Origin of the sequence: Burkholderia sp. MSMB2157WGS (assembly GCF_001532755.1) — a bacterium.
In the GTDB taxonomy this organism is placed as follows: Bacteria; Pseudomonadota; Gammaproteobacteria; order Burkholderiales; family Burkholderiaceae; genus Burkholderia.
Map to the genome: position 1 here is coordinate 227,229 of NZ_LPJG01000053.1, position 54,199 is coordinate 281,427.

Genomic DNA, 54,199 nt, shown 5'->3' on the forward strand with positions numbered 1-54,199 from the left:
GGTTCCGCCCACATCGCGGCGAGCGCGTCGAAGTCGCCGAGCGGATGGCCTTCGAGAATCAGGCGCGGCGTATCGAGAACGGGCGGGGACGAAACGGGGGGTACGGCGCTGAATGTCATCGGGCGTTCCATGAGGAAGGGGCGGCGACGCAGCGCGCCGCGCTTGGGCCTCGTACGATACCGCGTAAACGGCGCTGCGGACGCAAATCCCCACCTGCATCGGTGCATGCGACCGCATCGCGCGGATGGCCGGGTCCGGCGCTGCCCGCACCAACCGGCCCGAGTGACGACGTCGGGGTCCGGCGCGTCCGCGGGGCGCTCGACGAATGCGGGCCGTTCGCCGCCCGATGGCGAATCCCCGTCGCGCATACCGACTGCGGCGAGCGGTCGGCCCGCTTCCCGACGGCGGCGCATCGATGCGCGCGCGTTGCGCACAACGCGGCATCGCGTCCGTGCCGAACGGCAGGTTACTTGCGGCTCTTCAGGAAATTGCGACCCTGCGCGGTGATCGACGCGCCTGAGCGTCCGTTCGCCGCATGGCTGACGAAGCCCGCGCCGACGAGTTCCTGTTCGATCGACCAGCCGAGCGCCGGCGCGTCGCGGCCGTAACGAACATCCGCGAGGCGTTCGAGCGCCCAGATCGCGGAGGCCGACAGGTTGGGGGTGTTGGACGTCAGGTTGTCGTTCATCGCTTCCTCTGGAAATGGCGTTTCGGTGGACGGCGCGCGGCCGCGGGATCGGCGGCGCCGGGCGTCAGCTTGCCTGGAGCAACGGCAGCAGCGCGTGCAGCGCCGCTTCCTCGTCGGGGCCGGTGGCGAGCACCTGGGCCGACGTGCCGCCGTGAACCTGGAGCGCCGCAATCGCGCCGCTGTCTTTTGCGTTGCTGCCGTGCCCGTTCGCGATCAACTGGATGTCGCTCTCGAAGCGGCGTGCCGCGGCGACGGCCGCGTCGCGCGCGGCGCGCCCCCGATTGCGGTTCCAGGCGGGGCCGATTTCAACGTACACGACGGTTGGCACGATGCTGGAAGCCTCCGGGCGGGTGGGCGCGGCAGCGCGCGACATGCACGGTTGCGCACGTGCTGCGGGACCTCGGGCGGCCGGCATCGACGATTTCCCGCAGGGTCGCGGGGCGCCGGCCGGGCGGATTGCATGCGCCATTCGGTGCGAACTTGCCGACATCCGCTGCAAAGGTGCATTCAAATTCGCGGATTGTCGAAAGTGGACGATTATAATGCATCGGCCTGATCATGTGAATTGCATTATAATGCCGTGTGCGCCGATGCCGGCTCGCGGTCCTGCCGCGGGCGCGTCGCCGCACCTCCGGGCGCGCAACCTGCTCGTCCGGCATCCTCGATCGACCCGAACGCCTCCCCGAATGGAAACCGCAATGAACGCCCCCGCCTGCCCGCAATGCGCGATGGAAAACACCTACCCCGACGGCGCGCTGACCGTGTGCGCGGACTGCGGCCATGAATGGTCGGCTGACGCCGGCGCCGAGGCCGGCGACGAACCGGCAGGCGACGTCGTCAAGGACGCGAACGGCAACGTGCTGTCGGACGGCGATTCGGTCGTGCTGATCAAGGATCTGCGCGTGAAGGGTTCGTCGATCACGCTGAAGATGGGCACCAAGGTCAAGAGCATCCGGCTCGTCGGCGGCGATCACGAAGTCGACTGCAAGACCGACATGGGCGGTTTCATGCTGAAGGCGTGCTACCTGAAGAAGGTCTGAGCGCACGGTTCACGTGACCGTCGCATCCGCGTTTTCATCCGACGAGTTTTCAGCCGAGTACCCGCGCATGGCCGAGGATCGAACTTCCTACGACGCGTTCGTCAGGTTCCTGGCGACGCCGCTGAACAACGGCCGGCCCTTCGTGCTGGAGACGCAGCACGCGCTCTCGCTGCACTTCGATCATTTCGGCACTCAAAGCTTCATGTCGCTGCGCGATCCGGTGCAGCTGACGCTCGGTTATACGCGCGTGATGATGGGTTTCCTGCTGCTGCAGGCCGAGCCCGCACACATCTGCATGCTCGGGCTCGGCGGCGGTTCGCTCGCGAAGTACTGCTATCGCCACCTGCCCGGCACGACGATCGACGCGGTCGAGATCAATCCTGACGTGATCGCGCTGCGCAACGTGTTCAGGATTCCTGCCGACGATGCGCGCTTGCGCGTGATATGCGCGGATGGCGCGGATCATCTGGAACGGGCGGACGTGCGCACGGACGTGATCCTGCACGATGCGTTCGTCGCCGACGGTATGCGCGGCCGCTGTGCGGGCCGCACCTTCCTCGACGCGTGCCGCGCGCGCCTGAGCGAATCCGGGGTGCTCGCGATCAATTTCATGGACGACGATCCGGCATTGCCGCAGCACCTCGAGCAACTGCGATCGGTATTCGGTTCGTCGTATGCGCTGGCGCCGTGCGGCGACGACAACAACTTCGTTGCATTCGCATGGAAGGACGGCAGCCGGCTGCCGTCGTTGCGTATCCTGCTGGAGCGGGCGCTTGCCTGCCCGCAGGCCGGCGAACTGAAGCTGGCGGCCACCGCGAGGCGCATGAAGCACGGCGAGGGCATCGATCCGCGCCGGCTGGTCTGGCGCGCGCAATCGCACGAACGCTGGGAGATCGGCGCGTAACGGTCGTTGCGGATACCTGGGGGCACTGAGCGGCGGCGCGTGCCTTTGCGGCCGCGCTTATTTCACGCGCTTGCCGATCGCGCTCCGGGTCTTGTACGTGACGCCGTGCCGGTCGAGATATTCGCGGATCAACTGCCGCACGACTTGCGACGGCGTAAGATCCTGCTCCGCGCAGAGCATCTCGAAGGCTTCCTTCTTCGCGGGATCGATCAGGACGGTCAGGCGGGCGGTTTTCGTTTCCATGACGGGGCGAGGGTGGTCGGTATGTTAATCAAATTATAATCGCTCCGCTTTCGGCGTTGCCGTGCGCAAGCGCCGCCCGTGGCGCACGGTCAGCGTCTGCTGCGCAGCAGCGCGAGCAGATCGTCGATCACCGGCACGATCGCGAGCGTGACGAGCATCGCCGCGAGCGGCACGGTCGATACGTAGCCCACATGCTTGAAACCGATGGCGCCGGCGAGGCCGCCGACGAAGAACGACGCGAGCATCGTCGCGTGAATCCTCAGTTTCGAACGGTTGGCGATCACCGCGTGCGCGTCGACGTCGATGGCCGAGCGGTTCCAGTAGAACAGCTTCCCGAGCTCGATGCCGAGATCGGTCACGATGCCCGTCACGTGCGTCGTGCGGATTTCCGCGCCCGACAGCTTCGTGATCGTCGCGTTCTGCAGCCCCATGATGAAGCACAGCAGCGTCACGGTCACCGGCACGAAGAAGGTTTCCCACAGCGCGAGGTGGCTGCCGAGCAGCCCGAACAGCAACAGCAGCGCGGCTTCGAGCAGCAGCGGCAGCATGAACTGGCTGTGCAGCCCGCGGCGGCGCCCCCAGTTGACGAGGATCGCCGAGCAACTGGCGCCGATCAGGAACGACCCGAGCGAACTGATGCCGGCGAGTGCGAACCGCACGTCGCCGAGCGCCGTCTGGTCGGCGATTGCGGACACGATGCCGCTCATGTGCGACGTGTACTGCTTGACCGCGAGAAAGCCGCCGGCATTGGCCGCGCCGGCGACGAACGCGAGCGAAAACCCGAGCTGGCGGTTCGCGGTCGCGCTGCGGTGTTTTCCCGTCAGGTTTCGGAAGTACTGCGCTGGCATAAGGGCTTCGCTCGATCGTCGCGGATGCGCGGGTACAGGTGGAAAACCGGCGTGGGCAGCGTGGCGCGCACGCCGCCCGCGCCGGATGCCGGGCCATCTATTCATGTGATGAACATGATAATTCTATTATCATACTCTGTTGGCTGGATGGTGCTTTCAGTACAATGATGCGAGGCGCCGCCGGCTGGCCGTTTCGCCGCAGCGCGCGCTTGCGATCACTTCTGCTCACCGCTTCATGACCCCGATCAAGTTCATCCTTCGCTACACGGCGATTCCGTTCACGGCCATCGTCGCCGTGGTGATCTGGACCGTCATACCATCGTCGAAAGAGATCGATGCGAGACAATACGCGGCGCTGTCGCGCGCGTACGCGAGTTTCCCGCTGCCGTTTCGGCGCGAGATCTCCGACACGATGGCGCACGGCACGATCAACGACCGGCGCTACCAGGCACTCGTGCGCGATTCGCTCGGCAACGGCGTCGCGCTGGACTGGCCGGCGTCGGGCGTCGGCGGCGTCGCCGACGAGCGGCACAAACTGGCCGAACTGATTCGGGCCGATTCGGAACTTCAAAGGCAACGGCAATGAAAACCCTGCTGGTCTCTGTGGCATTCGCGATGATCATCGCGAGCCTGATCTTCGCGCTGTACTTCATGAATCACGATCGCGGCAAGTCCAAGCGGATGGCGTGGTCGCTCGCCGCGCGCGTCGGGTTGTCGGTCACGCTGTTTCTGTCGCTGCTGATCGCGTACAAGCTCGGCTGGATCGAACCGACCGGCTTGCCGATCGGGCGGTGAACCGGTGGACGCCTCGTCGCAAGTGGGGCGTTTTCGCAAATGCAGGTTTGATGGGTTAATGAAGCTATTGTGATAAGAAGACTTATCCCGATAGATGTAGTGCAGATACCTCCGTGACATGGGAGCTTGGCGACCCAAGGACCATCTGTGACAGATCGGCCGCGGCGATGATCAAAATCGACCAGAGCCCGACCGAAAGCGAGGTGAAGCGCTCGCGGACGATTACCGCGCCAGAACCCGGCACCGCCGCGACCGTGGTCGCCGAACCGGGATAGATGGTCGATCCGTCCATCAACCTGCAAGCATCGTGCCATCGGATGTGCATCGGCACGCGTATCGAGTGTCTGCCGGATGCGCGAGCAATCCGCCAGGCATCCAACTGAGACGTGATCTCCCCACTAAATGCAAATACGAATCATTTGCATTTAGTGGGGAGCAGGGATAGAATTGCCGGGCTGATCCTTATCGCAGGATCAGCACCGCCAATTTTTAGTTCAATCAAGCGAGGTGACATGTAATGTTCGCAGAGCTTACTAAAGAAGAAATCGCAGCTGTTTCCGGGGCGGCAGGAGAGGGAGCGCTGGTCGGTTCCGCTGTCGGATGGCTCGCTGGCCGAGTCGGTGGTGCAGAAGCAGGCGGCGCACTAGGGGCATGTATAGGATCAGTTGTTCCCGGTGTGGGTACTGTTGGAGGTGCAGTTATCGGAGCCGGCTTGGGTGCGATATATGGCCCGGGAGCAGGAGCGGCATTGGGCGGCTATATTGGCGGAAATATCCCGGATGGCATGTGGAAAGCCATCACGGGTAAAAACGGCCCCTAATATGACTTGAGGAAGGCGAAGCGGATATATGGATATATCCGCTTCCGTCTCTTTCATTATCAAATTGTTGAGGCCGCGTTGATCATGATGAATAGTCCTGAGAGTGGCATTGTCAAGATAATAAAAATCAATGCTGTTGCGTGTGTATTTGGTATAATTTTGATTGCCGTGTCAAAGCCGAATCTGGTTGCAAATTACATTGCATATGGACTATCTGGTGCGGTTTGCGTTTACCTCGTCAGCAGATATGTCATAGAGTCGATTAACTTCCTGTCTGAGAAGAAAATCTTTGCCTCCTCTTCGTTTTATACCGGGGCTGGAATATTGACCGCGTCAATGTCGACATTTGGGGTGGTCGGAACAGTCTTATTCGGGAAAATTTCAGGGTTGGCGTATATTTCGTTTGTTGTTATTGGTGGGGAGCTTGGCGAGTATAGGAAGATAATCGTCAGGGAAAGGTGCGGTAAATTGTGAATTAAAATTTCATGCCTTCGCTGATGTGTCGAAAGATTCGTTCAGCGAGGTGGGCCGGCCATCCGCGCATCGCCGTTTACCCGTGCGGGGTCCGCAGCACGCGCCCCATCTCCGCGATCGGCATGGCAACGATCGAATTCAGCAACCGCATTTCTCCGGCGTCCGGATGCGCGACGTTCCGCACGTCATCGAGCGTCTGCTCGACGTGACGATCGAGCGGTTCGAGAAAACGCTGCAGTTCAGTGGCGGCCGCTTTCTCCCTGAGCCCGAGCGCCTGACCGAACGCGACCAGCGCCTCCACGTCGATATCGGCGAACCGCGTCGCATGCCCGAGCGGCATCGTCAGCTCGCAGTGCGGCCAGTGATCGCCGCGATGGTCGGGGCGGTGCGTCGGCGTGTGATACGCGACCGTGCTGACGATGTCGTAGAACGGCGCGAGCCGGTAGCCGCGCGCATCGACGAAGAACGACAGGTTCTTCAGGTGCGCGTCGGCGTTGCCGACCACCACGTTGAACACGGTCCAGCGGAACACCGACAGGCGTGTCAGCGCGCGCGTGCTGGTGCGGTCGATCGCGCGGGCAAGCTCCTGCGCATTGGCCCGCTGGTATTTGAAACCGCGGTCGTAGTTCAGCAGTTGCATCGCGTCGATCGTATGCACGCGGCCGGCCGGCTCGGATGCGACGTCGCGGTCGAACCGGTCGATCACGTAGCAGGCGGACGGCGCGCGCAGGAAATGAACGTCGGGCACGTCGAGCCCCATCTTCTTCGCGAGCCGCATGCAGAAGAACTCGTTGATCGCCGAATGCGGATAGCCGGCCGCGCGCATGTCGGGTTTGAGCAGGTGCATCGACGGCTCGCTGCCGACCGGCTCGAACAGCGCGTAGTCGGGCGCATCGCCGCGCAGCACCAGCAGCAGCTTCTGCTGCGCGCCGGCCGCCGACATGCGCTTGGGCGCGGTGGCCGTCAGCGCGCGCTCGGGCATCGCCTGAATCCGGCGCTCGAGTTCGTCGAGCGGCAGCGGTTGCAGGCCGCCGGCCGCTTCGTGCTCGCCGTCGGCCAGCAGCGTCAGCGCGCCGGCCGATTCGCGGCCGAAGTACGCGAGCAGGCCCCATGCGTCCGCCGCATCGACCTTCGCCTCGCGCGCGAGCGACGTGCGCATGCCTTCCTCCGGCAGCAGGTTGTCGAAGAACCACTGGACCGGGCGATCGGTCGACGTGTCGGTGAAGACGCCGGCGCGAAGCGGGAACGCCGGCGACAGCGGATACGCGGCGGGCGATGCGAGCCAGTTCGCGTCGTACGCGAACGACCAGATGCCTTTGTCGTCGGTCAGCGTGCCCATGCGCACGCCGTTCGCGGACGCGATCAGCGTTCTAGCCGCCATGGCTGCTCCTGCGGCGTTGCGCGGCCTTCAGCGCGGCGGCTTCGGAAATCTCGATCGACGATTCGGCATACAGCCGCACACCCAGTTCGCCGAGCAGCAGCATGACCTTGCCGATTTGCGCGGTCGGCTTGCCGGCTTCCACTTGGCTGATGAATTTCGGCGACAGCCCGGTTGCGTTCGCGAGTTCGTCCCGCGTGAATCCCTGCTGGATCCGCGTCGCGCGAATGAGGTGGGCGAGCGCGCCGATCGTGTCGACGGACCGGGACTCCGACATGACGTTCTCCGTGCTTCGTATCTGATCGGGAACAGTATTGCATAACTCGCGGGCTCGGGCATCAATTCGTATTCGTACGGGAACGAAGAAGCAATCGCGACACACGGGACGTCGTTTCGTACCCGATCGGGAACCGAATGTCGCGAAATGATTGCAGCGAGGACGTCGGTATCCGATCGGATACGGAGATCGAGGGCGCGCGTCGTGCGTGGGCACGCGTGCTCCGTCGGCCATGCCGACGAGGAGGTCCGGAAGATGGTTGCGGGCGGCAGTGAGTCCGCCGCCGCCGTCCCGCGCGACGAGCGGAGGCCCGCGCTCATTCGGCGAACAGATCCGGCCCGAACACCTCGTAGTGAATCCGCGCCTCGTGGATGCCGAGGTTCTTCAGCGCATCGTGCTGCATCCGCATGAACGGTACGGGGCCGCAGATGTAGTAATCGGCATCGGGCAAGAGGATCGCGCCCTTGATCGCGTTGACGTCGACCAGACCCTTCAGGTCGTAATCCGTTCCTTCGATGTCCTGCGGTAGCGGATCGTCGTAGAACACGACGAGATTGAAGTTCGCATACGTGTTCGCGGTCTCGCGCAGCCGGTCGCGCATCGCATGTACGCCGCTGTTGCGCGCGCCGTGCACGAACACCACCTGCCGCTGCGGATCCTGGATCGCGCGCTTGAGCATGCTGATCATCGGCGTCAGCCCGACGCCGCCGCTGATCAGCACGATCGGCGTTTTCGCGTTGACGTCGATGTGGAAGCTGCCGTACGGCGCCGCCACCTTGATCTCGTCGCCGACGTTCACGCGGTCGTGCAGCAGGCACGAGACATAGCCGGGCGGATAGGCGCCGCCGCTTTCGCGCTTCACCGAAATCCGGTACGTATGTCCGTTCGGCATGTCCGACAGGCTGTACTGGCGAATCTGCTGCAGGCCGAGCTCGGGCACGTCGACCGCGACGCTGATGTACTGGCCCGGCTCGAAGTTCGCGACCGGCTTGCCGTCGGCCGGTTCCAGGATGAACGAGGTGATCACGGTGCTCTCCGGCCGCTTCTCGCGCACGACGAAGCTGCGCCAGCCGGTCCAGCCGCCGAGTTGTCCCGACGACCGTTCGTACAAGCCGCTTTCCATGCCCATCAACACGTCGGCGAGGTTGCCGTAGGCCTGCGCCCACGCCGAGATGATGTCGTCGGTGGCCGCGTCGCCGAGCGTCTCCTTGATCGCCGCGAGCAGGTGTTCGCCGACGATCGGGTAGTGCTCGGGCCGCACGCCCAGGCTCGCGTGCTTGTTCGCGATGTTCTTCAGCACGGCCGCGAGGCTGCCCGGGTCTTCGATGTTTTCCGCATAGGCATAGACGGCGCGCGCCAGCGCCTGCTGCTGCTGGCCCTGTTCCTGGTGCGCCATGTTGAACACGTTCTTCAGCTCCGGATGCGCGTCGAACAGGCGCGTATAGAAGCATTTGATGATGTCGTAACCGTGTTGCGCGAGGACAGGGGCCGTGGCCTTGACGATGTCTTTCGTTTTCTGCGTGAGCATGGTCGAACTCCTTCGTAAGGGGGCGTATCGGGCAGGGCGAGCGTGGGCGGCGGTCGCCGCGGCGTAATCGGGCGTGCGGGGCACGATTCGGGCCCGTGCGGCACGATCGCTCGAATGCATTTTGTCCGGTCGTCGCAAAGCGCGGGCCAAAGCCGACGGCGGCCGTCGGTCGCTCTCCCGCGGTACGCGCGGTACGCGCGCAACGCCCCTTTCTACAATTCCGTCCGACTCGCTACACGCGCCGCCGCACCCCGAACGCGGGTCCGGTCCTTGCTCGGTCGAGCGTCGTCGGCGGCGTTCGCGCCCCGACACATGACGATTTGCATGGGAGGCGCGCATGGAACCGATGCCGGTCGTACTGCAGTGGCACGACGTTCTCGTCAGGATCCTGCTGGCGCTCGTCGCGGGCGGGCTGATCGGCGTCGATCGCAGCGAATCCGGCAAGACGGCCGGACTGCGCACGACGATCCTCGTCTGTCTCGCCGCGTGCCTGTCGATGCTGCAGGTCAATGCGCTGTTGCTGCAAGCGGGCAAACCGGAGGGCGCGTTCTCGGTGCTCGACCTGATGCGGCTGCCGCTCGGCATCCTGACCGGGATGGGCTTCATCGGCGGCGGCGCGATCCTTCATCGCGACGGCCTCGTGTCCGGCGTCACGACCGCCGCGACGCTGTGGTTCGTGACGGTCATCGGGCTGTGCATCGGCGGCGGCCAGTTGTCGCTCGGCGCGCTCGGGCTGGTGCTGGCGCTGCTGGTCGTCTGGCCGCTGCGGTTGGTCGAGCAGCGCTTGCGGCGCGTCAGGACCGCGCGGGTCACGGTCGAATATCCGCTGGGGTCGGTTGCGCGCGCCCAACTGGGCGAGCAACTGTGCGCCGCGGGTTTCACGTGCCGGACCAAGCGTTTTAGCGAAACGACCGCATGCGCGGTGCGCGAGGAGGAAATGTTCGTGCAGTGGCGCGAAGCGCCCGACGCCGACGCGATGCTGAAGCAACTGATGCGGATCGTCGAATCGGCCGGCCTGACGTCGGTGCGCTGCTCGACGGAGGACTGACCCGCGCGACGGCCGGAACGCGCGATGCTCGTGAAGCAGGCCGCCGTGGGCGGCTTTCCAAGGAGCGAAACATGACACGTGTATCGGAAGTGATGACCCGCGACGCCGCGGCCATCGGCCCGACGCAGAGCCTGCGCGATGCGGCCAGGCTGATGGACGACCTGAACGTCGGCGCGCTGCCCGTATGTGACGGCACACGGTTGATCGGCATGCTGACGGACCGCGACATCGTCGTGCGCGCGGTGTCGATGGGCGTGCCGCCGGACGAGGCGGTCGAGGGCGTCGTCAGCGGACCCGCGAACTGGTGTTACGAGGACGACGACGTTTCGGCGGTGCAAAAGAAGATGGAAGACGCGCAGATTCGCCGCGTGCCGGTGGTCGACCGACAGAAGCGGCTGGTCGGCATCGTCGCGCTGGGCGATCTGGCGACGGCCGCGGACGGCGCGATGTCGTCGACGCTCGGTGCGGTGTCGGCGCCGTCGCGCCCGGATCGGTGATCGCCATGGCAGACACGGAGAACGGCATGAACGAAGACAGGGAAACGCGGATCCGCGAGCGGGCGTACCGGCTGTGGCAGGCGGACGGCGCGCCGGACGGCAGCGCCGACGAATACTGGCGGCGGGCCGAGCAGCAACTCGATGCGGAAGGCGGCAGCGTGGACGCGCGCGCCGGGCAGACGGAGGATTTGCCGGCCGATCAGTCCGCGAAGCGCCGCATCCCCGGCGAGCCGCTGCAGGACGTCGATGCGGTACCGACCGGCGAGGTTGCGCACGAAAGGCGGCGCCGGCGGTGAAACGTGTCCGGCCGCGATCCGGCGACGGCCGTACCGGGACGAGCATGCGGGACACGCACGATGGCGGATCCCGTGCGCCCGGCGCGCGGTCGGCCCGACACCATCCGAACAGGGAGAGAGTCATGACCCAGGAAACTCGACGCAAGAACCCCGCGTCGCCCGACCCGGCACGCGAAGCGGCCGACGCGCCGGACCGGCGCAAGCCGACACCCGGCCGCGCATCGACCGTGCGCTCCGGCCATGCGTCCGGCGGCGGCGAGCTCGACACGATTCCGGACGACCAGGCGCGCAAGGTCGTGCCGGACGATCCGCGCCAGACCGAGGCGCGCGATCCGGCCGGCAAGCCATGGCCGGACGAGCACGACGCGCCCGACGATTCGGGCAACCGGCCGCGGCCGCTGTAGCGGCGCCGCCGCCCGAATCGCGACGTTCCGTTTCGCCATCCACGCACCGGAGTCCATCATGTCATCAGACGAAGTTTCCGAATCCCGTCGCAAATGGGTGCAGGGCACGACGGCCGGACTGGTCGCCAGCGTCGCCCTGCCGACGATCGCGCAAACGGGCGGCCCGCCCGACGTCGGCGATACGGCGCCGCGCGATCCGCGCACGCTCTATCCGCATGCGCCGTTTCCGCAGCAGCACCAGCCGTGGCCGGGCCTCGCGGGCCGCATGACGCCGCGTCCCGATCACGGCGAGCGCAGCTATCGCGGCAGCGGCCGGCTCGACGGCCGCAAGGCGCTGATCACCGGCGGCGACTCGGGCATCGGCCGCGCGGTGGCGATCGCCTGTGCGCGAGAAGGCGCGGACGTCGCGATCGTCTATCTGCCCGACGAAGAGCCCGATGCGCGCGAAGTCGTGGATCTCATCCGTAGCGCGGGACGCAAGGCGGTGCCGCTGCCGGTCGACATCCGCAGCGAAGGCGCGTGCAACGGGCTCGTCGAGCGGGCGGTTGCCGCGCTCGGCGGGCTCGACATCCTCGTGAACAACGCGGCTCGCCAGCAGAGCCACGAATCGATCCTCGACATCAGCACGGAGCAGTTCGACTGGACGCTGCGCACCAACCTTTACGCGATGTTCTGGATCACGCGGGCCGCGATTGCGCACATGCCGCCCGGTTCGGCGATCGTCAATACGACGTCGGTCAATGCGTACGACCCGTCCGCGAACCTGCTGGACTACGCGATGACGAAAGCGGCGATCGCGAACTTCACGAAGGGGCTCGCGAAGCAGATGATCAAGCGCGGCATCCGCGTGAACGGCGTCGCGCCGGGGCCGTTCTGGACGCCGTTGCAGGTCAGCGGCGGACAGACGACGCACAACGTGGAGACGTTCGGCGAGCAGGTGCCGATGGGGCGGCCGGGGCAACCGGCCGAGATCGCGTCGATCTATGTCGAGCTGCTGTCGTCGCGCGCGAGCTATGTGACCGGGCAGATCTATGGTGCGTCGGGCGGCGCTGGACAACCTTAGTTGGCTGGCGGCGTAGCGCAGCGCTGCGCGGCCGGACCCTCCCGCCATCGATGGCGATCGCCGATTTCGCCCGAATCGGCGCCGTATGCGCGAGCAGCGATCTTTATCACCGCAGCAGATAAACGTATCCGAATCGCTTCGTTGACGCCCGCCGGCACGCCCTCGTAGATTCGCGTTTTGACCGAATCAGGAGCCGTGCCGTGACGACTACCGCCATCCGCGACGCCGCAACGCTGTCCACCGGGCATCCCGCCGCGCGGCCGGACGGCTTGGCGCAGCACTTCGACATCGTGCCGTTCGATGCGCCGCTCGGCGCCGAAGTGATCGGCCTCGACCTGTCGAAACCGCTCGATGCCGACGATTTCGCGCGCATCCATCGCGCGCATCTCGATCACCACGTGCTGGTATTTCGCGATCAGCGCATCACGCCGGACGAGCACATCGCGTTCAGTCGCCGCTTCGGTCCGCTGCAGATTCACGTGCTGCACCAGTTCGCGCTGGCCGGCCACCCGGAAGTGCTGATCGTGTCGAACATCGTCGAGAACGGCAAACCGATCGGGCTCGGCGACGCCGGCCATTTCTGGCATTCCGACCTGTCGTACAAGGAAAAGCCGAGCCTCGGCTCGCTGCTGCACGCGCAGGAGCTGCCGGCGGAAGGCGGCGACACGCTGTTCGCGAACATGCATCTCGCATGGGACACGCTGCCGGCCCATCTGCGCCGCGCGGTCGAAGGGCGGCGCGCGGAGCATACGTATCTCGCGCGCTATGCGGAATTGCAGGCGCGCAGCCCGTGGCGGCCCAACCTGTCGCCCGAGCAGATCGCGCAGGTCGCGGCGGTCGTTCATCCGGTCGTGCGCACGCATCCGGAAACCGGCCGCAAGGCGCTGTTCGTCAGCGAGCATTTCACGACGCGCATCGTCGGGCTGCCCGACGACGAAAGCCGCGCGCTGCTCGACGAATTGTTCGCGCATAGCGTGCGCGCCGAACACCTGTATCGGCACGCATGGCGCGATCACGACCTGGTGTTCTGGGACAACCGTTCGCTGATGCATCTCGCCGCCGGCACGCCCGACCACCTGCGCCGCAAGCTGTACCGCACGACGATCGAAGGCGACGCGCCTTTCTGAGCCGCGCGCCGCGTCGTTCATTTCCGCCCCTTCCTGAACGGAGTTCCGATGTCGTTTTCGTTTTTGCCGGCGCGCCGCGCGCTGGCGGCCACGCTCACCGCCGCACTCGCTTTCGCGGGCGCAGCGATCCCGCAAGCCGCGCACGCGGAGGGCCGCATCCGCATCGCCGAGCAGTTCGGCGTCGTCTACCTGATGCTGAACGTCGCGCGCGACCAGCAACTGATCGAGAAGGAAGGGCGCAAGGCCGGCCTCGACATCAAGGTCGACTGGGTGCGGCTGTCGGGCGGCGCGGCCGTGAACGACGCGCTGTTGTCCGGCGCGGTGGACGTCGCGGGCGCGGGCGTCGGCCCGCTCCTGACCGTGTGGGACCGCACGCGCGGCCGGCAAAACGTGAAGGGCGTCGCGTCGCTCGGCAATTTTCCGTACTACCTCGTGAGCAGCAACCCGAACGTGAAGACGATCGTCGACCTGAGCGCGAAGGACCGGATCGCGGTGCCGGCGGTCGGCGTGTCGGTGCAGTCGCGCGTGCTGCAGTACGCGGCCGCGAAGCAGTGGGGCGACAAGCAGTTCGACAAGCTCGACGCCCTCACGCAGGCGATTCCCCATCCCGACGCGACGGCCGCGATTCTCGCGAACAGCAACGTGATCACCGGTCACTTCGGCAATCCGCCGTTCCAGGAGCAGGAGCTCGCCGGCAACCCGAACGCGCACATCGTGCTGAATTCGTATGACGTGCTCGGCGGCCCGAGCTCCGCGACGGTGCTGTACGCGACCGAGAAATTCCGCGACGACAACCCGAAGACCTACCGCGCGTTCGTCGCCGCACTGGCCGATGCCGCCCGACAGATCGCGGCCGATCCGGAGCGGGCGGCCGATACCTATATTCGCGTGAACGCGTCGAAGATCGATCGCGCGCTGCTGCTGAAGATCCTGCGCAATCCGCAGGTGCAGTTCAAGACCGCGCCGCAGAATACGCTGCCGCTCGCGCAGTTCATGCATCGCACCGGCGCGATCCGCAACGAACCGAAGTCGTGGCGCGATTATTTCTTCGACGATCCCGCGACGGCCGGCGGCAGTTGAGTGGCGCCGATGCTGCGACGCCGCGATCGACGCTTATGCGTCGGCGCGGTTTCGATATGCGCAATCGATGGTTGGTCCGCACGACGCCCGGCCGTATGTTGATGCTTTGCCCGCAAGAGATTCGATCGTGAACGCCACTTCTCCCCGAACCTGGTTGCCGCCGTATGCGGCGCGCGACGGCGCGTCGCCGGCCGCATCCGCCGCGCCCGACACACGCGCCGCCGGGCGGCCCGCGGCGAACGCCGCGCCCGCCGGTACGCACAGCGAACGCCTGCTCGCCATCGACGAGGTCAGCCTCGAATACCGCAGCGGCGCGCGGATCGTTCGCGCGACGCATCGGGTGAGCTTCGACGTGTACGGCAGCGACCGCTTCGTGCTGCTCGGCCCGTCGGGGTGCGGGAAGTCGACGCTGCTGAAGGCGATCGCCGGCTTCATCGAGCCCGTCTCGGGTTCGATCGCGCTCGACGGCCGACCGGTACGCGGGCCGGGGCCGGACCGCATCGTCGTGTTCCAGGAATTCGATCAGTTGCCGCCGTGGAAGACGGTCGTCGAGAACGTCGCGTTTCCGTTGCGCACCGCCGCGAAGCTGTCGCGCGCCGAAGCACGCGAGCGCGCGCTGCACTATCTCGACAAGGTCGGCCTCGGCACGTTTGCGGACGCTTATCCGCATACGCTGTCGGGCGGCATGAAACAGCGCGTCGCGATTGCACGGGCGCTGGCGATGCAGCCGCGCGTGCTGCTGATGGACGAGCCGTTCGCCGCGCTCGACGCGCTCACGCGCCGCAAGATGCAGGAGGAACTGCTGCGGCTGTGGGACGAATTCCGCTTCACGCTGCTGTTCGTCACGCATTCGATCGAGGAGGCGCTCGTGGTCGGCAACCGGATTCTGCTGCTGTCGCCGCATCCGGGCCGCGTGCGCGCCGAGCTCAACAGTCACGAGCATTCGCTCGAGAACGTCGACACCGGCGACTTCCGCGACAACGTCGCGCGGATCCATCGCCTGCTGTTCGACACCGACGCACCCCGCGCACCGACGACGGAGGACGCCGCATCGTGAGTACGCTCGATCCCCTCCTGCCGCCGCTGCCGCCCGTGCGCGCCGAATACACGCGCACGCTCGACGCGCTGCCCGACGCCGAGCGCGCGGCGCCGGCGCCGCTCATGCGCCGCATCGGCGGCGCAGCGTGGTTTCGCCGCAGCGTCATCGCGCTCGTGTTGATCGCCGCATGGGAGATCGTCGCGCGCATCGTCGCGAACGATCTGCTCGTCCCGACTTTCGGCGCGACGCTGGCCGCGTTCGTGCAAGGCATCGAGTCGGGCGAACTGCTGGTCAAGACCGGCATCTCGATGTCGGTACTGCTGCGCGGCTATGCGCTGGGCGTGCTGCTGGCGTTCGCGCTGACGTCGCTTGCGGTATCCACGCGCATCGGCCGCGATCTGCTGACGATGCTCACGTCGATGTTCAATCCGCTGCCGTCGATCGCGTTGCTGCCGATCGCGCTGCTGTGGTTCGGGCTCGGCACCGGCAGCCTGCTGTTCGTGCTCGTGCATGCGGTGCTGTGGCCGCTCGCGCTCAGCATGTATACCGGCTTTGCCGGCGTGCCCGCCACGCTGAAAATGGCCGGGCGCAACTACGGGCTCACGGGGCTGCGCCAGATCGCGCTGATTCTCGTGCCGGCCGCGCTGCCGTCGGTCCTGTCCGGCTTGCGCGTCGGCTGGGCCTTCGCATGGCGCACGCTGATCGCGGCCGAACTCGTGTTCGGCGCGAGCGCGGGGCAGGGCGGCCTCGGCTGGTACATCTTCCAGAACCGCAACGAGCTGTATACGGATCGCGTGTTCGCGGGTCTGGCGGCCGTCATCGTGATCGGGCTGCTGATCGAGAACCTCGTGTTCGACACGCTCGAACGCGCGACCGTGCGGCGCTGGGGCATCCAGCACTGACGGGCCCGGCGCATGCATCACGCAACCTGAAACCGGCTTCTCACGTGCGCCAGGGGCGTCCCGTCCCTATACGGCGAGGAAAACGGGAATCGGTCGTGGTCGAACGCATGTCGCGTACGGGAGCCGCGCGCAGGGAAGCGAGCATTTTCGGCAACCGGGTGCGGCGCGGCAAACAACGATTGCCGCCTTGCGCATCGTGCTTGTCGCGCCGCGCCCGATGCAGGCGCCGTCAGAACTTCACGCGCAGCCCGCTGACGAACGCAAGCTGGCGGTTCGTCGACGACGCGCTGCCGATGTTCGAGATCGCCGCGATCTTGCGATAGCCGCCCGACGTCGCGGTGCTCGCATCGCCGGCCGCGAGCTGGTAGATCCCCGACACGTAGATATCGGTGCGCTTCGACAACGCATAGTCGAACCCGAGCGTGAACTGGTGCCAGCGCGGCTTCAGCGTCTGGCCGCGCGTGCCCGGCAAGCCGCTCGCGCGCCCATCGGTAAACGTATAGACGCCGATCAGCGTCGCCGCCGGCGTGATCTGGTAGCGCGCGTTCACGTCGTAGTTGTTGAACTTGCGCGACGAGCCGTCGAGATAGTCGAGCTGCGTGTGGCTCCATGCGAAGCCGAGCGTCGTACGGCCGAGCGCGTAGTTCGCGCCCGCCGCGCCGATCTGCTGCTTCAGTACGCCGCCGTTCAGCCCGTAGAAGAACGCGCCGCTGTAGTCGTTGCCGGTGGTCGAGGTCGCGCCGCCCACCGCGCCGCTCGTATTCGACGTCGCATTCGGATGGTTGAATCGCACATAACCGCCGCCGATCGACAGCGGGCCGTTCACGTAGTTCGCCGATGCACCCCACGCGTTGTTGTTCGAGAATCCGGTGCCCGCGCCGCCATTGGCCTGGTTGCTGAATGCATAGAGCAGGTCGGCCGTGAAGCCGGCGATCGCGTCGCTGCGGAACTTCACCGCGTTGTTCAGCCGGAAGCTCTGGTTCATGTTGTCGTTGTCGCCCACGTGCGTGGCCGGCGACCAGAAACCCGCCCCCGAGTACTGCGCGACGAGATCGGTGATCGGCTCGTACTGACGGCCGAACGTCAGCGTGCCGAGGCCTTGCTTGCCGAGGCCCACGTACGCGGACCGGCCGAACAGGCGGCCGCCCTGGCCGAGCCCGCCGTCGCTCGGCCGGAACCCGCTTTCCAGCGTGAAGACCGCCTGCAGGCCGCCGCCGAGATCTTCCGCGCCTTTCAGGCCCCAGCGGCTGCCGCTCAGCTTGCCGCTCGTCTGCTGGATGTTGCTCGCGCCGCCCTGGTTGTTCGTATACGCGATGCCGGCGTCGACCACGCCGTACAACGTCACCGAACTCTGCGCATGCGCGCTGACCGAACCGATCGAAACCAAACCCAGCGCCACCGTTTTTTTGATCATGACCATCCTCTGTTGTTATCAATACGTTTGTGAGGATCACGATGCTATTGACGACGAACGCGCCGACGAACGGCCGATCCGTGGTTTGTAAATCGCTGCGCGGCCGATTTGTAATGTGCGTTGCCGTCGGCCCGGCAGGTGCGCCGCGATCGCGTCCGGCACGCCTGCTGCGGCGAACGCATCGCGCGGACCGCGAACGTTGCGTGCCGAAAATGTACCTCTGCGGTCATATCGATCGATGAAATCGTTCGATGTACGCAATACCCGTCGTTCGCATGACGATGCGTTTACACAACGCCCCGCTAGGCGAGGGCCAACCGATGCGCTACGCACGTTCGCGTATCGATTCCGCACAGCGTTGGTAGGGCGGGAGCGGGCCTGTTTGCCCGCATCGGCGTGTTGAACGGCCCGGCCCGTGTCGCGCCGTTGTGGGATACGTTGTTCGATCCGCTGGTTGCGGCGAGGTGACGCGAGGAAACGGGAAGCGCTTGCCGACCGGCGGCGATGAGGGTTTCGTCGGACGGTTCGGGCGACCGGATCAGGAGAACGTCGTCGCGACCATGATGCCGAATACCACGCCGAGCGCGATTCCGCAGAGCCGGCCGTAGATCGATGCGCGGAGATTGTCGTCGAGCTCGAAGGGCGAGCGCTTGTGCTTCCATACCGTGCTGAATGCGACCGGACGGGTCAGCAGCGCAACGCACGCGATCAGCACGGGCGTGGCGACGAGCATCGCGACGCGCGGGCCGTTCCAGTCGACACCGTGCATGGCCAGCGAAACCAGCACGGCAATCGGCACCTCGATGCACAGGCCCAGCAGCGAGCCGTTGACGAAGGAATCTCCCGGAGTCTGGAACATGATCGGTCTTGGGGTGCGGATGAAAGCGGTGCCGGGCGGGCGTCCAATAGAACGATCGATAGCCGATGCCCGACGATCGGTCGATCATGTTCGACGTGAGCCGACATGACGGTGGATGTTAAGGGAAATCGTCGGCCCGTTGTCGGTCATTCAAGTTATTTGACAAATGTTCCCGGGTGGAGGGCTTTTATGTCGCGCGGGCAAAGTGTAAGGTTCGGCAAGTGACCGCGGCGTCGTAGCGGCATGCCGCCGACGGCCGGCCGTCTTCCTGTCGCGTTCATGGGTTGAGGTCGCGCGCAAGCGGCATATTGCCCGCAGCCCGCGACCGCAAGCACCAGTACGGGTGAATCGCGTGGTGGTGGCCGATACCGGAAATGGCGACCGCGATACGTCGTCGTGCCGACGGCGCCCAAAATAAAACTCGATCGTATATAGAAACCGAATCACCGGAATTCCATGCGGGGATAAATTGACAAGCGATCAATTCGGGCTCGACGTTGCATACAACGCTTACCTTCGTGAGAAATCCGCGAGCACCGGACTCGCGCTGGGGCGCGCGCTCAGGTTGTCGGGCCACGCGGAGGAAGCGATTCGATTGACGAAGGAGCTTGCGGATCGCATCGAAGCGCCATTCTTTCGCGCGCAGATCGGCATCGACATGAACTATCTCGGCCTTTTTTCGCAGGCCGAAACGTTATTGACTCAGGCCGTCGCCGAACTTGATCACGAGCCCGATCTCAGAATCGTGCAGGTCGAACTCGCGATTTCGCAATACGCTCAAGGTCGTTTTCGCGAAGCCCACGCCCTGAGCCGAAGGCTGCGCGATACCTGGAGCCGAGCCGGTATCGTTTCCAACATCTATCGAAGCGATACCGTCGAGTACGAAAAAATCGTCGGCAAGCTTCTGCGATTCGACGAATCGGTCGCGGGAAAGCGTGTCCTCGTCGTTCAGGAGGGCGGGCTGGGCGACGTGATCATGTTTTCTCGGTATTTGCATCTCTTGCGGGACGAAGGGGCACAGGCTGTCGTGTTGCAGGCGCCGAACACGCTGGCGGCGATATTTTCCGCATGGGATTGGATCACCGTCGTAGAAGATGCCCGCAGTGCAATCGACCAAAGTGATTGCGTCATCTGCACCTTCGACCTCTTCGTGCGCTATCAGGCGACGCCATACTTTCCCAGCTACACCGATTCCTACTTGCAGGCACCGGCCGGACGGGAAATGACGGCGCGGGTTGCCGACATTTTCAAAAATCGACGCCACGGCGTTCGCGAGATAGGCCTGATCTGGCGTAGCGGTACCTCGGTGCGCCACGAACCCTATCGATCGATCCCGCTGGCGCAACTTGCGCCGTTGTTCGGTGCGCCCGAGAGCCGTTTCCATGCGCTGCAGTTCGGCAAGATCACCGACGACGAATATGCGGTGCTCGATAAACATGGCATTGGCGTCATCAGTGAGGAGCTGAGCGATTTCGGCGACACGGCCGTGATCCTCGATGCGCTCGATTTGTTGATCACGGTGGATACGGGGCCTGCCCATCTCGCCGGCGCGCTCGGACGCCCAGTGTGGGTACTGCTGTCGGCGGCGTGCGACGAGCGTTGGTCCAACTGCCATCGAGACACGCCGTGGTACCGGTCGATGCAGTTGTATCGGCAAGCGACATTGGGTGACTGGAGCAGGCCGATATCGGAGATGGCGCAGGCGTTGTCCGGCGACGATGCAATCGGGTAGGCGCTACCGTCCACATCCATCGTCAGCGCGCGTTCGTTCGAGCGGGCGGCGATTCGCCCGGATGCACCCGGTCGTGACGTTGCGGCCGCCGCGGCGGATACACGCCGCGCGCGTCCGTCACACGGCGAAAATCCGGCGCTGGTAGTCGAGGATCAGGCGATCGATGTCCTGATCGGAGCGTCGCGGCTGGCTTTTCGGCTCGAGCCAGAGCCACCGCATCATCCGGTAGCGCGCCTCGACGCACATCAGCCATGCGTCCCAGTCCGACCAGTGTCGCAGCAACGGGATGTTGCGAATGTCCCGCAGCCCGTCGCGGATCTCGTACACGTTGAAGTACTTGCTCGCGCGCTGACTCAATTCATCGAATGCGCGGGCGGCTTGCTCCGGGTCGGCAAGCAGGAAGTCGTGGATTTCGACGATGACGTGGCTGCCGGAGAGGTGCTCCAGCAGCGCGTCGTCGAACAGGTCGAACTCGGCGCCTTCGATATCGCACAGGATGACCCGCCCGGCCGGCTCGCCGCCGTGCTCCGACAGGATCGCGGGCAGGTTGCGATCGGCCTTGCCGTAGACGGCGACGCGGTCCGCCAGCCCCATTTCCGCGGCGCGGTGCTGGATCGCGTGGCGGCGTTGCTCGTCCATCTCGAAGCACAGGCTGCGCGCAAAGACGTTGTTCCTGACCAGGCCGATGCCGAAAATGCCGTCGGCGGCCCCGAGATCGACCAGCACCTTTTCAGGCGATCCGAGCGCTTCCAGGATCGCGCAAACGGCGATCTCGTAGGTGCCGAGCAGATAGCCGCCGACCGCGACTTCCGCCCAATGACTGAAGCCGATCGGAAACCCGCGCAGGATGCCGTACTGGACGATCGAGCCCGTCTGCTCGCGCAGCAACTGCGATAGATAGTGCAGGCGAAGATTCGCGGCCTGGATCGAGCTTTGGTTGAAATATTGCGCGTGGTCCATTTTTATCGTTCTCTCGGGGTGAAGAAGCGCGTAGGGAAGGGGGTGATCGCGGGAGGCTCCGGAATGGTCCTGCCTGGGACCAGAATATAACGCGTTGGCGGCTCGTTCAGGAAGCTGGCTTCCCGGGCAGCGGCGGCGACGTCGCATCGGTTGATGATTGCCGGCCGCAGGTCTCGCCGGGATGTTCGGGACGCGGCGACCCGCTTCGGCTATCGCCATAGGACCCGGTGAACGACAGGGAACGATCGCAAACCGACCGGCGCGAGTTGGCCGCCAAACGAACGTCAGTGTGGATTGGCGCGTTACACGCGTGCAGAACGATCTGTTCATGCTCGTCCGCCGTGAAAATCTTGTAGCATCACCAGCGTAACGGGTACGGCATGACACAGATGACCAAACACGTACAAAAGTGGGAAGTCAGGTCGTTCCGATGAACACGCCTCGATCTATTCGGGTATCTGTTATGCAGACCACATGGCGAACAATTAAGAGAGCATTATGTGGAGCGGTCCTCGGCGCTTTCAGTGCCGTCGCGATGGCACAAACACCGGAACCGCAGTTTGTACAACTGAGCACGGGACCGATTGTGCAGGAACATGCACACCGGCTGGTGGTGACCGACGCCCGGCATGGCAAGGTGCGGACCCTGGAGGTTCCTGGCGCGATACGGCGTGCATTGATGGCGTCATCGAGCGTCGCATTTCCCGCGGCGCGCTCCCGAGTGATCGATGGCCATGAATTCCTCATGGTGGTGATCAATCAATCGTCCAGCGACAATCCAATGGGCTACTGCGGGGCCGGCGAGGAAGGAACGCTTTATGTACTTCGCTTGGATGGCAAACGTGCAGAACCCATCTACTCGACGCTGGTGCAGAGCTGCATCGACAACATCGACTTGTTCACCGATTCGGGGAACAAGTCTCCCTATCTTGCGATCGCGTGGACCGAGGGGGGAGACGGCTTCCGTATTCGCTGGGCGAATTACGGGAAACCAGAACCTCTTGCTCGGCAGTATCGCTATACGAATGGCAACTTCATCGTCGATAGCGAATTACCCGACTGACCGGGGACTCCTTCAGCACATTGGTTTGGACGGGATATCTGTTGAACCAGAATTTCATCGTATCCGCAAGGTAAGCTTCAAGTGCCGTGATAGTCGATCCATGCGCCAGAGATCTCAGCGACGTCGCCGACCGGCGATACCGCCTGAAAGATCGAATCGATCTGGTTAAATTTCGGCGGGGAGAAATGTGTCCCGGTAGTCGGTCTCGGGTCGACAGCCTATATTTAACATAATACCTATTATCGTTTTATTGGGGTCGGAGTTAAAAGTTACAGTCCGGACTAGGCAAGCATGTCGGTTTCCGGCTACGCCGAAAGAATACAAATAAGCCTTCGGTCGCAACGGCTTTCCAGTGCCGGTAATTGTGCAGCAGCCCATTACACAATTATCGTGGTGGCACGACATGCTTGACGACACCTCACACCCGCCTTGGGGTGAGCATAGAGATCGAAACGGTTGCCCATGCGTGCGCCAGCGACGTTCGCCAACTTCTAACGCCACCGTAGTCGGATCTCCTTGGCGAAAGCGTCACGGCCCCACTTCAGGCCGATTGGTGATCCGCTTGTCAATGACTGAATCGCTGTTGAGTTGATGCTAAGATTGATGCGGAAAAGCATCAAAGGAGCCATCATGCGTACCACCGTCACCGTCGACGACGCTCTCTATGCGCGCGCACTCGAACTCGCCGAACCTGGCATGCCGCCGGCCGACCTATTCCGGGCGGCACTTGAAACCTTCGTGCGCGTCCAGGCCGGTCAACGCCTGGCCGCCTTGGGCGGTCGCGCGCCCGACATGGCAGATGTCCCGCGCCGCGCTCCTGAGGTAATCGTCCGATGAGTGTGTTGGTCGACACGTCCGTGTGGGTCGAGCATTTCCGGCGGTCACTACCAGCCCTTATCCAACTTCTGAGCGTCGATAACGTCCTTACACATCCACTGGTGATGCTTGAGCTCACGTGCGGGACGCCGCCCGAACCGCGGGCACGAACGCTGGGAGATCTCGCGTTATTGCGCCAGACGCGCCGCGCGACGCCAGGCGAAGTAGCGGACTGGATCGAGCGGGAACGGCTGTATGGGCGCGGATGCGGTGCCGTGGATTGCACGCTGCTTGCATCGGTGCTGTTGACCCCGAACACCCGACTCTGGACGCGCGATCGGCCGCTCGCGCAACTGGCAGAGCAATTCGGGGTTCACTACGAACCGCCTGACCTGCATTGAGCGAAGCAGTTGCGGACTTCTTTGCGCGGTCTGTCGCCGTGCCTAGGCGCGGTCCCGCTTCGCTCCTCGCGGTTAGGCCGCCCGCTTCTGGGCGGGCCGCCCATCCGTGCGGCAAGTGCCAGAAAAACCAGATCAGACTGCCGGCCTACCGATTCGTTGCACGTCCGCAGTGCGTGGCGTTGATAGGTCACGGCCCGTTACCAATCCAGAATGCCTTTTAGCGCCTGCTCCATCTCTTTCTGCTTTGGGGACATAGTGTGGTGGTCGACCCATCCCGGACGCTGCGTTAAGTTTCGCATGCGTCGAGCTGGCCGCGCGGCGGGCTGAATCGAACTGAACCGCTATTAAAGCAGGGGCAGTTGGCGTGGATCTCGTGTGGATACCGAGACGAGGTCGACATCCTTCCCGACACGTTGCATCCAGGCAATGACGGGGACGCGCACCCCATCAACGATTAAGTCGAAGGCAAACGCTTCGAACATCTCCCCATATCCTCGCCATCGCCGAGAAGGTATGCATATTGCACCGTCGCCTCATCTTTCCGTAGCCAACATAGGAGAACCGATGAGCGATCCCACCGCAAATTCCGGGACGACTGCGAAAGCGGTGCCGTCCCCACGAGACCCCCATCTGCGCGCGCTGGCGAACTGTATCCGCTTTCTCGCCATGGATGCAGTCCAGAAAGCCAACAGCGGTCATCCTGGTGCGCCGATGGGGTTGGCCGACGTCGCGACGGTCCTGTTCAAGGAGTTCATGCAATTCGATGCATCGGACCCTCACTGGATCGACCGAGACCGGTTCGTGCTTTCCAACGGACACGCGTCGATGCTCCTCTACAGCCTGCTCTATCTGACGGGCTATTCGGACATGACCATCGACGAGCTGAAGCGGTTCCGGCAAGTCGGCAGCAAGACACCCGGTCATCCGGAGTACTCGCACGCCGATGGAATCGAACTGACTACCGGCCCCCTCGGTCAAGGCATCGCGGACGCCGTCGGCATGGCGTTGGCCGAGCGCGTCATGAATGCGCACTTCGGCGACGATCTCGTCGATCACCACACGTACGTATTTCTCGGTGACGGTTGCCTGATGGAAGGCATCAGCCACGAGGCCATTTCGCTGGCCGGCCATCTCCGGTTGGGCCGACTGATCGCGTTCTGGGACAACAATTCTATTTCCATCGACGGCGCCACCAGGCTCGCGGTCTCGGACAACGAGATCGAGCGTTTTCACTCGGCGGGATGGCACGTCCTGGAAATCGACGGCCACGACACGGACGCGATACGGAACGCTATCGAGACCGCCCGGACGACGCATGATCGACCGACCTTGATCGCATGCAGGACGGTCATCGGATTCGGCTTTCCGACGAAGGCTGGAACCGAGAAAGCCCATAGCGACGCCCCGGGCGAGGATGAAATTGCGGGCGCACGCCAGGCCCTCGATTGGCATTCGCCGCCGTTTGAAATTCCGGATGATCTGCTGAAAGCATGGCGAGAAATCGGGGCGCGCGGCCGCGAGACGAGACTCGCATGGGAGGAGCGGGTCCGCCAGGCGCCGCACGCGCTGCGTGCCGAATTCGACCGGCGCAATGCCGGAAGGCTTCCGGATAACTGGAAGGCGGCGATCGAGGCGGCACGGCAGGCGTTTATCGTCAGTGGCAGTGCAATGGCCACCCGCAAGGCCAGCGGTGAAGTGCTCGATCGTCTCGTCGACGCGATTCCGGAATTGCTGGGCGGCTCGGCGGATCTTACGCAGTCCAACAATACGAAGACGAAGAAGCAAATCGCGATCGAGCCCGGCCGGTTCAACGGTTCGTACCTTCATTACGGCGTCCGCGAACACGGCATGGCCGCCGCCATGAACGGCATTGCCCTTCATGGCGGTCTCATTCCGTACGGCGGCACGTTCCTTTGTTTTTCGGACTACTGTCGACCGGCGATCCGGTTGAGCGCGATGATGCGGGTGCGGTCCATCTTCGTGATGACGCACGATTCCATCGGTCTCGGAGAAGACGGTCCGACTCATCAACCCGTCGAACACCTTGCCGCCCTTCGGGCCATTCCCCAACTCGCCGTCTATCGGCCGGCCGATCCAGTCGAGACGGCAGAGTGCTGGGAACTGATTCTCGAACAGCCCCGCCGGGCTGCCCTCCTCGCATTGTCGCGACAGCCGGTCCCGCTCCTGCGCAACGAGCCTGGAAACGAAAACAAGTCGGCACGCGGTGCGTATATTTTGCGGGAGGCCGATGGCGGACCGCGCCAACTCACGTTGCTCGCGACAGGTTCGGAGGTCGATCTCGCCGTCCAGGCGCGCGACGTCCTGCAGCACGAAGGCGTGCCGACGGCCGTCGTATCGATGCCGTGCCGCCTGCTGTTCGAGGAACAGCCACGCGATTACCAGCGGGCCGTGCTGGGCGCTTCTCCCGCGAGGGTCGCGGTCGAGGCGGCGGTCGAACTGGGATGGGAGCGGTACCTCGGTCCGGCAGGCCGGTTCGTCGGCATGCACAGCTTCGGCGAGTCCGGGAAAATCAAGGACGTGTACGACAAGTTCGACATTACGGTCGATGCGGTTGTTCGCGCGGCGCATCAGACATTATCCGAAGTGTGACGTTGCTGCGCTCCGGTCGAGATGCGATGACCTCGCGGGGCTCGTGGATAGGCTTGGAGAAGTGGGCGGCCTCGATTTTCGGTGGATTCTCGCGTAGCGTTAGAATAGCGCCCCTTCTCATGGGAGACGACAATGTCCTGGTTCGTTTACGAAGTGCCCGAATATCACGAAGACGCTGCGCGCATCGAGCCCTTCAGCGACCTGCGCAGCCGTGTGCTGCAAGTGAGTGGCGTGGCCATGGCCGACGAGTTGGAAAGCGTTCGCGAGAATGCCGCGGCAACGGCAGACACCCCCGATCGTCCGCTGCGTACGCCGGAAAATCCGCATGTCTTTCCGATTCCTTACGCCGACTCCATGATCCTCGTCGGGTTCATCTTCGATCTGAAGCGCGAATTCCGGCAACTGGTCGTGTCGCCCGTGGAAATGCCTTGGCTGAAAGACGCGTAAAGCGTTGCGTCGGCGCGATCGTGCGGATCGATTGCCGCGAGCCGGCTGCTGGCCGGGCCGTTGAGCCGCGACCCGCTTGTGATGATCGTGGGCTGTGCGGTCCCGGTGCCGGTCTCGCCAACGTCATGCACGTCCTCTTCAGCATGGCCGGCGTCCTTCCGCGCCCAGCAGGTCCGGGGAGACGAACTGAATCCGCGTGATGCTCACTTTTCAAAAGCGCCGACGAAGAAGAGGCAAAGCGTGCCAAGCCCGTTCGTCTTCAAGCGATTGCTTCGCCCGGCGGGCAATGCGTCGCGTGAAATCGTTTCCCGAGCGCCCGCGATTTCCTCAACCCATCTCGTTGAAGCGCCGCCTCTCGGCCCCGTCGCGAATGGCTAGCGCGGCCGGTCGCGAAGCAGCAGACGCGACCCGACCTCCACGATCGACGTAATCGCCGGCAGCAGTTCCCTGCCCAGCGACGTCAATTCGTATTCGACGGACGGCGGCGACGTCGGCAACACGCTTCGCCGGATCACGCCCCGCTCCTCGAGATCACGCAACCTGCCGGTCAGCACCTTCGCGGTGATGGTCGGGTTGTCGCGCCGCAACTCCGAAAACCGGCGCGGGCCGTTGCTCAGGCACCAGATCAGTTCGGGTGTCCACAGGCCGCCGATCAACGCCATGCATTTCGACATCGGACAGCCGGGCAGCGGCTCCACCTTCTTTCGCATTCTCAAGCCCATCGTCGTCCCACCGAGGTTTCCATTTGGTTACTTGAAAATGATGGTAACCGATGGATAGGTGGTTTCCAACAGAAACCTTCGTCCCTACACTTGGAACCTCACCTACCGATACACGGAGAGAACGAACATGTATGCAATAACGGGAGCATCCGGGCAACTCGGGCGCCTTGTGATCGACGCATTGCTTGAAACCGTGCCGGCCAGCCGGATCGTCGCGGCGGTCAGGGATCCCGCGAAGGTGCGCGACCTCGAGGCGCGTGGCGTGGTGGTGCGCGAGGCCGACTACAAGCGGCCTGAAACGCTCGCCAGCGCGTTCGTCGGTGTCGACAAGCTCCTGCTGATCTCGTCGACCGAAGTCGCCGGCCGCGTGCCGTTGCATCGCGCGGTGATCGATGCGGCCGGACAGGCCGGTGTCTCGTTGCTCGCCTATACGAGCATGCTGCACGCGGACACTTCGCCTGCCCGGCTTGCGATCGAGCATCGGCAGACGGAAGAAGTCATTGCGGCGTCGGGCCTCCCCGCCGTCATCCTTCGCAATGGCTGGTACACCGAGAACCACCTGATGGCCCTTCCCGCGGCGCTCGAGCACGGCGCGTTCATCGGGGCCGCCAAGGCGGGGCGCTTCTCTTCCGCCGCGCGGAAGGACTATGCCGAGGCGGCAGCCGTGGTACTGACGACGGACGGCCACGCAGGAAAGACGTATGAACTCGCGGCCGACGATGCGTTCACGCTGGCGCAGCTGGCCGCGGAGGTTTCGCGGCAGTCCGGCAAGACCGTCGTCTACAACGATCTTGCGCAGGACGCCTATGCAGACGTGCTGACGAGCGCCGGGTTGCCGCCCGAGCTTGCCGGCATCCTGGCCGATGCCGACGTGGCCGCGTCGCGCGGTGCGCTGTTCGACGACGGCGGCGCCCTCGCGCGACTGATCGGTCGACCCACGACGCCGTTGGCGAGCGTCGTCGCGACTGCATTGCGCGGTTAAAGCGGGCAAGCTCCGGGGAGGCGCCGGCCAGCACCGCTCGATGTCGGGCAGTGTGGCCGGCACCTGCACAGCCGCATCGATCTCGTCGGCCGCCCTGCTGCTCGCGGCCCGTCGGAACCGGAGAATGCGCACGTTGCGGCCCGGTGCACATCACGCCGAGCGACGACGCGCGCACCGCACATCCGTCGACGTTCACGGTGGCACGTGGCTCACAACCGGTAAGTTCGCAGCGCATTGTCGACGAACAGTGCCGCGCGCTCATCGTCGCGGGCGCCCGCGACGATCTCCGCATAAGCGTGCCAGAGCGCTGGATAGCCGGCATGGAGCCGATCGACCGGGAAATTCGACGCGAACATGCAGCGCGCCGCGCCGAACACGTCGATCGCCTCCAGCACGTACGGGCGGAAACTCTCGACCGACCAGCGATGGTCGAACATCGCGAGCCCGGACAGCTTCATCGTCACGTTCGCGCGCCGCGCGAGCCCGCGCAGTCCGTCGCGCCATTCGCGCCAGCCGTGCACGCTGCTCCGGTCGACGAACATGCCCGTGTGATTGACGATCACGGGCGTGTCCGGGTGCGCATCGATGACGGCGAGCGCGGCGCCGACCTGGGCCGGGTACAGTTGCAGGTCGAACGACAAACCGAATTCGCTCAGCATCCCGAAGTTCTCGCGCCAGCGCGGCTCGGCCAGATAGTCCACGTCGACGTAGTTGTACCAGGGGTCCGGATGCCGGTTCAGCACCTGCCGGATGCCGCGCACGTTCGGATGCGCCGCCGCGTCGGCGAGCCGGATGCGTGCGTCCGGCGCGAACAGGTCGACGCCGGCGACGATGCCGTCCGGCATCCCGCCGCTCGCCGGCGCGTCGGCAAGCGCCTGCAGCCAATCGACTTCGCTCGGCGTCGTCCACGCATCGTGGATCGCCTCGACATGCACGACCTTCAGCACGTCGAGATCCGCGCCGGCGTCCGCGCGCAGGTCCGCAGGCAGGTAGCGACGAGGCAAATCCGCCACCGCGCCGGAGAACGCCGGCTGGGCGCGATCGAGCCAGCCGTAACTCAGCGCGTCGGCGTCCCAGAAATGGACATGGGGATCGACAACCTGCATGTGAGCTCCGTGAGTTCATGCGACACGACGATCCGCTGCGACGGGTCGGCACACGTCGAGCGCTGCCGATCCGTCGAACGGGCCGGTCTCATTCCAGATGAAACATCGGCGCCAGCGCTTTCTCCACCGGACGTCCGTCCGGTCCGGTCGCCATCAGGTCGGCCATGTACGCCCACCAGCGACGCATCACGTCCGTTTCGGCAAGTTGCGCGATCCGGTGATCGGCCGGCCGTTTGAGCACGGCGAACAGGTGATGGGTGTCGTCGTCGAGAAAGATCCAGTAGTCCGAAATGCCTGCTGCACGAAGCGCGTCGGCCAGTTCCGGCCAGATCGCATCGTGCCGGCGCCGGTATTCGTCCTGCTTGCCGGGGTGCAGGCGCATCCTGAAGGCGATCGTTTCCATGCCCATGCCTCGCGGTGTCATTGCAGGTTCACGTACATCCCGCCGTCGACGAGCAGCGCGGCGCCATTCACGTAGCGCGCCATGTCGGACGCGAGAAACACGACGCAGTCGGCGACGTCGTCCGGCTCGCCGAGGCGGCCGAGCGGAATCCGGCGCTCGAAGTACTCGGTCTTGCCGGGCGCGGCGAGATCGTCGTCGTTGATCTCGGTGCGGATCGTGCCGGGCAGCACCGAATTGCAGCGAATCCGGTGCGGCGCGAGCGCAACCGCGCACGACTGCATCAGCGCATGGACGCCGGCCTTGGTCGGCGTGTAGTGCGTCTGCATGCCGCCGCCGACCAGCGCGCTGATCGAACTGGTCGCGACGATCGCGCCGCCGTGCCCTTGCGCGGCCATTTGACGTGCGGCGGCCTGGGTCATGTAGAACGCGCCGTGCAGGTTCACTGCCATCGTTCTTTGCAGCAGTTCGGGCGGCAAGTCCAGAAAGCCGTGGAACGGGCAGATTCCGGCATTGCTCGCCAGCACGTCGATCCGGCCGAATCGCTCGACCGCGGCCGCGACGAGCGCGCCGGCCGTGTCGGGCTGCGCGACGTCGCCCGGTACGGCCAGCGCATCGCGCCCCGTCGCGCGAACCGCGTCGACGAGCGCGTCGATCTCGTGATCGGCCTGCGCAGGCAGCAGCGGGTTGGTCCAGTAGTTCACGACGACGTCGGCGCCATGCCGCGCACACGCCAGCGCGATCGCGCGGCCGATCCCGCGCGATCCGCCCGTCACGACGACGATCCTGTCCTCGAGCAACTTCGTCATTGCGCCCTCCTCCCTCTCGACCATCACGTGTTCGGCAGCGGCCGCCGCCGTTCGAGCCGGCCGGCCTCACGATGCGAGTGCACGCCTGCGCGCGCTCAGTGTTCGTACGGGCGCTGCATGCGCACGTCCGGATTCAGGCGCACGCCGAAACCGGGCGTGTCGGGCACCCTCATCCGTCCGCCGACCGGCACCGGCTCGTCGAGCAGCAGCGGATCGAACATCGGCACGACACGATCCGCCTGCGGCGCCATCATCAGGAATTCGGCGAACGGGCTGTTGTGCCGCGTCGCGACGAAGTGGTAGCTGTAGACCGACGAGCCGTGCGGAATCACCAGCACGCCGCGCGCGTCGGCGAGCGCCGAGATCCGGATCAGCTCGGTGAGCCCGCCGCACCAACCCACGTCCGGCTGAATGATGTCGCAGCACTCCATCTCGAGCAGCATCCGGAAGCCCCAGCGGGTCGCTTCGTGCTCGCCGGTCGTGACGAGCATGCCGCGCGGCACGTCGCGGCGCAGCTTCGCGTAGCCCCAATAGTCGTCGGGCGGCAGGCATTCCTCGATCCATTTCAAACCGAGTGCGTGCGCTTCGTGCGCGAGCCGCGTCGCATACGGCACGTCGAGACTCATCCAGCAGTCGAGCATCAGCCAGAAATCGGCGCCGACGCGCGAACGCATCTCGGCCAGCGCCTCGAGATTGCGGCGCAGACCGGCCTCTCCTTCGGCCGGGCCGTGATGCAACGGCAGCTTGCCGCCGATGAAGCCCATCTCCTTCGCGAGATCGGGCCGTGCACCGGTCGCGTAGAACTCGAGCTCGTCGCGCACCTTGCCGCCGAGCAACTGATGCACGGGCTCCCGCCGGACCTTCGCGAGCAGGTCCCACAGCGCGAGATCGACGCCGGAAATCGCATTGAGTACGACGCCCTTGCGTCCGTAGTACAGCGTCGCGTAGAACATCTGATCCCACATCTTCTCGATGTCGGTCACGCGCTGCCCTTCGATGAAGCGCGCGAGATGCCGCTCGACGATGAACGCCCCGATCTCGCCGCCGGTCGTCACCGCAAACCCGACCGTTCCGTCACTGGCCTCGATTTCGATCACGAGCGTGCCGAGCACGTTGATACCGAACGACTGGCGGCTCTGTCGGTATTCGGGGTAACGCGACATCGGCGTCGCAATGTGGTCGTCGATCCAGTGACCGCTATCCTGATCGTGATAGTCGGCACCGCCACCACGCACCGTCAGCGCGCGAACCGCGCGTATCGTCGGCATGCTCATTCTTCGGGTTCCTTGGTTGGGTTATCGCGTGCGAAGGCCGCCCGTACGCGTCGTGCGCACCGGCTGCGGCGGAAATCGGAACGTCGTGCCGCGAGATGGCCGCGTCAGCGTGCCCAGCGCAGCACCAATGCGTCGAGCCGTCGCGCTATCTCGATCAGGCCCGCGCGCGTCGCCGGATGCAGCGGCGCGAGCGGGCGACGCGGCGCGTCCGATGCGATCACGCCGCCCTCCTTCATCAGCGCCTTCGCCGCCAGCAGGCCGGCCTGACGGTTCTCGTAATTGATCAACGGCAGCCATTGCTCATAGCGCGCGACCGCGTCGTCACGCTGCCCGGCCAGATACGCGGCGAGAATCGGCTGCAGCCCGTCCGGATAGCCGCCGCCGAGGATGCTGCCGGTCGCGCCTGCATCGAGATCGGCGAGCAGCGTGATCGCTTCCTCGCCGTCGAACGGCCCTTCGATCGCGTCGCCGCCGAGCGCGATCAGCTCGCGCAGCTTCGCCGCCGATTGCGGCACCTCGATCTTGAAATAGCGCAGATTCGGAATCGTGTGCGCGATGCGTGCCAGAAACGCGGCCGATACCTGCGTGCCGCTCATCGGCGCATCCTGGTACATGATCGGAATCGCGATCGCGTCGGAGAGCGTCGCATAGAACTGCTCGATCGCGGCCTCGCCGCAACGGATCGTCGCGCCGTGGTACGGCGGCATCACCATCACCATCGCCGCACCGGCCGCCTGCGCGGCGCGGCTGCGCGCCGCGCAGATCGTCGGATTGAAATGCGTGGTCGTCACGATCACCGGCACGCGCCCCGCCACGTGCTCGAGGATCGCCGCGATGAGCCGCTCGCGCTCGTCGTCGGTCAACGAAAACTGTTCCGAGTAGTTCGCGAGGATGCACAGGCCGTCCGCTCCCGCGTCGATGATGAAGTCGACACAGCGCTTCTGGCCCGGCATGTCGATCTCGCCCGACTCGGTGAAGATCGTCGGCGCGACGGAGAACGCGCCCGTATAGCGGCGGTGAATCGGCTTGGTCAAGCTCATCTGGAATCCTCTCTTGTAATAAGTGGTCCGAATTTAATGGCGCGTGGGTCGTCCGCCAATACCACGATCAATCACGCGTCACACGCGCCCGTACCGTCCTCGCAGCCCGTCCGTCACGCCGCAATAGATCGCCTTCAGCTTCAGACGCTTGTTGCGCGCATGCAGCAGCACGAACGCGACATGCTTGAGCGTGATGAGATTGATCAGCAGCATCGCCGGATAGCGCCGCCAGTAGTCGCGTGCGACGAGGATGCAGTTGCGCGCCGCATAGTAGTGGCGCAGCGGGCTCTGGTCGAATATTTCGACACGCGGCCAGTGCTGCTGCGCGGACGGGCTGCCGAGTTCGTGAGGCAGCGACACGTCGGCGTTGACGCACACCGGCACGCCGTGCGCTTGCGCGCGCATGCAGTATTCGGCGTCGACGTGGTCGATGAAGAAATCCTCGCGAAAGCGACCGAGCGCGCGATACGCGTCGAGCGAGATCGCGGTGCCCGACGAGATGATGACCGAGCACGACAGCAGGCCATGCGCGCCGCCGTGGATCGGCGTGATCTGCGCGGACCAGCGGCGCACCGTGAACAACGGCAGGTCGCGCTGAAAATTGCGGTTGAAGATCCGCGGCCCGACCAGGAAACGGCTGTCGCCCACCCGTGCGCAACCGGCCAGCATTCGGTCGAAATAGTCGTCCGGAACGTAAGAATCCTGATCGAAGATGAAGAAGACGTCGCAGCCGCGGCCGATCAGGAATTCGACGCCGGCGTTGAACGCCCCGGCGATGCCACCGCGATTGTGATTCGCGATCACGTCGACGCCGCCTTCGGCGAGCCGTGCATACAGCGCACGATCGGCGACGGGCGAATTGTCGACCGCGACGACGGCGGGGCTTTTCGCGGGCAAGGTCAGCAAATGCTCGATCTGCGCTGCGGACGGCTTGTACAGCGTGACCAACGTACCGTGTGTCATGACGGCACCTCGTGACGATCAAGTAGCGATGCGCCGCGCCGGTCGATCCGGGCGGCCCGTCCTCCTTTGCACGACTGCTTGTCTCGTCGACCGGCCCGCGCTGCCCGCTCGCATGCTGCGTGCGAGCGTCGCAAAATCCACGGCCGGTCTTGTTTTATCTTGCGTACAGCTTGACGACGCTTGCCTGGACGACGCGCGTGATCTCCTCCATCCGCCAGCGGATATGCGTGTCGGTCAGCGCCGCGCAACGTGCCGCATCGCGTTCCGCCAGCGCGTCGAGAATCTCGAGATGCTCGGTAAACGCCTCGTTGCGTCGCTGATCGACATCGACCCAGCGCACGTAGTGAATCCGCGCGTTGATCCCTTGCAGCACCCGGCCGATCTCGGCGTTGCCCGACAACGCGGCCAGCTCCAGGTGAAACTCCTCGTCCTTGACGACCAGCTCCGACGACGACATCCGCGCGGCATTCTTCATCACCTGCTTCCAGAAGCGTCGCAGCGCCTTGATGTCGTTGTCCGATGCGCGCTCGCACGCGAGCATCACCGCGGTCGTCTCGATCGAGCGACGCAATTCGAACAGATCGAACACATCCTTCCCCTCCAGTTCCCGAATGAAGAAACCGCGGTTCGGCACGAACACCAGCAGGTTTTCGGCAACGAGCCGGTTCAGTGCCTCGCGAATCGGCGTACGACTCACGTTGAAGCGCTCGGCGAGCTCCAGTTCGTTGAACCGTTCGCCCGGCCGGATCTCGTACAGCACGGCCATCTGTTTCAACTGCTCGTAAATCTCGTTGACCGTGAGGCCCGTGCGCATCGGCGCCGCGGTCTCCCGGCCAGCCATAACGGAAGTCGACATCTCGTCTCCTGGTTCCACCTGTTGTCACCGCGCGTCATTATCCATCGGCAGTTCGCCCGCGCGCGTCTTGTTGCATGCACGAGCCATGCGTCAGCGCATCAGCAAGCTGCCGAAGCCCGGCACGGGATCGTGGATGCCCGCGAGCCGCAGCGCGTGCCATGCGAGCGCGTGATTGCTCGACAAGACGGGTTTGCCTGCGCGCGCTTCGATGTCGGCCAGCGCATCGACGATACGCAGGCTCGTGCACGACACGAACACGGCATCGACGGCCGGATCGGCGGCGAGCGTCAGCACCGCGTGCTCGATCGACGCGCGCTCGATCCGGGCGACCTCGTTGTCGTCGCGGTGCTCGAACGAGCCGACCCGCACGATATCGACGCCGCGCGCGCGCAGGTACGCGGCCATCGCATCGTTGATCGTGCGCTCGTACGGCGTCAGCAGCGCGACGCCGCGCGCGCCGAGCGCCGTCAGCGCGACGCGCGCCGCGGTGATCGGCGTGGTGCACGCGACGCCCGGCCGCGCCTCGCGGATGCGCTCGAAGACGCGCTCCTCGCCCAGCACCATCGACGCCGACGTGCAGCCGAATGCGACGACGTCGAGCCGCTCGCCCGGCCGGATCAATTCAACCGCGGCGCAGATCCCGCCGTCCATCTGCGCGAGCGTCTCGGCCGTGATCTCGGCCGAATTCGCGATCCGGCTTTCGTAGAACGCGACGCCATCGATCGCGAGCAGACGCCGCCACTCGTATTCGATCGTATGATCGGTCGCCAGCACGACGAGGCCGATCGCCGCGCGCCGCGCGATGCCGGCGTCGAGCGAGAAATCGAAGCGGGCGTAGGCGCCGACGCCCGGATCGGATGCCTCGGAGGGTGACAGAAGTTCGCTCATTGCAGGGTCATCCCGGTGATGTCGATGTCGGGCCGCTTGCCGTGGATCAGATCCGCCACGATCTTCGCGGTGCCGCACGACATGGTCCAGCCCATATGGCCGTGGCCGGTGTTGAAAAACAGGTTGCGGTGCCGGGATGCGCCGATGATCGGCGTGCCCTCCGGCGTCATCGGCCGCAGCCCGGCCCAGTACGACGGCTTCGCGTAGTCCGCGCCGTTCGGGAACAGTGCCTGCGCGGTCGCGAGCATGTGCGCGAAATCGTGCGGCGAATGCGTGGTGTCGTAGCCGCTGAACTCGGCGGTCGCCGTCAGCCGCAGCCGGTCGCCGAAGCGCGCCCATGCGACGAGCTGGTTCTCCTCGACGCCGCCGAGCGCGGGCGGCTCGTGCGTGTCGCCGATCGGCAGCGTGACCGAGTACCCCTTGACCGGATAGATCGGCAGCCGGTAGCCGAGCGTGCGCGCGACGAACGGCGAGTACGCACCGAGTGCGAGCACGTATCGATCGCCGGTCACGCGGCCCTGCGACGTCTCGACATAGTCGATCGCATCGGCGCTCGCGCGCACGCCGTCGATCGACGCGCCGAAGCGGAATTCGACGCCGAGCGCGCGGCAGCGCTCGGCGAGCGCGCGCGTGAAGAGGTGCGCGTCGCCGCTCTCGTCGCTCGGGCAATGGATCGCGCCGGCGATCCCGGCCGCCGCGTGGCGCAGCGCCGGCTCGCGTTCGACGGTGGCCCGCGCGTCCAGGATGTCGAGCGGCAGGCCGTTGTCGGTCAGAATCCGCATGTTCGCGACGCCCCGCTCGAACGACGCCGGATCGCGATACAGGTACAACAGCCCGCCGCTCGTCCGGTCGTACTCGAGCCGTTCGTCGCGCGTCGCCTGCTGAAGCCGCTGCTGCGCGTAGCGACACAGCCGCACCTTGATCGACGTGTTGCGCCGCGAGCGCTCGGCCGTGCAGTTCTGCAGGAACAGCGCGCACCAGGCCCACATGCGCCAGTCGGGCGTCCATTTGAGCCGCAGCGCTTGGCCGTCGGTAAACAGCGACTTGAAGAGAATCCTGGGCGCGCGCGGCGATGCCCAGGTATACGAATGGCCCGGCGCGATCAACCCCGCGTTCGCGAAGCTCGTTTCGAGCGCGACGCCGTCGCGACGTTCGATCACCGTCACCTCGTCGCCCGCTTTCGCGAGAAAATACGCGGTGGTCACGCCGACGATGCCGCCGCCGAGCACGATCGTCTTCATCGTCCGGTTCTCCTGTCCTGGTCCTAGCTCGCGGCGATCGCCGCGATCTCGACCGTGTACTGCGGAAACGCGAGCTTCGATTCGACGCACGCGCGTGCCGGCGGCTCGCCCTGCGGCACCCACGCGTCCCATACGCCGTTCATCTCGGCGAAGCTGCGATAGTCGGCCAGCCAGATGCTCGCGGACACGATCCGGCGCTTGTCGAGCCCCGCGCTTTCGAGCAGCCGGTCGATCTTGTCGAGAATCTGCCGGGTCTGCCCCGCAACGTCGAGCGACGTGTCGTCCGCCACCTGCCCGGCGACGAATGCCAGCCCGCCCGCGACCACCAGCTGGCTCATCCGTTCACCTGCGCCGTATCGCTTGATCTCCACCATCTGACAGCCCTCCGGGAGTCGTGTCGAGTTGGGCTGATTTAAGCACTGCAATTCACCTCTGTATACACTTTTTTCAGAAATATTCGCCATTGCGCCAGATTGGCGCGCCCGTGCACCACGACTATCCATGCTCTTTATCGGCGTGCATAAATGCATGAAAATAGGGCGATTTTTCTGCTTCAGACAAGAATTCCGCAATTCCTCTCAGCGACTTGAAAATTTATTTGCAAACGATTTTTGATCTGTGATTCTGTCGACACTTCTGTATATCAAACCATGCCGCCAACCGTGCGGCCGACCATGCGACGGGAGAACGAAGATGAAGGCAAGTCAGTGGAGTGTCGGTGTCTGGATCGCGCTCGGTGCGCTTGCGTCGGGCGCTGCGCAGGCTGACGTCAGCGTGGGCGCGGTGCTGCCGCTGACCGGCGCGAGTGCGTCCATCGGCGAAGACCAGCGGCGCGGCATCGAACTCGCCGTCGCGCAAATCAATGCGAAAGGCGGCGTGCTCGGCCAGAAGCTCGCGGTGCACATCGAGGATTCGGGCGGCTCGGCCAATACCGCGCTCGACGCCGCGCGCAAGCTCGCGACCGTCGAACACGTGCCGGTCGTGCTCGGCGAGTTCTCGTCGTCGGTGACGATTCCGGTCGGACAGTTCCTGGTGCGTCAGGGCGACGTGCACATCAACATCGGCTCGTCGAGTCAGCAGGTGCGCAAGATCGGCGCGGGCTCGTTCAGCGTGATCGGGCTGGACGACCTGTCCGCGCGCTTCGCCGCGCAGGACGTGTACGCCCGCAAGCTGCGCCGCATCGCGCTGATCGCGCCGAACAACGGCTACGGCCAGGGCATCGCGGGCGAATTCAAGAAGCGTTTCGAGGCGCTCGGCGGCACGGTGGTGTCGACCGTGCTCTACACGGAAGGGCAATCGACCTATCGCCGCGAACTGGAGCAGGCGTCGCGCGCGCAGCCTGACGCGTATGTCTACAGCGCCTATGGCCAGGAGGCCGCGACGCTGAACCGGCAGGCATTCGAGATGCGGCTCAACCAGCATCCGTGGTACGGCATCTACCTGACGATGTGCACGAGCGACACGCCCGCGCAGATCGCGCAAGGCCAGATCGGCCTCGAAGTCGCCGCGCTCGGCGCGGGCGCGAAAGCGTATGCGAGCGCCTATCAGGCCGCGTACAACGAGGCGCCGCGCTCGGCGTTCGGCAGCTATGCGTACGACGCGACGCTGTTGTCCGCCGCGGCGATCGGCCGCGCGCAGTCCGTCGACCCGGCGAAGATTCGCACGGCGCTCGCGGCATTGGGCAAGTCGTATACCGGCGTGACCGGCGCGATTGCGTTCGATGCGGACGGCCAGCGGGAAGTCCAGCCGTACGAGAAGGTGGTCTACCGCCAATCGGTCGTCGCGCAGCAGTGAACGACCGCCCGCCTGGACGAACCCGAGGACACCGCCATGCTGTCATTCATTGTCGACGTATTGATTCGCACCGCCGATCTGCTGCTGGTGTCGGTCGGCCTGTCGACGCTCTATTCGCTGATCCGTTTTCCCAACATCGCCCATGTCCAGTACGCGATGCTGGGCGCATTCGCGACGCTCTGGCTGGAACGCGCCGGGCTACCGTTCGCGCTCGCGACGGCCGTGTCCTGCGCGCTGGTCGGCACGGCCGCGACGCTGCTGAACCTGCTCGTTTTCGCGCGGCTGCTGCGCTCCGGCAGCGCGGTGGCGATGATCGGCTCGCTCGCGATCTCGATGCTCGCGGTCGCGCTGGTGCTCGGCGTCGCCGGCTCGCGGCCGCAGCAGTATGCGCAGGACGTGCATCCGCCGATGGTGATTGCCGGCGTCGCGCTGTCCATGCCGCAGCTGGGCTCGATCGCATGCGGCGCCGGCGCGCTCGCGATCTTCGCGGCGCTGCTGTACCGCACCGGGCTCGGGCGGGCGATGCGTGCGCTCGCGTCGAATCGCGCGCTGGCGCTCGCGACCGGCATCGACGCGACGCGCGTGACCAACGTGATCACGTTCGCGAGCGGCGTGCTGGCGGCGCTCGGCGGCACGATGCTCGGCGCCACCGAGAGCGTGCATGTGAATCTCGGCTACGGATTGCTGATCCCGGTGTTTTCCGCGGCGATCCTGGGCGGTCTCGGCAACCCGCTCGGCGCCGCGGCCGGCGCGCTGTTGATCGCGGTGGCCGAAACCGTCGCACTGAACGTCGATTTCGGCGGGCTCGTCGATCGGCCGATGCAATTCTTTCCGGTCGAGTACGTCGGCGCGGTGTCGTTCGCGATCCTGCTCGCCGCATTGATCTTCCGGCCCTATGGCATCTTCGATCGGGAGGTGCGGCGTGTCTAGCTTCGTCATCCATCTGCTGACCGTCGGCTGCCTGTACGCGACGATGGCGCTCGGGTTGAACCTGCAGGCCGGCTATGCGGGACTCGTCAATTTCGGCTTCATTGCGTTCAGCGGGCTCGGCGCGTACGCGGCCGGCATCGCGTCGCAGCTCGGCTGGCCGTTGCCGTCGGCCCTGGCGCTCGCGCTGGCCGCCGCGGGTGCGCTGGCGGTCGTCGTCGCGCGGCTCGGACGGCAGCTATCCGCCGACTACTGGGGGATCGCAACGCTCGCGATCGCCGAGATCCTGCGCACGATCGCGCTCAACGAAAGCTGGCTCACCGGCGGCGCGCAAGGCATTGGCGGGATCGCGCCGCTGTTCCCCGGGCTGCGCGCGCCGTGGGCCGATCTCGCGTTCCTCGCGGTCACGGCCGGCTGCCTCGCGCTCACCTACGCGGCGTACCGGCGCCTGACCTCGAGCCGCTTCGGCCGCGCGCTGAAGGTGATGCGCGAAGAACCCGCGCTCGCGGTCTGCTTCGGCTACGATCCGCTCGCGCTGAAGACGCGTGCATGCATCGCGGGCGCGCTGCCCGCCGCGCTGGCCGGGGCGCTCGCCGCGTGGTACATCGGCTATGTCGGGCCGGACGCGATGATCGCGTCCGAGACCTTCGCGCTCTGGACCGTCGTGATGGTCGGCGGCCTCGGCAGCCACCAGGGCGTGCTGGTCGGCACGCTGATCGTGCAGGCCGTCTACGCGCTCGCGCCGTTTCTCAAGGATTGGCTCGACGTCGGCAGCGACCTGACCGGCGCGGTGCGGCTGGGCCTGGTCGGCGTGATGCTGCTCGCATGCGTGCTGTGGCGGCCGCACGGGCTCGTGCCCGAACGCCTGGAGGTGCGGCCATGAGCGCGCTGCTCGATCTCGACGGCGTGACGATCCGCTACGGCGAGAACGTCGTCTTGTCCGGGGTCACGCTGTCGGTCGACGGCGGCGAGATCGTCGGATTGCTCGGCCCGAACGGCTCCGGCAAGAGCACCGCGCTCAACGCGATCACCGGCTTCGCGCCGCTCGCGGCGGGCGCCATCCGCTTCGACGGTCGGCGGATCGACACGCTGTCGCCGCACACGATCGCGCGGCTGGGTGTACGCCGCACGTTCCAGTTGCCGTCGATGCCCGCGCGCATGTCGGTGCTCGAACTCGCGATGGCGGCTTCGTCCGCCCGCCACGGCATCGCCGCCGCCCTCTGGCGCGGCCGTGCGACGCGCGCGCTCGATGCCGATACCCGTGCACGCGCCGCCGCGTTGCTGGACGAACTGAAACTGTCCGGCGTCGCGCACCTCTCCGCCGCGTCGATTTCCGGCGGCCAGAAGAAGCTGCTGGGCATCGCGTGCGCGATGATGACCGAGCCCAAACTGCTGCTGCTCGACGAGCCGACCGCCGGCGTGCACCCGAACCTGCGCGGCGAACTGATCGACGAGCTGCAACGGATTCGTAAAACGGGCGTCACGCTGGTCGTCATCGAGCACGACATGCATTTCATCCGCGAGCTGTGCGACCGCTGCATCGTACTCGACCGTGGCGTGACGATCGCGAACTGCCGGCCGGCCGAGCTGGAGCGCAACCGTCGCGTGCTCGACGCGTATCTCGGGCGTGCCCATGTCGCCCCTCGTCCGCTGGAGGCGTCATGATCGACGTGCGCGAACTCGTCGCCGGCTATACGCCCGAAGTCGACATCCTGCATGGCGTGTCGCTTGCGGTCGGCGCCATCGACATCGTGACGATCCTCGGCCCGAACGGCTGCGGAAAATCGACGCTGCTGAAGGCGATCGCGGGCTTCGTGCTGCCGCGTGCGGGCAGTGTGACGATCCAGGGCACGGACGTGGCACGCGTGCCGGTTCATCGAAAGATCCGCGAGTACGGGATCGGCTTCGTGCCGCAGACCGACAACGTGTTCGCGTCGCTGACCGTGCGGGAAAACCTGATGCTCGGCGGCCAGTCGATGTCCGCGTTTCCGCGCGAGGCGCGGATCGACGAGCTGTGCGAGCAGTACCCGGTCCTGCGGCGTCGCTACCGGTCGCTCGCGGGCGCCTTGTCCGGCGGCGAGCGGCAAATCGTGTCGCTCGCGCGTGCACTGATGCCGCGCCCGGTGTTGCTGCTGCTCGACGAGCCGTCGGCCGGCCTGTCGCCGAAGATGGTCGACGAGGTGTTCGACGCGATCGTCCGGATGCGCGACACCGAGCACATCGGCGTGCTGATGGTCGAGCAGAATGCGATCGAAGCGCTGCGCATCGCGGATCGCGGCATCGTGCTGACGATGGGGCGCGTCGCGCTCGAAGGCCCCGCGGCCGCGTTGCTCGACAGCGACGAGATGCGACGCCTGTACCTTGGCGGGAGAGCCGCATGAGCGGCGGGAGCGCCACGCCGGCCGCCGGCGCCTACCCATCCGCCGCGGCGCGCCCCGTGCTCGTGATGGTCGCGCTCGCGTGCGGCTTCGTGATGGCCATGCTCGACGTGACGATCGTCAACGTCGCGCTGAAGGCCATGGAAACCAGCCTGTCGATGTCGCTGACCGCGCTGGTGTGGGTCGTCGATGCGTACACGCTCAGCTTCGCCGCGCTGCTGCTACTCGGCGGCGCGCTCGCGAACCGCTACGGGTCGAAGGCCGTCTACGTCGCCGGGCTCGCGCTGTTCGTCGGCGCGTCGGTGCTGTGCGCGGCCGCGCAGTCCAGCGGCGCACTGGTCGCGGCGCGCCTCGCACAGGGTGTCGGCGCGGCGCTCTTCATGCCGAGTTCGCTGAGCCTGCTCACGCTCGCGTTCCCGCCGGGGCCGATGCGCACGCGGATGATCGGCATCTGGGGCGCGCTGGTGTCGGCCGCGATGGCGCTCGGCCCCTGCGTCGGCGGCGTGCTGGTCGACGCGATCGGCTGGCGTGGCATCTTCTGGGTGAACCTGCCGGTCGGTGCGGCCGGCCTGTGGCTCACGTACCGGCATATCGCGCGGGCGCCGCGTCATCCCGGCCCGTTGAATGCGCTCGGCCATCTGTTCGGCGCGCTCGCGCTCGCCGCGCTGAGCTTCACGCTGATCGAAGGGCCCAGCGCCGGCTGGCGCTCGCCGTCGATCGTCGCCGGCGTGGCCGCGACGTTGGCCGCCACCGCGGCATTCGCGTTGCGCGAGCGCTACGCGCACTCGCGCATCCTGTCGCCGGCGCTGCTCGCGAACCGGCGCTTCGTCGCGGGCAGCACGCTGGGCCTCGCGATCAACTTCGGCATTCTCGCCGAGATCTTTCTGTTGAGCCTCTATTTGCAGAACGTGCGCGGCGCGAGCGCGCTCGTCGCCGGCTTCGAGCTGTTTCCGCTGATGGCGATGTTCGGCATCGGCAATCTCGCGTCCGCGAAGGTAAGCGCCCGGCTCGGCACGCGCCGCACGCTGCTCGTCGGGCTCGCGCTCGCCGCGCTCGGCAGCGTGGCGCTCGTCGGCGTCTCGGCGATGCCGTATCCGGTGCTGGCCGTCGCGGTCGGCCTCGCGAACTTCGGCGCCGGGCAGGCCATTCCCGCGATGAATCTCGTCGTGATGCAGTCGGCCGATGCGGCGGACGCGAATCTTGCCGCCGCGTCGCTGAACGCGAGCCGGCAGATCGGTTCGCTCGTCGGCATCGCGATCGCGTCGGTGATCCTGCACGTGATCGACGACCCGGACCGCGCGACGGCCGCCGGCTTCGCGGTGATCGCCGCGCTGTACGCGTTCGGCTTCGCGATCGTATTCCGCGCGATTCACGCCGGGGGCGCCGAGCAGCCGTAGCCGCGCGTGCACGGTCTCGACGGCCATCGGGCGCAGTCGGTGCAATCGAAGCATTCGGTGTATTCCGCGTATCACGCACGCATTTTTCCTCTTGCAGCGAGGGACCTCATGCAAACAGCGATTGGCCGTAAAGGACTGATTCTGGCGGGCGGCTCGGGCACCCGGCTCCATCCGCTCACGCATTCGGTGTCGAAGCAATTGATGCCGGTGTACGACAAACCGATGATCTATTACCCGCTCAGCACGATCATGCTGTCCGGCATCCGCGACGTGCTGATCATCTCGACGCCGCGCGATCTCGACGCGTTCCGGCAACTGCTCGGCGACGGCGGCCAGTGGGGCATGAGCTTTTCGTATGCAGTGCAGCCGAGCCCCGACGGTCTTGCGCAGGCGTTCGTGATCGGTGCGCCGTTCATCGGTCGCGACGCGGCGACGCTCGTGCTCGGCGACAACATCTATCACGGGCCCGCGCTGTCGTCGCTGCTGCAACAGGCCGCCGCGCGGACGACCGGCGCGACCGTGTTCGGCTATTACGTGCGCGATCCGGAGCGCTACGGCGTCGTGTCGTTCGACGCGGATGGCCGCGCGATCGACCTCGAGGAGAAGCCGCGCGAGCCGAAGTCGAACTATGCGGTCACCGGCCTCTATTTCTACGACAACGACGTCGTCGAACTCGCGAAGGCCGTGCGACCGTCGGCCCGCGGCGAACTGGAAATCACCGACCTGAATCTCGCCTATCTCGCGCGCGGCGCGCTGAACGTCGAGATACTCGGGCGCGGCTACGCATGGCTCGACACCGGCACGCACGAATCGCTGCTCGACGCGGCCAATTTCATCCAGGTGATGCAGGCGCGGCAGGGCCTGCAGATCGCGTGTCCCGAGGAAATCGCGTACCGGCTCGGCTGGATCGATGCGGAGCAGCTCGAAACGCTCGCCCACAAGCTCGCGAAAAGCGGTTACGGCCGCTATCTGCTCGATCTGCTGAGCAAGGAGGTCGCGGCATGACACGCGTGATCGAAACGCCGTTGCCCGGCGTGCTGGTGATCGAGCCCGGCGTGTTCGGCGATGCACGCGGCTTTTTCGTCGAAAGCTTCCGGGCAAGCTGGCTGCGCGACGCAGGCGTCGACGCGACCTTCGTCCAGGACAACCAGTCGCGCTCGCGTCGCGGCGTGCTGCGCGGGCTGCACTACCAGCGGGTGAATCCGCAAGGCAAGCTGGTGCACGCGGCGCGCGGCGCGGTGTACGACGTCGCCGTCGACATTCGGCGCGGCTCGCCGTTTTTCGGCTGCTGGTTCGGTGCGCGGCTCGACGACGTATCGCACCGGATGCTATGGATTCCGCCCGGCTTCGCACACGGCTTTTGCGTGTTGTCCGACGAGGCCGACTTCGCGTACAAGTGCACGCAGTACTACGATCCCGATTCGGATGCGGGCGTGCGCTGGGACGATCCGGAGATCGGCATCGACTGGCCGGATGCCGGCGCGCCGTATCAGCTGTCGGACAAGGATCGTCGGCAGCCTCCGCTCGCCGAGCTGGCCGCCGGCGCGCCGACGCTGCTGCCGACATACGGGGAGGCGCGATGACGATCGTCGTGACCGGCGCGCTCGGCCAGGTCGGCCGCGAACTGGTGCTGCGCGCGGGTCGGCAGCCGCTCGTCGGGCTGTCGCGCGCGGCGCTCGACATCGCCGATGCAGGCGCGGTGCGCCGCGCGCTCGACGAACACCGGGCCGCGCTCGTGATCAATGCCGCCGGATGGACCGCCGTCGACCGCGCGGAGGCCGAACCCGATGCAGCCTGGCGCGCGAACCGCGACGGGCCGGCCGTGCTGGCCGACGCGTGCGCCGCGCTCGGGATTCCGCTGATTCATCTGTCGACCGACTACGTGTTCGACGGCCGCACGCCCGGCCCGTATGCGGAAACCGACGCCGTCGCGCCGCTCGGCGCGTACGGCCGGAGCAAGCTCGCGGGCGAGGAAGCGGTGCGCGAGCGGTTGCCCGACCGTCATCTGATTCTGCGAGTCGCATGGGTGTTCGGCGCGCACGGCAGCAATTTCGTGCGCACGATGCTGCGCCTGGCGCGCGAACGCGAAGTCGTCGGCGTGGTCGCCGATCAGTACGGCGGCCCGACGCACGCCGGTGCGATCGCCGACGCGCTGCTGACGATCGCGGCGCGATACCGGGCCGGCGAAGCGCTGCGCTGGGGCACCTATCACCTGTGCGGCACGCCCGTGACCACGTGGCACGGCTTCGCCGAAGCGATCTTCGCCGATGCGCGGCGCACCGGCCTCATCGATCGCGTGCCGTGGGTCCGACCGATCCGGACCGACGCCTATCCGTTGCCCGCGCCGAGACCGGCGAACTCCGCGCTCGACTGCAGCCTCCTGCGAGAACACTTCGGGGTCGAATCGCCTTCGTGGATCGCGGGTCTCACCGAAGTGTTTGCCACCTGGAAGCGAACCACATGAGCTATCGACCGAAACATGTTCTCGTGACGGGCGGCGCCGGTTTCATCGGCGCCAATTTCGTGCGTCATCTGCTCGAAAGCGATCCGCAGGTCAGCGTCACCACGCTGGATCTGCTGACCTATGCGGGCAGCCTCGACAATCTCGGCGACGACCTGCCGGGCGCCGATCGTCATCGGTTCGTCCTCGGCGACATCTGCGACCGACCGCTCGTCGAGTCGCTGCTGCGCGACCATGCGATCGACACCGTCGTCCACTTCGCGGCCGAAAGCCACGTCGACCGCTCGATCGACGGTCCCGGCGAATTCGTCCGCACGAACGTGCTCGGCACCTGGACGCTGCTCGATGCATGCCGCCAGCTGTGGCTGAACGATCAAAAGCTGGGCAAGGCCGACGCTCACGCGCGCCGCCGCTTTCACCATATCGGTACCGACGAGGTGTACGGCTCGCTGGGCCCCGACGACCCGCCGTTTTCCGAAACGACGCCGTATGCGCCGAATTCTCCGTACTCGGCCACCAAGGCAAGCTCGGACCATCTCGTGCGCGCCTATTTCCATACGTACGGACTGCCCGTCACCACGACGAACTGCTCGAACAATTACGGGCCGCGCCAGCACGGCGAGAAGTTCATTCCGACCGTGATCAGTCATTGCCTCGAAGGCACCGAGATCCCCGTGTACGGCGACGGCGCGAACGTGCGCGACTGGCTGTACGTCGACGACCATTGCCGCGCGATCGACGCGGTCATCCGGCGCGGGACGGTCGGCGAGACGTACACCGTCGGCGGCTGCAACGAATGGCGCAACGTCGACATCGTCGCGCTGATCTGTACGCTGCTCGACGCGCGACGGCCCGAACACGCGCCGCATGCGCGCCTCGTCCGGTTCGTCACCGATCGCGCGGGTCACGACCGGCGCTATGCGATCGACGCGGGGAAGCTCGCCCGCGAACTGCAATGGCGGCCGGCGGAGAGCTTCGAAACGGGGATCGTGAAGACGCTGGATTGGTATGTATAGGGGCGGCGGCGCACGGCACGTCGATGTCGCGCCGTGCTTCTGAGCGAGGCCGACAGGCAAGCCCCGGTGGCTGCGGCACCCCACAAATCTTTCGATTTGAAAGCTTTGTATGCGGCCCGCCGGCTACGACTCGGCGCCGTCCGTTCGACCGCTGAATGCGATCGACGGGGCGGTCGGAATGACGCCCTCCCCCCCCCCCCCCCCCCCCCTTGAAATTCACTCGACGTATCCTATTTTAGGTATCGCTCAAGGCAGTCGCGGTTGACGCGCTGCGTGTTTCGATTTGTTAGTCAGCGAGCTTCTCGCGGATGGACGAACTGGAGCGCGTGGTCCGGTTCGTCCCTTCGCAGGGGCACAACAGGAGCCAGTCATGAGCGATATCTTCTTCCCCACCGACCTGCTGGCGGAATTCGACCGCCTGCAACGGCAGATGGCCAGCGTGTTCACGGGCTTTCCGGCCAGTCTGCGCGCGCCGCGTCCCGGTGCATTTCCACCGGTCAATATCGGCAGCACCGACGACACGATCGAGATCGTCGCGTTCGCGCCGGGTCTCGACCCCGCGAAGATCGACATCTCCGTCGATCGCCGGCTGCTGACGATCAGCGGCGAGCGTACGCCTCCGGACGACGGCACGACCGACGACGAACGACGCGTCTACGCGAACGAGCGGTTCATGGGCGCGTTCCGCCGCGTGGTCGAACTGCCGCAGCACGCGGACCCCGACAAGATCGAGGCACGCTATACGAATGGCTGCCTGACGATCAGCGTCGGCAAGTCGGAAGCATCGAAGCCGCGGGCCATTACCGTCCAGTAAACAGCACGACGTCACGAACGCATGACGGAGGACATCATGAGTGACACGAACACGACCGAACTGACCACCCGTGCGGCCGATACGCGAACGGCCGTGACGAACCGCGAATCGGCTCAGCGCGACACGCCGCGCACGCGGATTGCGCCAGCCGTCGACATCGTCGAGGACGCGCACGGCATCACGTTGTACGCGGACCTGCCGGGCGTGCCGCGCGACAAGCTCGACGTCCGCGTGCACGACGGCAGCCTCGCCATCGACGCGGAGGCCGTCGTTCCGACGCCGCCGGGCTTGCGTCTGCAACACGGTGAAGTGCAGCATCCGCACTTCTCGCGCGCATTCACGCTGAGCCCGGATTTCGACGTGTCGCGGATCGACGCGCAACTGCGCGACGGCGTGCTGAAACTGAGCATCCCGCGACGCGAGGAAGCGAAGCCGCGGCGGATCGCGGTGACCGCGGGGTAAGTGGACGCGCGGGAGCGTTTCGTCAACCCGCGGTCCGCGCGGCTTGCGCCGCGTCGGCCGTCGGGTGGACCTCCCGCGCTTGCATTCGCGGCGTGACGTGCTGCGACAGCGCAGTCGTCGCACATGTCGCATTTCCGTGCAGGAGGCATCCGATGCATACCCACACGACGATCGAACATGGCGGATATGCGGTCCGGGCCGTGGTGACCGACACGGAGACGGGCCGCTATTCGGCGACGGCGATCCTAATGGATCGCGACGGTGAAACCCGGGCGCTCGGCGTCGACGGCGACTTCGCCGATACCCGCGAAGCCCGCGACCAGGCGCTCGAACTCGCGCTCGCATGGATCCAGCGACGGTCGGTCGTGTCGGACCGTTATGTGAGACGCAATCGAGCCGCGCCGAGCCGCGCGTTGGGCAACGCGCCGCGCGTACGCCGACAAGCGTGACGCGGATTGCGGTTGCTGTCGGCGACGGCCCGGCTGCCCGCGCACGCCGGCGCACGCCCGCGCATTGGGTTGCCGTGCGCGGGCAGCCGGGTCGCTCGTCGGCGCTCGAAGCGCCGCGCACCGGTCGGTATTTGACTGCCGGGTGCATCGCCGATGCCGGCGTGCGCTCCCGTCGCGGCCGAATCCCGACCGCTTCGCATCGCCGACCGGCAAGGTCTCGTTGCGCAGCGACACGCGGGTGTCGAACGACCGAACGCTCATCCGAGCCACGACCTGATATTCGCGCGCATCGCGCCGGCCGAGATCCCGTAACGGTCGTGCAGCGTCGGCAGTGCGCCCGCGGCGAGATACGCGTCCGGCAGTGCGATCTGCCGGAACGGGACCGCGACGCCGGCGCCGAGCAACGCGGTCGCGACCGCTTCGCCGAGCCCGCCGACCACCGTATGGTTCTCCGCGACGACGACCATGCGCCCTTTGCGCGCGGCCTCGCGGACGATGGTCGCCGTGTCGAGCGGCTTGATCGTCGGTACGTGCAGCACGGCGACATCGACGCGATCGGCTTCGAGCGCCTTCGCGACCTCGAGCGCGCGCATCGTCATGATCCCGGACGAGATCAGCAGCACGTCGTTGCCGTCGCGCAGCAGCTTGGCCTTGCCGAGTTCGAAACGGTAATCGTATTCGTCGAGCACGACCGGCACGTTGCCGCGCAGCAAACGCGCGTACACCGGCCCCTTGTGCGCGGCGATGGCCGGCACCATCTGTTCGATGTCGAGCGCGTCGCATGGGTCGATCACGGTCATGTTCGGCATCGCGCGCATCAGCGCCAGATCCTCGGCGGCCTGATGGCTCGGCCCGTAGCCGGTCGTGAGCCCCGGCAATGCGCACACCAGCTTCACGTCGAGATTGTCCTCGGCGATCGCCTGATGAATGAAGTCGTACGCCCGGCGCGTGGCAAACACCGCATAGGTCGTGACGAACGGCTGGGCGCCTTCGTGCGCGAACCCGGCGGCGGCTCCCATCAGCAGTTGCTCGGCCATGCCCATCTGGTAGTAGCGTTCGGGAAAGGCGTTCGCGAAGATGTGCAGGTCGGTGTACTTGCCGAGATCGGCCGTCATCCCGATCACGTCGCCGTTCGTGCGGGCAAGTTCGGTCAGTGCATGGCCGAACGGTGCGGAGCGGGTCGCCTGCCCTTCCGCCGCGATGGACGCGATCATCGCGGAAGTCTTCAGACGCGGCTTGTTGTCGACGGTGCTCATGCATGCCTCCCTGCTTCGAGTGCGTCGAGCGCGAGTTGCCACTCGTGCGCATCGACCCGGATGAAATGGCTCTTCTCGCGTGCTTCGAGGAACGGCACGCCGCACCCCATCTTCGTGTCGCAGACGATGATGCGCGGCTGCGGTGCGCCATGCCGGCGCGCCTGGTCGAACGCACGCTTCACCGCGTCGATGTCGTTGCCGTCGATGCGTTGCACGTACCAGCCGAACGCCTCGAGCTTGTCGACCAGCGGCTCGAACGCCATGACCTGGGATGACGGGCCGTCGGCCTGCTGGTTGTTCACGTCGACGATCGCGATCAGGTTCTCGAGCTTCCAGTGCGCGGCCGACATCAGCCCTTCCCAGATCGCGCCTTCGTCGAGCTCGCCATCGGAGAACAGCGTGTAGACGAACGCATCGGAGCCCTTGCGCTTCAGGCCGAGACAACGGCCGACCGCGATCGTCAGGCCCTGCCCGAGCGAGCCGCCGGACATTTCCATGCCGGGCGTGTAGCTCGCCATCCCGGACATCGGCAAGCGGCTATCGTCGCTGCCGTAGGTTTCTAGTTCCGCGGCCGGCAGGATGCCGGCTTCGAACAGCGCCGCGTACAGCGCGATCGCATAGTGCCCGTTCGACAGCAGGAAGCGGTCGCGCCCTTCCCATTCGGGATCGTCGGCGCGATAGCGCATCGCGCCGAAATACGCGACGGCCAGCACGTCGGCGATGTCGAGCGCCTGGCCGACATAGCCCTGCCCTTGCACTTCGCCCATCAGCACGGCGTTTCTACGGATGCGGTACGCGCGCTCGGCGAGCGTGACCGCTTCTTGGATGGTTTCGGTAGCCATCGATAGCTCCAGTATCGGGTCGGAAAGAATGCCAATCGATTCATCGATTGACGGATCGCGGCACGAGGAACACCAGCAGCGCACCGGCCGTGATCGCGACGGAGATGAACACGAGCCCCGCGGTGGACTTGCCGGTCAGGTCGTTCAGCCAGCCGACGATCGCCGGCGAGAAGAAACCCGCGAGATTCGCAAAGCAGTTGACCGCGGCGATGCCCGCTGCCGCCGACATCCCGCCCAGCAACGCGGTGGGCAGCGACCAGAACTGCGACGACGACGCGAGGATGCCGGCGGACGCGATGCTCAGGCATACGATCGACGCGCCGACGCTGCCGAGCATCGGCAACGTGGCGAAGCCCGCCGCCGCGACCAGCATCGGTACCGCGAGATGGAAGCGGCGCTCGCGGCGACGATCCGCGCTGCTGCCGATCAGCGGCAGCGCGACGATCGCACAGGCGTACGGAATCGCGGTGAACAGGCCGACCCACAGCGGATCGGCGACGCCGGCCTTGCGAATGATCGTCGGCAGCCAGAACGTGAGGCCGTACTGGCCGAGCACCACGCAGAAGTAGATCGCTGCCATCAGCCACAGGCGGCGGTCCGCGACGAACGTACGAATCGACAGGTGGGCGGTGGTGTGTTCGGCATCGGTCGACACGTTGCGCGCCAGCAAGGCTTTTTCGGCATCGGTCAGCCATTTCGCGCCGGCGATGCCGTCGTCGAGATACAGCAGGATCGCGAAGCCGAGCACGAACGAAGGCAGCGCCTCGAGCAGGAACAACCACTTCCAGCCCGCCATCGACATCGTGCCGTGCAGGGAATGCATGATCGCGCCCGACAGCGGCCCGCCGACGATCCCGGCGAGCGGAATCGCCATGAAGAACAGCGACAGCGCCTTCGCGCGCCGAGCCGACGGGAACCAGTACGTGAGGTACAGGATCACGCCCGGCGCGAAGCCGGCTTCGGCGACGCCGAGCAGAAACCGCAGCACGTAGAACGCGGTGGGCGACTTGACGAACACGAAGCTCGCCGAGATCGCCGCCCAGGTCAGCATGATCCGCGCGAGCCAGCGGCGCGCGCCGACGCGATGCAGGATCAGGTTGCTCGGCACCTCGAACAGAAAATAGCCGAGGAAGAAGATGCCTGCGCCCATCCCGTAGACCGTCTCGCTGAAGCGCAGGTCGTTGAGCATCTGCAGTTTCGCGAAGCCGACGTTGACACGGTCGAGATACGCGCCGAGATAGCACAACATCAGGAACGGGATCAGCCGGCGCGCGACCTTCGCGTAGGTGGCCGCTTCGAACGTCTGCGCGTCGTCCCGTTGCAGCGGCTCGCCGTGGACCGGCGGTGCGGGGTACTTTGCTCTCATCTTTGTCTCCTGCCATGGCCCCGGGTTGTCCCGGGTGCATGAGGGTCGGCGCCGCGCTTCGGGCGGCGCCGTTCTCAGTGAATCAGCATCCCGCCGTTGACGTCGAGCGTGACGCCCGTCAGATAGCTCGACAGATCGCTCAGCAGGAACAGGCACGCATGGGCGACATCGGCGGCATCGCCGAGCCGGCCGAGCGGAATGCCCTTGACGATGTCCTCGCGCATGTCGGGCGTCAGCTTGTCGCCGGTGATGTCGGTCTGGATCAGGCCCGGCGTGATCGAATTGACGCGGATGCGGTCGGCGCCGAATTCGCGCGCCATCGCCTTCGCGAGGCCGAGCACGCCGGCTTTGGCGGCGCTGTAGTGCGGGCCGCCGAAAATGCCGCCGCCGCGTTGCGCGGACACCGACGACATGCAGACGATGCTGCCGCTGCGCTGCGCCTTCATCGTGGGCAACACCGCTTGCGACATGTAGAGCGTGCCGCGCAGGTTCACGTCGACGATCGCATCGAAGTCGCGCGCCGAGATATCCAGCGTGCGCACGGGCTGCGTGATGCCGGCATTGTTCACGAGGCCGTCGATGCGGCCGAAGTGCGCCAGCGCCGCGCGGGCTGCGGCCACGCACGCGTCGTGGTCGGTCACGTCGCACGCGAGGCCGAGATGATCCGGGCCGAGCTCTGCGGCGGCGGCCTCCGCGTCTTCGCGGCGAAGGTCGAGGATCGCCACGCGTGCGCCGTGCGCGGCCAGCGCGCGGGCGGTGGCCTTGCCGATCCCGCGCGGCGATGCGGCGCCGGTCACGATGATGGTTCTGTCGTCAAGCAACATCGCATGTCTCCTGTGTTGATGTGTTGCCCGGAGTGTCCCCTCACCGGACACCCGCATCAACGCGGAAACGTTCAGCCATAGCTGAGAAAATTTCAGGTGACGGCGCGCGGCCCGTCGCCGATGCTGCGATGCAAAATCACGGATGCGCCGGCGGCCGCGCTGCGTGGCTCGCCCCGTCGTGACCCGCGACCTCCCGTTCGATCCAGGTCAGGAAGCGCTTCACGCGAGGCAGCTCCGCGTTCTGCCGCGGGTAAACGAGATGATGCGCGCCGACTTCGACCGCATGGGTCGCGTCGAAGACCGGCACCAGCAGCCCTTCGCGGATCTTCACCGACGCGAGCATCAGGCTTTCGAGCGCGATGCCGAGGCCGAGCGCGGCGGTTTCGAGCGACATGTACGAACGATCGAACGAAAAATCGAAGGTCTTCTGGGCCGCCAGCGGCACGCCGGCGCGGCCGAACCACTGCTTCCACTGGACCAGCGGGGTTTCGGAATAGATCAGCCGGTGCGCGAGCAGGTCTTCCGGCGCGTTCACCGGGTGCCGCTCGAGATAGCGCGGCGACGCGAGCGGCGCGATGAACTCGCCGCGCACGGTCCGGACCTCGAGGTTGTCCCAGTTGCCGTAGCCGTGCCGGACGTCGATATCGTAGAAGCCGTTCGAGAACGACACGTTTTCGTAGGAGCACGCGAGGTTCAGCTGGATGTCGCCGTTCGCCTCCTGAAACGACGACAGCCGCGGCAGCAGCCACATCAGCCCGAAGCTCGGGCTCGAGTGCACGCGCAGGATGTCGACTTCGGTGCGGCTCGACGCGCGCTCGGTCGCGCGGCTCAGGTCGGCCAGCGAGCCGGTGACGTCGGCCAGGTAGCGTTCGCCGGTCGGCGTGAGAACGAGGCCGCGCCCCGAACGCTGAAACAGCGGCTGACCGATCTGCGATTCGAGGTTGCTGAGCTGATGGCTCACGGCGGACGCGGTCAGGCCGAGCTCTTCCGCCGCACGGTTGACGCTTTTGGTCCGGGCGACGCTTTCGAACGCGATGATGGCCTTGAGCGGCGGAATGCGCATGCTGGAATCCGTTGAAGAGAGCGACTCGCCCGACTGGCCGGCGCCAGCGCTGAATCGTCGTCGGGGCGAAAGCGATACGGTACATCAGGATGCGGCGTCGGGACGATCGATTCGCG

61 protein-coding genes (1 of these 61 running past the window's edge) are annotated in these 54,199 nt (G+C 65.9%); 34 read left to right on the forward strand and 27 right to left on the reverse strand.

The features are described 5' to 3' along the window. The 3 genes from WT53_RS30560 to WT53_RS30570 form a co-directional block, all read right to left on the reverse strand. Positions 1-131, reverse strand: the 5' end (the start) of a protein-coding gene (locus tag WT53_RS30560; RefSeq protein ID WP_034209184.1) for a GNAT family N-acetyltransferase. Its footprint begins 436 nt before the window's first position; the window shows 131 of its 567 coding nt (coding positions 1-131); its start codon is at positions 129-131; its stop codon lies beyond the left edge, outside the window. Between the two features lie 335 nt (positions 132-466). Beyond that, on the reverse strand, positions 467-688 hold the full coding sequence (locus tag WT53_RS30565) for a hypothetical protein (protein WP_034209183.1): 222 nt from the start codon (positions 686-688) through the stop codon (positions 467-469). A 64-nt stretch (positions 689-752) separates the two neighbouring features. Continuing rightward, a complete protein-coding gene (locus WT53_RS30570) occupies positions 753-1,061 on the reverse strand; it encodes an HPr family phosphocarrier protein (RefSeq protein ID WP_236872844.1) in 309 nt (102 codons plus the stop codon). A gap of 313 nt (positions 1,062-1,374) precedes the next feature. Here WT53_RS30570 and WT53_RS30575 point away from each other — a divergent pair, with 313 nt between their 5' ends. Both WT53_RS30575 and WT53_RS30580 read left to right on the forward strand, forming a co-directional pair. Further along, complete coding sequence (locus WT53_RS30575) at positions 1,375-1,728, forward strand: zinc ribbon domain-containing protein YjdM (protein ID WP_373557108.1); 354 nt, start codon at positions 1,375-1,377, stop codon at positions 1,726-1,728. A 67-nt stretch (positions 1,729-1,795) separates the two neighbouring features. Beyond that, entirely contained in the window at positions 1,796-2,632 is an 837-nt protein-coding gene (locus tag WT53_RS30580; protein WP_060262589.1) for a hypothetical protein, read from the forward strand. Positions 2,633-2,689: 57 nt separating this feature from the next. Here the strand turns inward: WT53_RS30580 and WT53_RS30585 are convergent, their stop codons facing one another. Continuing rightward, positions 2,690-2,875: a ribbon-helix-helix protein, CopG family gene (locus WT53_RS30585; protein ID WP_006489181.1), complete on the reverse strand. Its 186-nt coding sequence runs from the start codon at positions 2,873-2,875 to the stop codon at positions 2,690-2,692. An 89-nt stretch (positions 2,876-2,964) separates the two neighbouring features. After that, a complete protein-coding gene (locus tag WT53_RS30590) occupies positions 2,965-3,723 on the reverse strand; it encodes a YoaK family protein (protein ID WP_034209180.1) in 759 nt (252 codons plus the stop codon). 235 nt (positions 3,724-3,958) lie between these two features. Here WT53_RS30590 and WT53_RS30595 point away from each other — a divergent pair, with 235 nt between their 5' ends. From WT53_RS30595 to WT53_RS33720, 3 genes are all read left to right on the forward strand, one after another. Further along, the gene (locus tag WT53_RS30595; protein ID WP_034209179.1) at positions 3,959-4,309 is read left to right on the forward strand and encodes a hypothetical protein; all 351 of its coding nucleotides are present in this window, start codon (positions 3,959-3,961) and stop codon (positions 4,307-4,309) included. Further along, positions 4,306-4,518 (forward strand): twin transmembrane helix small protein, encoded by a 213-nt coding sequence (locus tag WT53_RS30600; RefSeq protein ID WP_006489184.1) that lies wholly within the window; start codon positions 4,306-4,308, stop codon positions 4,516-4,518. The genes WT53_RS30595 and WT53_RS30600 overlap by 4 nt, the downstream gene beginning before the upstream one ends. A 904-nt stretch (positions 4,519-5,422) precedes the next feature. After that, a complete protein-coding gene (locus WT53_RS33720; RefSeq protein ID WP_156447918.1) occupies positions 5,423-5,812 on the forward strand; it encodes a hypothetical protein in 390 nt (129 codons plus the stop codon). A gap of 76 nt (positions 5,813-5,888) precedes the next feature. Here the strand turns inward: WT53_RS33720 and WT53_RS30605 are convergent, their stop codons facing one another. From WT53_RS30605 to hmpA, 3 genes are all read right to left on the reverse strand, one after another. Further along, positions 5,889-7,193 (reverse strand): HipA domain-containing protein, encoded by a 1,305-nt coding sequence (locus tag WT53_RS30605; RefSeq protein WP_059779917.1) that lies wholly within the window; start codon positions 7,191-7,193, stop codon positions 5,889-5,891. Then, on the reverse strand, positions 7,183-7,467 hold the full coding sequence (locus tag WT53_RS30610) for a helix-turn-helix domain-containing protein (RefSeq protein ID WP_034209177.1): 285 nt from the start codon (positions 7,465-7,467) through the stop codon (positions 7,183-7,185). Before WT53_RS30610 ends, WT53_RS30605 begins: the two co-directional genes overlap by 11 nt. Before the next feature lie 316 nt (positions 7,468-7,783). Further along, a complete protein-coding gene (hmpA, locus tag WT53_RS30615) occupies positions 7,784-8,995 on the reverse strand; it encodes an NO-inducible flavohemoprotein (RefSeq protein ID WP_059779915.1) in 1,212 nt (403 codons plus the stop codon). A 337-nt stretch (positions 8,996-9,332) separates the two neighbouring features. Between hmpA and WT53_RS30620 the strand changes: the two genes are divergently transcribed. The 9 genes from WT53_RS30620 to WT53_RS30660 all read left to right on the forward strand — a co-directional run bounded on the left by WT53_RS30620 (position 9,333) and on the right by WT53_RS30660 (position 16,451). Then, positions 9,333-10,043: an MgtC/SapB family protein gene (locus WT53_RS30620; protein WP_060262591.1), complete on the forward strand. Its 711-nt coding sequence runs from the start codon at positions 9,333-9,335 to the stop codon at positions 10,041-10,043. Positions 10,044-10,114: 71 nt separating this feature from the next. Further along, the gene (locus tag WT53_RS30625; protein WP_060262593.1) at positions 10,115-10,540 is read left to right on the forward strand and encodes a CBS domain-containing protein; all 426 of its coding nucleotides are present in this window, start codon (positions 10,115-10,117) and stop codon (positions 10,538-10,540) included. Between the two features lie 26 nt (positions 10,541-10,566). Beyond that, positions 10,567-10,836, forward strand: a complete 270-nt coding sequence (locus WT53_RS30630; RefSeq protein WP_179949062.1) for a DUF2934 domain-containing protein — start codon at positions 10,567-10,569, stop codon at positions 10,834-10,836. A 122-nt stretch (positions 10,837-10,958) separates the two neighbouring features. Beyond that, positions 10,959-11,240, forward strand: a complete 282-nt coding sequence (locus WT53_RS30635; RefSeq protein WP_060262597.1) for a hypothetical protein — start codon at positions 10,959-10,961, stop codon at positions 11,238-11,240. A gap of 58 nt (positions 11,241-11,298) precedes the next feature. Next, positions 11,299-12,303 carry an SDR family oxidoreductase gene (locus tag WT53_RS30640; protein WP_034209172.1) on the forward strand — a complete coding sequence of 335 codons (1,005 nt, stop codon included), beginning with the start codon at positions 11,299-11,301 and terminating at the stop codon, positions 12,301-12,303. 200 nt (positions 12,304-12,503) lie between these two features. Then, on the forward strand, positions 12,504-13,430 hold the full coding sequence (locus WT53_RS30645) for a TauD/TfdA family dioxygenase (RefSeq protein WP_034209171.1): 927 nt from the start codon (positions 12,504-12,506) through the stop codon (positions 13,428-13,430). 48 nt (positions 13,431-13,478) lie between these two features. Continuing rightward, a complete protein-coding gene (locus WT53_RS30650; RefSeq protein WP_060262599.1) occupies positions 13,479-14,510 on the forward strand; it encodes an ABC transporter substrate-binding protein in 1,032 nt (343 codons plus the stop codon). 67 nt (positions 14,511-14,577) lie between these two features. Further along, positions 14,578-15,567, forward strand: a complete 990-nt coding sequence (locus WT53_RS30655) for an ABC transporter ATP-binding protein (protein ID WP_060262601.1) — start codon at positions 14,578-14,580, stop codon at positions 15,565-15,567. Continuing rightward, positions 15,564-16,451, forward strand: coding sequence for an ABC transporter permease (locus WT53_RS30660; protein ID WP_034209168.1), 888 nt, complete (start codon positions 15,564-15,566; stop codon positions 16,449-16,451). The genes WT53_RS30655 and WT53_RS30660 overlap by 4 nt, the downstream gene beginning before the upstream one ends. Positions 16,452-16,680: 229 nt before the next feature. Here WT53_RS30660 and WT53_RS30665 read toward each other — a convergent pair whose 3' ends face one another. Next, complete coding sequence (locus tag WT53_RS30665) at positions 16,681-17,865, reverse strand: porin (RefSeq protein WP_034209485.1); 1,185 nt, start codon at positions 17,863-17,865, stop codon at positions 16,681-16,683. Positions 17,866-18,403: 538 nt separating this feature from the next. Beyond that, entirely contained in the window at positions 18,404-18,724 is a 321-nt protein-coding gene (locus WT53_RS30670; RefSeq protein ID WP_059827280.1) for a hypothetical protein, read from the reverse strand. A 469-nt stretch (positions 18,725-19,193) separates the two neighbouring features. On the opposite strand from WT53_RS30670, the gene WT53_RS30675 reads away from it, so the two are divergent. Then, complete coding sequence (locus WT53_RS30675) at positions 19,194-20,456, forward strand: glycosyltransferase family 9 protein (protein ID WP_059779909.1); 1,263 nt, start codon at positions 19,194-19,196, stop codon at positions 20,454-20,456. A gap of 117 nt (positions 20,457-20,573) precedes the next feature. Here the strand turns inward: WT53_RS30675 and WT53_RS30680 are convergent, their stop codons facing one another. Next, positions 20,574-21,635, reverse strand: a complete 1,062-nt coding sequence (locus WT53_RS30680; RefSeq protein WP_257127892.1) for a hypothetical protein — start codon at positions 21,633-21,635, stop codon at positions 20,574-20,576. A 244-nt stretch (positions 21,636-21,879) separates the two neighbouring features. On the opposite strand from WT53_RS30680, the gene WT53_RS33725 reads away from it, so the two are divergent. The 5 genes from WT53_RS33725 (at position 21,880) to WT53_RS30705 (ending at position 26,753) form a co-directional block, all read left to right on the forward strand. Next, complete coding sequence (locus WT53_RS33725; RefSeq protein WP_156447919.1) at positions 21,880-22,479, forward strand: hypothetical protein; 600 nt, start codon at positions 21,880-21,882, stop codon at positions 22,477-22,479. A 630-nt stretch (positions 22,480-23,109) separates the two neighbouring features. Then, on the forward strand, positions 23,110-23,316 hold the full coding sequence (locus WT53_RS30690) for a DUF2191 domain-containing protein (RefSeq protein WP_059827509.1): 207 nt from the start codon (positions 23,110-23,112) through the stop codon (positions 23,314-23,316). Further along, positions 23,313-23,696 carry a type II toxin-antitoxin system VapC family toxin gene (locus WT53_RS30695; protein WP_060262605.1) on the forward strand — a complete coding sequence of 128 codons (384 nt, stop codon included), beginning with the start codon at positions 23,313-23,315 and terminating at the stop codon, positions 23,694-23,696. The genes WT53_RS30690 and WT53_RS30695 overlap by 4 nt, the downstream gene beginning before the upstream one ends. Positions 23,697-24,260: 564 nt before the next feature. Next, positions 24,261-26,306 (forward strand): transketolase, encoded by a 2,046-nt coding sequence (gene tkt, locus WT53_RS30700; RefSeq protein WP_060262606.1) that lies wholly within the window; start codon positions 24,261-24,263, stop codon positions 26,304-26,306. Positions 26,307-26,438: 132 nt separating this feature from the next. After that, entirely contained in the window at positions 26,439-26,753 is a 315-nt protein-coding gene (locus tag WT53_RS30705; protein ID WP_034209161.1) for a hypothetical protein, read from the forward strand. Positions 26,754-27,127: 374 nt separating this feature from the next. On the opposite strand, the gene WT53_RS30710 is transcribed toward WT53_RS30705, so the two are convergent. After that, on the reverse strand, positions 27,128-27,451 hold the full coding sequence (locus WT53_RS30710; protein ID WP_230624958.1) for a helix-turn-helix domain-containing protein: 324 nt from the start codon (positions 27,449-27,451) through the stop codon (positions 27,128-27,130). Between the two features lie 151 nt (positions 27,452-27,602). Here WT53_RS30710 and WT53_RS30715 point away from each other — a divergent pair, with 151 nt between their 5' ends. Next, the gene (locus tag WT53_RS30715; RefSeq protein ID WP_034209159.1) at positions 27,603-28,457 is read left to right on the forward strand and encodes an SDR family oxidoreductase; all 855 of its coding nucleotides are present in this window, start codon (positions 27,603-27,605) and stop codon (positions 28,455-28,457) included. Between the two features lie 209 nt (positions 28,458-28,666). Here WT53_RS30715 and WT53_RS30720 read toward each other — a convergent pair whose 3' ends face one another. The 10 genes from WT53_RS30720 to WT53_RS30765 form a co-directional block, all read right to left on the reverse strand. Further along, the gene (locus WT53_RS30720; protein ID WP_034209158.1) at positions 28,667-29,563 is read right to left on the reverse strand and encodes an amidohydrolase; all 897 of its coding nucleotides are present in this window, start codon (positions 29,561-29,563) and stop codon (positions 28,667-28,669) included. Between the two features lie 88 nt (positions 29,564-29,651). Continuing rightward, positions 29,652-29,966, reverse strand: a complete 315-nt coding sequence (gene rhaM, locus WT53_RS30725) for an L-rhamnose mutarotase (RefSeq protein WP_034209484.1) — start codon at positions 29,964-29,966, stop codon at positions 29,652-29,654. Between the two features lie 17 nt (positions 29,967-29,983). Further along, positions 29,984-30,772: an SDR family NAD(P)-dependent oxidoreductase gene (locus tag WT53_RS30730; protein ID WP_034209157.1), complete on the reverse strand. Its 789-nt coding sequence runs from the start codon at positions 30,770-30,772 to the stop codon at positions 29,984-29,986. Between the two features lie 95 nt (positions 30,773-30,867). Then, entirely contained in the window at positions 30,868-32,046 is a 1,179-nt protein-coding gene (gene rhmD / locus WT53_RS30735; protein WP_034209156.1) for an L-rhamnonate dehydratase, read from the reverse strand. Between the two features lie 104 nt (positions 32,047-32,150). Then, entirely contained in the window at positions 32,151-33,086 is a 936-nt protein-coding gene (locus WT53_RS30740; RefSeq protein ID WP_052100410.1) for a dihydrodipicolinate synthase family protein, read from the reverse strand. A 78-nt stretch (positions 33,087-33,164) separates the two neighbouring features. After that, the gene (locus tag WT53_RS30745; RefSeq protein WP_034209155.1) at positions 33,165-34,049 is read right to left on the reverse strand and encodes a glycosyltransferase family 2 protein; all 885 of its coding nucleotides are present in this window, start codon (positions 34,047-34,049) and stop codon (positions 33,165-33,167) included. Positions 34,050-34,203: 154 nt separating this feature from the next. Continuing rightward, complete coding sequence (locus WT53_RS30750) at positions 34,204-34,905, reverse strand: GntR family transcriptional regulator (RefSeq protein ID WP_034209154.1); 702 nt, start codon at positions 34,903-34,905, stop codon at positions 34,204-34,206. A gap of 90 nt (positions 34,906-34,995) precedes the next feature. Beyond that, positions 34,996-35,793: an aspartate/glutamate racemase family protein gene (locus WT53_RS30755; RefSeq protein ID WP_034209153.1), complete on the reverse strand. Its 798-nt coding sequence runs from the start codon at positions 35,791-35,793 to the stop codon at positions 34,996-34,998. Then, positions 35,790-37,034: a D-amino acid dehydrogenase gene (locus WT53_RS30760; RefSeq protein WP_060262608.1), complete on the reverse strand. Its 1,245-nt coding sequence runs from the start codon at positions 37,032-37,034 to the stop codon at positions 35,790-35,792. The genes WT53_RS30755 and WT53_RS30760 overlap by 4 nt, the downstream gene beginning before the upstream one ends. Before the next feature lie 23 nt (positions 37,035-37,057). Continuing rightward, complete coding sequence (locus tag WT53_RS30765) at positions 37,058-37,408, reverse strand: RidA family protein (protein WP_179949063.1); 351 nt, start codon at positions 37,406-37,408, stop codon at positions 37,058-37,060. A gap of 319 nt (positions 37,409-37,727) precedes the next feature. On the opposite strand from WT53_RS30765, the gene WT53_RS30770 reads away from it, so the two are divergent. From WT53_RS30770 to WT53_RS30830, 13 genes are all read left to right on the forward strand, one after another. Then, positions 37,728-38,828 (forward strand): ABC transporter substrate-binding protein, encoded by a 1,101-nt coding sequence (locus WT53_RS30770; RefSeq protein WP_034209151.1) that lies wholly within the window; start codon positions 37,728-37,730, stop codon positions 38,826-38,828. A 36-nt stretch (positions 38,829-38,864) separates the two neighbouring features. Beyond that, positions 38,865-39,758, forward strand: coding sequence for a branched-chain amino acid ABC transporter permease (locus WT53_RS30775; RefSeq protein ID WP_034209150.1), 894 nt, complete (start codon positions 38,865-38,867; stop codon positions 39,756-39,758). Next, positions 39,751-40,638, forward strand: coding sequence for a branched-chain amino acid ABC transporter permease (locus tag WT53_RS30780; protein WP_034209149.1), 888 nt, complete (start codon positions 39,751-39,753; stop codon positions 40,636-40,638). The genes WT53_RS30775 and WT53_RS30780 overlap by 8 nt, the downstream gene beginning before the upstream one ends. Next, on the forward strand, positions 40,635-41,420 hold the full coding sequence (locus tag WT53_RS30785; protein WP_060262609.1) for an ABC transporter ATP-binding protein: 786 nt from the start codon (positions 40,635-40,637) through the stop codon (positions 41,418-41,420). The genes WT53_RS30780 and WT53_RS30785 overlap by 4 nt, the downstream gene beginning before the upstream one ends. Next, positions 41,417-42,136: an ABC transporter ATP-binding protein gene (locus WT53_RS30790; RefSeq protein ID WP_060262611.1), complete on the forward strand. Its 720-nt coding sequence runs from the start codon at positions 41,417-41,419 to the stop codon at positions 42,134-42,136. Before WT53_RS30785 ends, WT53_RS30790 begins: the two co-directional genes overlap by 4 nt. Beyond that, positions 42,133-43,530 (forward strand): MFS transporter, encoded by a 1,398-nt coding sequence (locus WT53_RS30795; RefSeq protein WP_034209146.1) that lies wholly within the window; start codon positions 42,133-42,135, stop codon positions 43,528-43,530. The genes WT53_RS30790 and WT53_RS30795 overlap by 4 nt, the downstream gene beginning before the upstream one ends. Positions 43,531-43,638: 108 nt before the next feature. Continuing rightward, positions 43,639-44,535: a glucose-1-phosphate thymidylyltransferase RfbA gene (rfbA, locus tag WT53_RS30800; RefSeq protein WP_034209145.1), complete on the forward strand. Its 897-nt coding sequence runs from the start codon at positions 43,639-43,641 to the stop codon at positions 44,533-44,535. Beyond that, positions 44,532-45,113 carry a dTDP-4-dehydrorhamnose 3,5-epimerase gene (gene rfbC / locus WT53_RS30805; RefSeq protein WP_060262614.1) on the forward strand — a complete coding sequence of 194 codons (582 nt, stop codon included), beginning with the start codon at positions 44,532-44,534 and terminating at the stop codon, positions 45,111-45,113. Before rfbA ends, rfbC begins: the two co-directional genes overlap by 4 nt. Continuing rightward, positions 45,110-45,994: a dTDP-4-dehydrorhamnose reductase gene (gene rfbD / locus WT53_RS30810; protein ID WP_060262616.1), complete on the forward strand. Its 885-nt coding sequence runs from the start codon at positions 45,110-45,112 to the stop codon at positions 45,992-45,994. Before rfbC ends, rfbD begins: the two co-directional genes overlap by 4 nt. After that, a complete protein-coding gene (rfbB, locus tag WT53_RS30815) occupies positions 45,991-47,007 on the forward strand; it encodes a dTDP-glucose 4,6-dehydratase (RefSeq protein WP_060262618.1) in 1,017 nt (338 codons plus the stop codon). Before rfbD ends, rfbB begins: the two co-directional genes overlap by 4 nt. 370 nt (positions 47,008-47,377) lie before the next feature. Then, positions 47,378-47,821: an Hsp20/alpha crystallin family protein gene (locus WT53_RS30820; protein ID WP_034209141.1), complete on the forward strand. Its 444-nt coding sequence runs from the start codon at positions 47,378-47,380 to the stop codon at positions 47,819-47,821. A gap of 36 nt (positions 47,822-47,857) precedes the next feature. Next, positions 47,858-48,283, forward strand: a complete 426-nt coding sequence (locus WT53_RS30825; RefSeq protein WP_060262676.1) for an Hsp20/alpha crystallin family protein — start codon at positions 47,858-47,860, stop codon at positions 48,281-48,283. A gap of 152 nt (positions 48,284-48,435) precedes the next feature. Beyond that, positions 48,436-48,732 (forward strand): hypothetical protein, encoded by a 297-nt coding sequence (locus WT53_RS30830; protein ID WP_060262620.1) that lies wholly within the window; start codon positions 48,436-48,438, stop codon positions 48,730-48,732. A 257-nt stretch (positions 48,733-48,989) separates the two neighbouring features. On the opposite strand, the gene WT53_RS30835 is transcribed toward WT53_RS30830, so the two are convergent. The 5 genes from WT53_RS30835 to WT53_RS30855 all read right to left on the reverse strand — a co-directional run bounded on the left by WT53_RS30835 (position 48,990) and on the right by WT53_RS30855 (position 54,083). Continuing rightward, positions 48,990-49,988, reverse strand: a complete 999-nt coding sequence (locus tag WT53_RS30835; protein ID WP_060262621.1) for a transketolase family protein — start codon at positions 49,986-49,988, stop codon at positions 48,990-48,992. Then, the gene (locus WT53_RS30840) at positions 49,985-50,830 is read right to left on the reverse strand and encodes a transketolase (RefSeq protein WP_060262623.1); all 846 of its coding nucleotides are present in this window, start codon (positions 50,828-50,830) and stop codon (positions 49,985-49,987) included. Before WT53_RS30840 ends, WT53_RS30835 begins: the two co-directional genes overlap by 4 nt. Before the next feature lie 40 nt (positions 50,831-50,870). Continuing rightward, positions 50,871-52,196: an MFS transporter gene (locus WT53_RS30845; protein WP_060262626.1), complete on the reverse strand. Its 1,326-nt coding sequence runs from the start codon at positions 52,194-52,196 to the stop codon at positions 50,871-50,873. A gap of 74 nt (positions 52,197-52,270) precedes the next feature. Further along, entirely contained in the window at positions 52,271-53,020 is a 750-nt protein-coding gene (locus WT53_RS30850; protein ID WP_060262628.1) for an SDR family NAD(P)-dependent oxidoreductase, read from the reverse strand. Positions 53,021-53,156: 136 nt separating this feature from the next. Then, positions 53,157-54,083: a LysR substrate-binding domain-containing protein gene (locus WT53_RS30855; protein ID WP_060262630.1), complete on the reverse strand. Its 927-nt coding sequence runs from the start codon at positions 54,081-54,083 to the stop codon at positions 53,157-53,159. Positions 54,084-54,199 lie beyond the last annotated feature (116 nt).

Excerpts from the sequence above, each read along its gene's own strand:
- WT53_RS30565 (WP_034209183.1), bottom strand. The coding sequence starts at position 688 with ATGAACGACAACCTGACGTCCAACACCCCCAACCTGTCGGCCTCCGCG.
- WT53_RS30570 (WP_236872844.1), bottom strand. The coding sequence starts at position 1,061 with ATGTCGCGCGCTGCCGCGCCCACCCGCCCGGAGGCTTCCAGCATCGTG.
- WT53_RS30575 (WP_373557108.1), top strand. The coding sequence starts at position 1,375 with ATGGAAACCGCAATGAACGCCCCCGCCTGCCCGCAATGCGCGATGGAA.
- WT53_RS30580 (WP_060262589.1), top strand. The coding sequence starts at position 1,796 with ATGGCCGAGGATCGAACTTCCTACGACGCGTTCGTCAGGTTCCTGGCG.
- WT53_RS30585 (WP_006489181.1), bottom strand. The coding sequence starts at position 2,875 with ATGGAAACGAAAACCGCCCGCCTGACCGTCCTGATCGATCCCGCGAAG.
- WT53_RS30590 (WP_034209180.1), bottom strand. The coding sequence starts at position 3,723 with ATGCCAGCGCAGTACTTCCGAAACCTGACGGGAAAACACCGCAGCGCG.
- WT53_RS30595 (WP_034209179.1), top strand. The coding sequence starts at position 3,959 with ATGACCCCGATCAAGTTCATCCTTCGCTACACGGCGATTCCGTTCACG.
- WT53_RS30600 (WP_006489184.1), top strand. The coding sequence starts at position 4,306 with ATGAAAACCCTGCTGGTCTCTGTGGCATTCGCGATGATCATCGCGAGC.
- WT53_RS33720 (WP_156447918.1), top strand. The coding sequence starts at position 5,423 with ATGATGAATAGTCCTGAGAGTGGCATTGTCAAGATAATAAAAATCAAT.
- WT53_RS30605 (WP_059779917.1), bottom strand. The coding sequence starts at position 7,193 with ATGGCGGCTAGAACGCTGATCGCGTCCGCGAACGGCGTGCGCATGGGC.
- WT53_RS30610 (WP_034209177.1), bottom strand. The coding sequence starts at position 7,467 with ATGTCGGAGTCCCGGTCCGTCGACACGATCGGCGCGCTCGCCCACCTC.
- hmpA (WP_059779915.1), bottom strand. The coding sequence starts at position 8,995 with ATGCTCACGCAGAAAACGAAAGACATCGTCAAGGCCACGGCCCCTGTC.
- WT53_RS30620 (WP_060262591.1), top strand. The coding sequence starts at position 9,333 with ATGGAACCGATGCCGGTCGTACTGCAGTGGCACGACGTTCTCGTCAGG.
- WT53_RS30625 (WP_060262593.1), top strand. The coding sequence starts at position 10,115 with ATGACACGTGTATCGGAAGTGATGACCCGCGACGCCGCGGCCATCGGC.
- WT53_RS30630 (WP_179949062.1), top strand. The coding sequence starts at position 10,567 with ATGAACGAAGACAGGGAAACGCGGATCCGCGAGCGGGCGTACCGGCTG.
- WT53_RS30635 (WP_060262597.1), top strand. The coding sequence starts at position 10,959 with ATGACCCAGGAAACTCGACGCAAGAACCCCGCGTCGCCCGACCCGGCA.
- WT53_RS30640 (WP_034209172.1), top strand. The coding sequence starts at position 11,299 with ATGTCATCAGACGAAGTTTCCGAATCCCGTCGCAAATGGGTGCAGGGC.
- WT53_RS30650 (WP_060262599.1), top strand. The coding sequence starts at position 13,479 with ATGTCGTTTTCGTTTTTGCCGGCGCGCCGCGCGCTGGCGGCCACGCTC.
- WT53_RS30655 (WP_060262601.1), top strand. The coding sequence starts at position 14,578 with ATGGTTGGTCCGCACGACGCCCGGCCGTATGTTGATGCTTTGCCCGCA.
- WT53_RS30665 (WP_034209485.1), bottom strand. The coding sequence starts at position 17,865 with ATGATCAAAAAAACGGTGGCGCTGGGTTTGGTTTCGATCGGTTCGGTC.
- WT53_RS30670 (WP_059827280.1), bottom strand. The coding sequence starts at position 18,724 with ATGTTCCAGACTCCGGGAGATTCCTTCGTCAACGGCTCGCTGCTGGGC.
- WT53_RS30680 (WP_257127892.1), bottom strand. The coding sequence starts at position 21,635 with ATGGCGATAGCCGAAGCGGGTCGCCGCGTCCCGAACATCCCGGCGAGA.
- WT53_RS33725 (WP_156447919.1), top strand. The coding sequence starts at position 21,880 with ATGCAGACCACATGGCGAACAATTAAGAGAGCATTATGTGGAGCGGTC.
- WT53_RS30690 (WP_059827509.1), top strand. The coding sequence starts at position 23,110 with ATGCGTACCACCGTCACCGTCGACGACGCTCTCTATGCGCGCGCACTC.
- WT53_RS30695 (WP_060262605.1), top strand. The coding sequence starts at position 23,313 with ATGAGTGTGTTGGTCGACACGTCCGTGTGGGTCGAGCATTTCCGGCGG.
- tkt (WP_060262606.1), top strand. The coding sequence starts at position 24,261 with ATGAGCGATCCCACCGCAAATTCCGGGACGACTGCGAAAGCGGTGCCG.
- WT53_RS30705 (WP_034209161.1), top strand. The coding sequence starts at position 26,439 with ATGTCCTGGTTCGTTTACGAAGTGCCCGAATATCACGAAGACGCTGCG.
- WT53_RS30715 (WP_034209159.1), top strand. The coding sequence starts at position 27,603 with ATGTATGCAATAACGGGAGCATCCGGGCAACTCGGGCGCCTTGTGATC.
- WT53_RS30720 (WP_034209158.1), bottom strand. The coding sequence starts at position 29,563 with ATGCAGGTTGTCGATCCCCATGTCCATTTCTGGGACGCCGACGCGCTG.
- rhaM (WP_034209484.1), bottom strand. The coding sequence starts at position 29,966 with ATGGAAACGATCGCCTTCAGGATGCGCCTGCACCCCGGCAAGCAGGAC.
- WT53_RS30730 (WP_034209157.1), bottom strand. The coding sequence starts at position 30,772 with ATGACGAAGTTGCTCGAGGACAGGATCGTCGTCGTGACGGGCGGATCG.
- rhmD (WP_034209156.1), bottom strand. The coding sequence starts at position 32,046 with ATGAGCATGCCGACGATACGCGCGGTTCGCGCGCTGACGGTGCGTGGT.
- WT53_RS30740 (WP_052100410.1), bottom strand. The coding sequence starts at position 33,086 with ATGAGCTTGACCAAGCCGATTCACCGCCGCTATACGGGCGCGTTCTCC.
- WT53_RS30745 (WP_034209155.1), bottom strand. The coding sequence starts at position 34,049 with ATGACACACGGTACGTTGGTCACGCTGTACAAGCCGTCCGCAGCGCAG.
- WT53_RS30750 (WP_034209154.1), bottom strand. The coding sequence starts at position 34,905 with ATGTCGACTTCCGTTATGGCTGGCCGGGAGACCGCGGCGCCGATGCGC.
- WT53_RS30755 (WP_034209153.1), bottom strand. The coding sequence starts at position 35,793 with ATGAGCGAACTTCTGTCACCCTCCGAGGCATCCGATCCGGGCGTCGGC.
- WT53_RS30760 (WP_060262608.1), bottom strand. The coding sequence starts at position 37,034 with ATGAAGACGATCGTGCTCGGCGGCGGCATCGTCGGCGTGACCACCGCG.
- WT53_RS30765 (WP_179949063.1), bottom strand. The coding sequence starts at position 37,408 with ATGGTGGAGATCAAGCGATACGGCGCAGGTGAACGGATGAGCCAGCTG.
- WT53_RS30770 (WP_034209151.1), top strand. The coding sequence starts at position 37,728 with ATGAAGGCAAGTCAGTGGAGTGTCGGTGTCTGGATCGCGCTCGGTGCG.
- WT53_RS30775 (WP_034209150.1), top strand. The coding sequence starts at position 38,865 with ATGCTGTCATTCATTGTCGACGTATTGATTCGCACCGCCGATCTGCTG.
- WT53_RS30785 (WP_060262609.1), top strand. The coding sequence starts at position 40,635 with ATGAGCGCGCTGCTCGATCTCGACGGCGTGACGATCCGCTACGGCGAG.
- WT53_RS30790 (WP_060262611.1), top strand. The coding sequence starts at position 41,417 with ATGATCGACGTGCGCGAACTCGTCGCCGGCTATACGCCCGAAGTCGAC.
- WT53_RS30795 (WP_034209146.1), top strand. The coding sequence starts at position 42,133 with ATGAGCGGCGGGAGCGCCACGCCGGCCGCCGGCGCCTACCCATCCGCC.
- rfbA (WP_034209145.1), top strand. The coding sequence starts at position 43,639 with ATGCAAACAGCGATTGGCCGTAAAGGACTGATTCTGGCGGGCGGCTCG.
- rfbC (WP_060262614.1), top strand. The coding sequence starts at position 44,532 with ATGACACGCGTGATCGAAACGCCGTTGCCCGGCGTGCTGGTGATCGAG.
- rfbD (WP_060262616.1), top strand. The coding sequence starts at position 45,110 with ATGACGATCGTCGTGACCGGCGCGCTCGGCCAGGTCGGCCGCGAACTG.
- rfbB (WP_060262618.1), top strand. The coding sequence starts at position 45,991 with ATGAGCTATCGACCGAAACATGTTCTCGTGACGGGCGGCGCCGGTTTC.
- WT53_RS30820 (WP_034209141.1), top strand. The coding sequence starts at position 47,378 with ATGAGCGATATCTTCTTCCCCACCGACCTGCTGGCGGAATTCGACCGC.
- WT53_RS30825 (WP_060262676.1), top strand. The coding sequence starts at position 47,858 with ATGAGTGACACGAACACGACCGAACTGACCACCCGTGCGGCCGATACG.
- WT53_RS30830 (WP_060262620.1), top strand. The coding sequence starts at position 48,436 with ATGCATACCCACACGACGATCGAACATGGCGGATATGCGGTCCGGGCC.
- WT53_RS30835 (WP_060262621.1), bottom strand. The coding sequence starts at position 49,988 with ATGAGCACCGTCGACAACAAGCCGCGTCTGAAGACTTCCGCGATGATC.
- WT53_RS30840 (WP_060262623.1), bottom strand. The coding sequence starts at position 50,830 with ATGGCTACCGAAACCATCCAAGAAGCGGTCACGCTCGCCGAGCGCGCG.
- WT53_RS30845 (WP_060262626.1), bottom strand. The coding sequence starts at position 52,196 with ATGAGAGCAAAGTACCCCGCACCGCCGGTCCACGGCGAGCCGCTGCAA.
- WT53_RS30850 (WP_060262628.1), bottom strand. The coding sequence starts at position 53,020 with ATGTTGCTTGACGACAGAACCATCATCGTGACCGGCGCCGCATCGCCG.
- WT53_RS30855 (WP_060262630.1), bottom strand. The coding sequence starts at position 54,083 with ATGCGCATTCCGCCGCTCAAGGCCATCATCGCGTTCGAAAGCGTCGCC.